Annotated in this window: 55 protein-coding genes, 1 tRNA gene and 1 pseudogene (2 of these 57 only partly in view); 24 read left to right on the top strand and 33 right to left on the bottom strand. The window is 68.1% G+C overall.

From position 1 onward, the window contains the following. The 3 genes from accB to SPHPH_RS19625 form a co-directional block, all read left to right on the top strand. Nucleotides 1–236, top strand: the 3' end of a protein-coding gene (accB, locus tag SPHPH_RS0111880; RefSeq protein ID WP_028966886.1) for an acetyl-CoA carboxylase biotin carboxyl carrier protein. It extends 250 nt beyond the left edge of the window; only the last 236 of its 486 coding nucleotides appear in the window; its start codon lies off the left edge, out of view; the stop codon is at nucleotides 234–236. Nucleotides 237–240: 4 nt separating this feature from the next. Beyond that, complete coding sequence (gene accC, locus SPHPH_RS0111885) at nucleotides 241–1,590, top strand: acetyl-CoA carboxylase biotin carboxylase subunit (RefSeq protein WP_028966887.1); 1,350 nt, start codon at nucleotides 241–243, stop codon at nucleotides 1,588–1,590. Nucleotides 1,591–1,745: 155 nt separating this feature from the next. Next, complete coding sequence (locus SPHPH_RS19625; RefSeq protein WP_238303312.1) at nucleotides 1,746–1,958, top strand: GIY-YIG nuclease family protein; 213 nt, start codon at nucleotides 1,746–1,748, stop codon at nucleotides 1,956–1,958. 40 nt (nucleotides 1,959–1,998) lie between these two features. On the opposite strand, the gene SPHPH_RS0111895 is transcribed toward SPHPH_RS19625, so the two are convergent. Further along, entirely contained in the window at nucleotides 1,999–3,030 is a 1,032-nt protein-coding gene (locus tag SPHPH_RS0111895; RefSeq protein WP_028966888.1) for a glycoside hydrolase family 3 N-terminal domain-containing protein, read from the bottom strand. Nucleotides 3,031–3,154: 124 nt separating this feature from the next. Here SPHPH_RS0111895 and SPHPH_RS0111900 point away from each other — a divergent pair, with 124 nt between their 5' ends. Further along, nucleotides 3,155–3,997 carry a MipA/OmpV family protein gene (locus SPHPH_RS0111900; protein ID WP_028966889.1) on the top strand — a complete coding sequence of 281 codons (843 nt, stop codon included), beginning with the start codon at nucleotides 3,155–3,157 and terminating at the stop codon, nucleotides 3,995–3,997. On the opposite strand, the gene SPHPH_RS0111905 is transcribed toward SPHPH_RS0111900, so the two are convergent. Together SPHPH_RS0111905 and argS are read right to left on the bottom strand one after the other, a co-directional pair. Beyond that, entirely contained in the window at nucleotides 3,987–4,721 is a 735-nt protein-coding gene (locus SPHPH_RS0111905; RefSeq protein ID WP_028966890.1) for an SPOR domain-containing protein, read from the bottom strand. The two genes, SPHPH_RS0111900 and SPHPH_RS0111905, sit on opposite strands and share 11 nt — an antisense overlap. Continuing rightward, nucleotides 4,721–6,448, bottom strand: coding sequence for an arginine--tRNA ligase (gene argS, locus SPHPH_RS0111910; protein WP_028966891.1), 1,728 nt, complete (start codon nucleotides 6,446–6,448; stop codon nucleotides 4,721–4,723). Before argS ends, SPHPH_RS0111905 begins: the two co-directional genes overlap by 1 nt. A 154-nt stretch (nucleotides 6,449–6,602) precedes the next feature. Here argS and SPHPH_RS19630 point away from each other — a divergent pair, with 154 nt between their 5' ends. Further along, a complete protein-coding gene (locus SPHPH_RS19630; RefSeq protein WP_051272984.1) occupies nucleotides 6,603–6,890 on the top strand; it encodes a hypothetical protein in 288 nt (95 codons plus the stop codon). 232 nt (nucleotides 6,891–7,122) lie between these two features. Here the strand turns inward: SPHPH_RS19630 and SPHPH_RS0111920 are convergent, their stop codons facing one another. The 21 genes from SPHPH_RS0111920 to SPHPH_RS0112020 form a co-directional block, all read right to left on the bottom strand. Then, nucleotides 7,123–8,286 carry a deoxyguanosinetriphosphate triphosphohydrolase gene (locus SPHPH_RS0111920; RefSeq protein WP_028966892.1) on the bottom strand — a complete coding sequence of 388 codons (1,164 nt, stop codon included), beginning with the start codon at nucleotides 8,284–8,286 and terminating at the stop codon, nucleotides 7,123–7,125. Between the two features lies 1 nt (nucleotide 8,287). Beyond that, nucleotides 8,288–10,315, bottom strand: a complete 2,028-nt coding sequence (locus SPHPH_RS0111925; protein ID WP_081668613.1) for an SPOR domain-containing protein — start codon at nucleotides 10,313–10,315, stop codon at nucleotides 8,288–8,290. Between the two features lie 249 nt (nucleotides 10,316–10,564). Continuing rightward, nucleotides 10,565–12,067: a cell division protein FtsZ gene (ftsZ, locus tag SPHPH_RS0111930; RefSeq protein WP_028966894.1), complete on the bottom strand. Its 1,503-nt coding sequence runs from the start codon at nucleotides 12,065–12,067 to the stop codon at nucleotides 10,565–10,567. Between the two features lie 116 nt (nucleotides 12,068–12,183). Then, complete coding sequence (gene ftsA, locus SPHPH_RS0111935) at nucleotides 12,184–13,443, bottom strand: cell division protein FtsA (protein WP_028966895.1); 1,260 nt, start codon at nucleotides 13,441–13,443, stop codon at nucleotides 12,184–12,186. A 12-nt stretch (nucleotides 13,444–13,455) separates the two neighbouring features. After that, entirely contained in the window at nucleotides 13,456–14,445 is a 990-nt protein-coding gene (locus SPHPH_RS19635; protein ID WP_037488515.1) for a cell division protein FtsQ/DivIB, read from the bottom strand. Next, a complete protein-coding gene (locus SPHPH_RS0111945) occupies nucleotides 14,442–15,365 on the bottom strand; it encodes a D-alanine--D-alanine ligase (RefSeq protein ID WP_202900662.1) in 924 nt (307 codons plus the stop codon). Before SPHPH_RS0111945 ends, SPHPH_RS19635 begins: the two co-directional genes overlap by 4 nt. Beyond that, nucleotides 15,362–16,375, bottom strand: coding sequence for a UDP-N-acetylmuramate dehydrogenase (murB, locus tag SPHPH_RS19640; protein ID WP_420329291.1), 1,014 nt, complete (start codon nucleotides 16,373–16,375; stop codon nucleotides 15,362–15,364). Before murB ends, SPHPH_RS0111945 begins: the two co-directional genes overlap by 4 nt. Beyond that, entirely contained in the window at nucleotides 16,372–16,572 is a 201-nt protein-coding gene (locus tag SPHPH_RS0111955) for a hypothetical protein (protein ID WP_037488517.1), read from the bottom strand. Before SPHPH_RS0111955 ends, murB begins: the two co-directional genes overlap by 4 nt. Beyond that, nucleotides 16,569–17,972 carry a UDP-N-acetylmuramate--L-alanine ligase gene (gene murC / locus SPHPH_RS0111960; protein WP_028966898.1) on the bottom strand — a complete coding sequence of 468 codons (1,404 nt, stop codon included), beginning with the start codon at nucleotides 17,970–17,972 and terminating at the stop codon, nucleotides 16,569–16,571. The genes SPHPH_RS0111955 and murC overlap by 4 nt, the downstream gene beginning before the upstream one ends. Beyond that, on the bottom strand, nucleotides 17,969–19,129 hold the full coding sequence (gene murG / locus SPHPH_RS0111965) for an undecaprenyldiphospho-muramoylpentapeptide beta-N-acetylglucosaminyltransferase (RefSeq protein WP_028966899.1): 1,161 nt from the start codon (nucleotides 19,127–19,129) through the stop codon (nucleotides 17,969–17,971). The genes murC and murG overlap by 4 nt, the downstream gene beginning before the upstream one ends. Continuing rightward, nucleotides 19,126–20,355 carry an FtsW/RodA/SpoVE family cell cycle protein gene (locus tag SPHPH_RS0111970; RefSeq protein ID WP_028966900.1) on the bottom strand — a complete coding sequence of 410 codons (1,230 nt, stop codon included), beginning with the start codon at nucleotides 20,353–20,355 and terminating at the stop codon, nucleotides 19,126–19,128. The genes murG and SPHPH_RS0111970 overlap by 4 nt, the downstream gene beginning before the upstream one ends. Beyond that, complete coding sequence (gene murD, locus SPHPH_RS0111975; RefSeq protein ID WP_028966901.1) at nucleotides 20,352–21,635, bottom strand: UDP-N-acetylmuramoyl-L-alanine--D-glutamate ligase; 1,284 nt, start codon at nucleotides 21,633–21,635, stop codon at nucleotides 20,352–20,354. The genes SPHPH_RS0111970 and murD overlap by 4 nt, the downstream gene beginning before the upstream one ends. Then, a complete protein-coding gene (mraY, locus tag SPHPH_RS0111980; RefSeq protein WP_028966902.1) occupies nucleotides 21,632–22,702 on the bottom strand; it encodes a phospho-N-acetylmuramoyl-pentapeptide-transferase in 1,071 nt (356 codons plus the stop codon). Before mraY ends, murD begins: the two co-directional genes overlap by 4 nt. A 1-nt stretch (nucleotide 22,703) precedes the next feature. Continuing rightward, the gene (locus SPHPH_RS0111985) at nucleotides 22,704–24,074 is read right to left on the bottom strand and encodes a UDP-N-acetylmuramoyl-tripeptide--D-alanyl-D-alanine ligase (RefSeq protein ID WP_028966903.1); all 1,371 of its coding nucleotides are present in this window, start codon (nucleotides 24,072–24,074) and stop codon (nucleotides 22,704–22,706) included. A 124-nt stretch (nucleotides 24,075–24,198) separates the two neighbouring features. Further along, nucleotides 24,199–25,614: a UDP-N-acetylmuramoyl-L-alanyl-D-glutamate--2,6-diaminopimelate ligase gene (locus tag SPHPH_RS0111990; RefSeq protein ID WP_028966904.1), complete on the bottom strand. Its 1,416-nt coding sequence runs from the start codon at nucleotides 25,612–25,614 to the stop codon at nucleotides 24,199–24,201. Between the two features lie 10 nt (nucleotides 25,615–25,624). Then, a complete protein-coding gene (locus SPHPH_RS0111995; protein ID WP_028966905.1) occupies nucleotides 25,625–27,340 on the bottom strand; it encodes a peptidoglycan D,D-transpeptidase FtsI family protein in 1,716 nt (571 codons plus the stop codon). After that, complete coding sequence (locus tag SPHPH_RS0112000) at nucleotides 27,337–27,942, bottom strand: hypothetical protein (RefSeq protein WP_028966906.1); 606 nt, start codon at nucleotides 27,940–27,942, stop codon at nucleotides 27,337–27,339. Before SPHPH_RS0112000 ends, SPHPH_RS0111995 begins: the two co-directional genes overlap by 4 nt. A 2-nt stretch (nucleotides 27,943–27,944) precedes the next feature. Beyond that, entirely contained in the window at nucleotides 27,945–28,880 is a 936-nt protein-coding gene (gene rsmH, locus SPHPH_RS0112005; protein ID WP_028966907.1) for a 16S rRNA (cytosine(1402)-N(4))-methyltransferase RsmH, read from the bottom strand. Next, entirely contained in the window at nucleotides 28,877–29,380 is a 504-nt protein-coding gene (locus tag SPHPH_RS0112010; RefSeq protein ID WP_028966908.1) for a division/cell wall cluster transcriptional repressor MraZ, read from the bottom strand. The genes rsmH and SPHPH_RS0112010 overlap by 4 nt, the downstream gene beginning before the upstream one ends. A 413-nt stretch (nucleotides 29,381–29,793) precedes the next feature. Beyond that, nucleotides 29,794–30,156, bottom strand: a complete 363-nt coding sequence (locus SPHPH_RS21425) for a hypothetical protein (RefSeq protein WP_202900663.1) — start codon at nucleotides 30,154–30,156, stop codon at nucleotides 29,794–29,796. A 39-nt stretch (nucleotides 30,157–30,195) separates the two neighbouring features. Next, a complete protein-coding gene (locus SPHPH_RS0112020; RefSeq protein WP_028966909.1) occupies nucleotides 30,196–31,197 on the bottom strand; it encodes a cysteine synthase A in 1,002 nt (333 codons plus the stop codon). A gap of 145 nt (nucleotides 31,198–31,342) precedes the next feature. Here SPHPH_RS0112020 and SPHPH_RS0112025 point away from each other — a divergent pair, with 145 nt between their 5' ends. From SPHPH_RS0112025 to aat, 4 genes are all read left to right on the top strand, one after another. Beyond that, entirely contained in the window at nucleotides 31,343–32,626 is a 1,284-nt protein-coding gene (locus SPHPH_RS0112025; protein WP_028966910.1) for a Y-family DNA polymerase, read from the top strand. A gap of 71 nt (nucleotides 32,627–32,697) precedes the next feature. Beyond that, a complete protein-coding gene (locus SPHPH_RS0112030) occupies nucleotides 32,698–33,084 on the top strand; it encodes a hypothetical protein (protein WP_028966911.1) in 387 nt (128 codons plus the stop codon). Nucleotides 33,085–33,339: 255 nt separating this feature from the next. Continuing rightward, the gene (locus SPHPH_RS0112035) at nucleotides 33,340–34,047 is read left to right on the top strand and encodes a ParA family protein (protein WP_028966912.1); all 708 of its coding nucleotides are present in this window, start codon (nucleotides 33,340–33,342) and stop codon (nucleotides 34,045–34,047) included. Next, a complete protein-coding gene (gene aat / locus SPHPH_RS0112040) occupies nucleotides 34,044–34,772 on the top strand; it encodes a leucyl/phenylalanyl-tRNA--protein transferase (protein ID WP_028966913.1) in 729 nt (242 codons plus the stop codon). The genes SPHPH_RS0112035 and aat overlap by 4 nt, the downstream gene beginning before the upstream one ends. A 35-nt stretch (nucleotides 34,773–34,807) precedes the next feature. Here the strand turns inward: aat and SPHPH_RS20820 are convergent. From SPHPH_RS20820 to SPHPH_RS0112060, 4 genes and pseudogenes are all read right to left on the bottom strand, one after another. Continuing rightward, nucleotides 34,808–35,041 (bottom strand): annotated as a pseudogene (locus SPHPH_RS20820) (DUF2155 domain-containing protein); the annotation flags it as partial. Between the two features lie 218 nt (nucleotides 35,042–35,259). Beyond that, nucleotides 35,260–35,655, bottom strand: a complete 396-nt coding sequence (locus SPHPH_RS0112050) for an NADH:ubiquinone oxidoreductase subunit NDUFA12 (RefSeq protein WP_028966914.1) — start codon at nucleotides 35,653–35,655, stop codon at nucleotides 35,260–35,262. 69 nt (nucleotides 35,656–35,724) lie between these two features. Further along, on the bottom strand, nucleotides 35,725–36,306 hold the full coding sequence (locus SPHPH_RS19655) for a cold shock domain-containing protein (RefSeq protein ID WP_238303064.1): 582 nt from the start codon (nucleotides 36,304–36,306) through the stop codon (nucleotides 35,725–35,727). A 75-nt stretch (nucleotides 36,307–36,381) separates the two neighbouring features. Continuing rightward, nucleotides 36,382–36,918 carry a regulatory protein RecX gene (locus tag SPHPH_RS0112060; protein ID WP_037488522.1) on the bottom strand — a complete coding sequence of 179 codons (537 nt, stop codon included), beginning with the start codon at nucleotides 36,916–36,918 and terminating at the stop codon, nucleotides 36,382–36,384. 126 nt (nucleotides 36,919–37,044) lie between these two features. Between SPHPH_RS0112060 and SPHPH_RS0112065 the strand changes: the two genes are divergently transcribed. The 6 genes from SPHPH_RS0112065 (at nucleotide 37,045) to nusG (ending at nucleotide 43,184) form a co-directional block, all read left to right on the top strand. Further along, the gene (locus SPHPH_RS0112065; protein WP_028966916.1) at nucleotides 37,045–38,808 is read left to right on the top strand and encodes a fatty acyl-AMP ligase; all 1,764 of its coding nucleotides are present in this window, start codon (nucleotides 37,045–37,047) and stop codon (nucleotides 38,806–38,808) included. 504 nt (nucleotides 38,809–39,312) lie between these two features. After that, nucleotides 39,313–41,664, top strand: a complete 2,352-nt coding sequence (locus SPHPH_RS0112070) for a putative bifunctional diguanylate cyclase/phosphodiesterase (protein WP_028966917.1) — start codon at nucleotides 39,313–39,315, stop codon at nucleotides 41,662–41,664. 59 nt (nucleotides 41,665–41,723) lie between these two features. Further along, nucleotides 41,724–41,799, top strand: a tRNA-Trp gene (locus SPHPH_RS0112075). Nucleotides 41,800–41,898: 99 nt separating this feature from the next. Next, a complete protein-coding gene (locus SPHPH_RS0112080) occupies nucleotides 41,899–42,138 on the top strand; it encodes a hypothetical protein (protein WP_028966918.1) in 240 nt (79 codons plus the stop codon). Nucleotides 42,139–42,432: 294 nt separating this feature from the next. Next, the gene (gene secE / locus SPHPH_RS0112085; RefSeq protein ID WP_028966919.1) at nucleotides 42,433–42,630 is read left to right on the top strand and encodes a preprotein translocase subunit SecE; all 198 of its coding nucleotides are present in this window, start codon (nucleotides 42,433–42,435) and stop codon (nucleotides 42,628–42,630) included. 17 nt (nucleotides 42,631–42,647) lie between these two features. After that, entirely contained in the window at nucleotides 42,648–43,184 is a 537-nt protein-coding gene (gene nusG / locus SPHPH_RS0112090; protein ID WP_022687599.1) for a transcription termination/antitermination protein NusG, read from the top strand. 131 nt (nucleotides 43,185–43,315) lie between these two features. Here nusG and SPHPH_RS0112095 read toward each other — a convergent pair whose 3' ends face one another. Continuing rightward, nucleotides 43,316–44,245, bottom strand: coding sequence for an AraC family transcriptional regulator (locus SPHPH_RS0112095; RefSeq protein WP_028966920.1), 930 nt, complete (start codon nucleotides 44,243–44,245; stop codon nucleotides 43,316–43,318). A 264-nt stretch (nucleotides 44,246–44,509) separates the two neighbouring features. On the opposite strand from SPHPH_RS0112095, the gene rplK reads away from it, so the two are divergent. From rplK to dapF, 5 genes are all read left to right on the top strand, one after another. Further along, entirely contained in the window at nucleotides 44,510–44,941 is a 432-nt protein-coding gene (gene rplK / locus SPHPH_RS0112100; protein WP_028966921.1) for a 50S ribosomal protein L11, read from the top strand. 4 nt (nucleotides 44,942–44,945) lie between these two features. After that, a complete protein-coding gene (gene rplA, locus SPHPH_RS0112105) occupies nucleotides 44,946–45,638 on the top strand; it encodes a 50S ribosomal protein L1 (protein ID WP_028966922.1) in 693 nt (230 codons plus the stop codon). A 351-nt stretch (nucleotides 45,639–45,989) separates the two neighbouring features. Then, a complete protein-coding gene (locus tag SPHPH_RS0112110; RefSeq protein ID WP_028966923.1) occupies nucleotides 45,990–47,153 on the top strand; it encodes an alpha-hydroxy-acid oxidizing protein in 1,164 nt (387 codons plus the stop codon). 66 nt (nucleotides 47,154–47,219) lie between these two features. After that, complete coding sequence (locus SPHPH_RS0112115) at nucleotides 47,220–47,675, top strand: DUF6456 domain-containing protein (protein ID WP_028966924.1); 456 nt, start codon at nucleotides 47,220–47,222, stop codon at nucleotides 47,673–47,675. A gap of 40 nt (nucleotides 47,676–47,715) precedes the next feature. Next, entirely contained in the window at nucleotides 47,716–48,660 is a 945-nt protein-coding gene (gene dapF, locus SPHPH_RS0112120; protein WP_028966925.1) for a diaminopimelate epimerase, read from the top strand. A 395-nt stretch (nucleotides 48,661–49,055) separates the two neighbouring features. Here the strand turns inward: dapF and SPHPH_RS19660 are convergent, their stop codons facing one another. Continuing rightward, nucleotides 49,056–50,144 carry a GGDEF domain-containing protein gene (locus SPHPH_RS19660; protein ID WP_051272986.1) on the bottom strand — a complete coding sequence of 363 codons (1,089 nt, stop codon included), beginning with the start codon at nucleotides 50,142–50,144 and terminating at the stop codon, nucleotides 49,056–49,058. Further along, a complete protein-coding gene (locus tag SPHPH_RS19665) occupies nucleotides 50,141–51,430 on the bottom strand; it encodes an HD-GYP domain-containing protein (protein ID WP_051272987.1) in 1,290 nt (429 codons plus the stop codon). Before SPHPH_RS19665 ends, SPHPH_RS19660 begins: the two co-directional genes overlap by 4 nt. Before the next feature lie 472 nt (nucleotides 51,431–51,902). Here SPHPH_RS19665 and SPHPH_RS0112135 point away from each other — a divergent pair, with 472 nt between their 5' ends. The 4 genes from SPHPH_RS0112135 to SPHPH_RS20835 all read left to right on the top strand — a co-directional run bounded on the left by SPHPH_RS0112135 (nucleotide 51,903) and on the right by SPHPH_RS20835 (nucleotide 55,452). Further along, nucleotides 51,903–52,289, top strand: coding sequence for a hypothetical protein (locus SPHPH_RS0112135; RefSeq protein WP_028966926.1), 387 nt, complete (start codon nucleotides 51,903–51,905; stop codon nucleotides 52,287–52,289). A gap of 10 nt (nucleotides 52,290–52,299) precedes the next feature. After that, nucleotides 52,300–52,956 (top strand): XRE family transcriptional regulator, encoded by a 657-nt coding sequence (locus SPHPH_RS20825; RefSeq protein WP_162143928.1) that lies wholly within the window; start codon nucleotides 52,300–52,302, stop codon nucleotides 52,954–52,956. A gap of 5 nt (nucleotides 52,957–52,961) precedes the next feature. Then, the gene (locus SPHPH_RS20830) at nucleotides 52,962–53,363 is read left to right on the top strand and encodes an HIRAN domain-containing protein (RefSeq protein WP_238303066.1); all 402 of its coding nucleotides are present in this window, start codon (nucleotides 52,962–52,964) and stop codon (nucleotides 53,361–53,363) included. A gap of 1,435 nt (nucleotides 53,364–54,798) precedes the next feature. Next, on the top strand, nucleotides 54,799–55,452 hold the full coding sequence (locus SPHPH_RS20835; RefSeq protein WP_081668618.1) for a TonB family protein: 654 nt from the start codon (nucleotides 54,799–54,801) through the stop codon (nucleotides 55,450–55,452). A 246-nt stretch (nucleotides 55,453–55,698) separates the two neighbouring features. Here the strand turns inward: SPHPH_RS20835 and SPHPH_RS21185 are convergent, their stop codons facing one another. After that, nucleotides 55,699–56,118, bottom strand: a complete 420-nt coding sequence (locus SPHPH_RS21185; RefSeq protein WP_156025998.1) for a hypothetical protein — start codon at nucleotides 56,116–56,118, stop codon at nucleotides 55,699–55,701. A gap of 147 nt (nucleotides 56,119–56,265) precedes the next feature. Beyond that, nucleotides 56,266–56,494, bottom strand: the final stretch of a protein-coding gene (locus SPHPH_RS21575; RefSeq protein ID WP_081668619.1) for a PAS domain-containing protein. 383 nt of this gene lie beyond the right edge of the window; 229 of the gene's 612 nt are visible here — the last part of the coding sequence; its start codon lies beyond the right edge, outside the window — the gene reads right to left on this strand; its stop codon occupies nucleotides 56,266–56,268.

Raw genomic sequence — 56,494 nt, forward strand, 5'->3', positions numbered from 1 at the left:
ACGCCAATGCGGTGCGCTCGCCGATGGTCGGCACCGTCTATCTCGCGGCAGAGCCGGGCGCGAAGCCGTTCTCCAGCGTCGGCCAGAGCGTTGCGGCGGGCGACACGCTGCTGATCGTCGAGGCGATGAAGGTGATGAACCCGATCACCGCGCCGTCGGCGGGCGTCGTCAAGGCGATCCTGGTCGACAACGGCCAGCCGGTCGAGTTCGACCAGCCGCTGGTGGTGGTCGAGTAAGCGGATGCCGCAGATCAAGAAACTGCTGATCGCCAACCGCGGCGAGATCGCGCTGCGCATCCACCGCGCGTGCCATGAAATGGGCATCAAGACGGTCGCGGTGCATTCGACCGCGGATGCCGATGCGATGCACGTCCGGTTGGCGGACGAGGCGATCTGCATCGGGCCGCCGGCCGCGGCGGATAGCTATCTCAACATTCCGAACATCATCTCGGCCGCGGAGATCAGCGGTGCGGACGCGATCCACCCCGGCTATGGCTTCCTCAGCGAGAACGCCAAGTTCGCCGAGATCGTCGAGCTGCACAATCTGATCTTCGTCGGGCCGAAGCCCGAGCATATCCGCGTGATGGGCGACAAGGTCGAGGCCAAGCGCACCGCGGGGGCGCTCGGGCTGCCGCTGGTGCCCGGCTCGGACGGCGCGATTCATGACGTCGCCGAGGCGCAGGCGTTGGCGGAAGAGATCGGCTATCCGGTCATCATCAAGGCCGCCAGCGGCGGCGGCGGGCGCGGCATGAAGGTGTGCCAGTCCGCCGACCAGCTCGAAACGCTGATGCAGCAGGCAGGCAGCGAGGCGAAGGCGGCGTTCGGCGACGCGACCGTCTACATGGAAAAGTACCTCGGCAACCCGCGGCACATCGAGTTCCAGGTGTTCGGCGACGGCAACGGCCATGCGATCCACCTCGGCGAGCGCGACTGCTCGCTCCAGCGCCGCCACCAGAAGGTGGTCGAGGAAGCCCCCTCCCCGGTCATCACGCCTGAAGAGCGCGAGCGGATGGGCGGAATCGTCGCCAAGGCGATGGCCGACATGGCGTATCGCGGCGCGGGAACGATCGAGTTCCTGTGGGAAAACGGCGAGTTCTACTTCATCGAGATGAACACCCGGCTGCAGGTCGAGCATCCGGTGACCGAGGCGATCACCGGGCTGGATCTGGTCCGCGAACAGATCCGCGTCGCCGAAGGGCATCCGCTGACGCTGCGGCAGGAAGACGTGGTGTTCCGCGGGCACGCGATCGAATGCCGCATCAACGCCGAGGACCCGCGCACCTTCGCGCCGTCGCCGGGGCTGGTGAAGCAATATCACGCGCCGGGCGGGATGCACGTCCGCGTCGATTCGGGGCTCTACGCGGGCTATAAGGTGCCGCCTTATTACGACAGCATGATCGCCAAGCTGATCGTCTACGGCACCACCCGCGAAGGCGCGCTGCGCCGCCTGCGCCGCGCGCTGGAGGAGTTCGTGATCGAGGGGATGAAGACCACCATCCCGCTGCATCAGGCGCTGCTGGATGACCCCGAGTTCCGTGAGGGGGCGTATACGATCAAGTGGCTGGAGGAGTGGCTGGCCAGGCAGGGGTGAGGTAGTTGTCGTAGCCAATCCTCCCCATTTCGCGTCGCCCCGGGCTTGACCCGGGGCCCCGCTTCCTCTCCCCTCCACGCATGGCGGGAGGCTGGGTCTACATCATGGCCGATCGGTATCGCGGAGCGATGTAAGTTGGCGTTACCGCTGACCCGATCGCGCGCGTAGCGCAGCATCGAGCCGGAACAGGCTCGGCGTTTTGCGCTCAATACGGTTTGACCCGGCTGGTCTGGGCCGAGTCCAGCGAGCAGATCGACGCCTGCATTGCGCATGAGAAGCGCCTCAAACGCTGGCGCCGCGAATGGAAGTTCGCGTTGATCGAGCGGGACAATCCCGACTGGCTCGATCTGTTCGACCGTTTCGCCTGAAGAAGCGGGACCCCGGATCAAGTCCGGGGCGACGGATAGACTAAGTTTGGGGAGACAGCTCAGCCTGCCCCTCGATCAACCCCAGCAACCGGTCGCGCTTGTCGAGCAACGCCGCCATCTCACCGGTCGCCGCCACCCGCCCCGCCATCGCCCGGTCGAGCCGCTCCTGCGCCGCGGGTGTGATGTCCCTCAGCCGCCCCGCAATCTCCTCCATCTCCGCCATCCGCGCCCAGCAATCGAGCACCACGTCGCACCCTGCCGCGATCGCGCCGGCGGCCTTGTCGCCCGCCGAGCCCGACAGCGCCTTCATGTCGATATCGTCGGTCATCAACAGCCCGTCGAAGCCGATCCGCCCGCGGATCACCTCCTCGATCACCACCGGGGACAGCGTCGCGGGCCGCTCGGCATCCCAGGCCTGATAGACGATATGGCTGGTCATCCCCATCGGCGCGTGCGCCAGCGTGCAGAACGGCGCGAGGTCGCCTTCCAGCTCCGCCGCGGAGGCAGTGACGGTCGGGAGATGGTAATGCGTGTCGACGAGCGCGCGGCCGTGCCCCGGCATGTGCTTGACGACGCCGACCACACCGCCCGCCGCCAGCCCCTCGAGCGTCGCCCGGCCCATTGCGGCGACGCGCATCGGCTCGTGCCCGAACGCGCGACAGGTGATCGCCTCGGTCGTCTCGGGGCGTGCGACATCAAGGATCGGGTGGCAATCGACGGTGATCCCGACCTCCGACAGCATCAGCCCCAGCGCGTGGCCGTTGGCGCGCGCCGCCTCGATCCCCGACATCGGTGCCAGTTCATAGAGCCGGTCGAAATCAGGCCCCGCAGGGAACGCCGGCCATTCCGGTGGGCCGAGCCGCGCGACGCGTCCCCCCTCCTGATCGACGAGGATCGCGACATCGTCGCGCCCCTCCATTTCGCGGAGCGAATCGGTGAGCGCGCGCAGCTGCGCGCGCGTCTCGACGTTGCGGCGGAACAGGATGTAGCCGGCGGGGCGCACCGCGTGGAAGAAGGCGCGTTCCGCCGCGGTGAGGACGGGGCCGGACAGGCCGAAGATCACAGGCTTCATGCCCGCGCTTCTAGGGCGGAACGCAGCGTGGAGGAAATGACTTTGGAAGTCCGCGCGTCCGGCCTAGCTATGGGCGCGATTGCAGGAGAAGACGATGCGCGTTTCGGGTTGCCTGGCTTGCCTCATGGTCGCTGCCCTGCCGCATGCCGCGCTGGCGCAGGACGCGCCGCCGCCGGCCGATCCCGGCGCGCTGCAATCGACCACCCCCGACGATGTCCCCCCGCCACGCGTTCCGATGCGCGTGCAGGTCGCCGCCGGGCCGCAATGGCAGCCGTGGTTCCCCGGCGACGACCAGCGGCGACTGAGCCCGTGGTTCAGCCTGTCTCGGACGCGCGGCGACACGCCGTTCGCGTTCGGCGCACCCGACGACGGGACGAACCTGACGCTGCTCCGTCGCGGGCGCACAGAATATGCGATCGCGCTGCGCCGCGAAGGGCGGCGGCGCGGCAACGATCTCGTGCCGGGGCTGCCGGGTATCGGGCGGACGCTGGAGCTGGGCGGCTCGATCGAGACATGGAGCAGCGATCAAGTCCGGTGGCGCGGCGATGTGCGCAAAGGCGTGAACGGCCACAAGGGCTGGATCAGCCAGCTCGGGATGGATTACGTCCGCCGCGATGGCGACGACTGGCTGGTATCGCTGGGCCCGCGCGTGCTGCTGGGCGATGGGCGGTATCAGCGCGCGTGGTTCGGGGTCGACGATCGCGCCGCCCTCGCGACCGGATTGCAACGCTATACGCCCAAGGCTGGGCTGCGGTCGGTCGCGCTGACCGGCAGCGCATCGAAGGAAATCTCGCGCCATTGGGGCATCGAGGCGCAAGCCACCTACGAACGGCTGGTCGGGGATGCCGCCGAGTCGCCGATCATCCGCCGCGCTGACTCGGCGACGCAGCTACAGGTGGCGATCGGGATGCATTATACCTTCTCGGTACGGCTGCCCGATCGCGGCGTCTTCCGGCTTATCCGGTGACGAAACAGCCCTCGCCCGCCAGCTTCAGCCGTGCGCAGAGATCGGCAGCGGTGGCGGCGTTGCCGGCGTTGACGCGCAGGCGGTAAACGGTGCGGCCCTTGACCACCGCAGGCTGCACGACCTTCTCCAGCGTCGCGACATAGCCGAAACGGCGCGCGATCTGGCTCCACGCGCCGTTCGCGACCGCCTGACTGGGGAAAGCGCCGAGTTGGACCATCGCGCCGCCTGACGACGCGCCCGACACCTGCGTTGCAGGGGCGCTGACCGGGCGTTGCGCGCGGAGCGGTGCGGCGGCCTGCGGCACCGCGACGCTGGCGGTCGGCGCGCCGCTGGCGGCTGTGCTTGGACCCGGCGTGGGAGCGGTAGCGCGCGCCACCGGCGCTTCGGGCACCTGGGCGAGATCGATCGCGGCGTCGGTATGGCTGCCGGCGCTGGCGGCGATCGCCGAGTCGCCCTCGCCGATCACCTTCATCCCGCCGGGTTCGTCGGGGCGGATCTTGTAATCGCCGGCCGGCGCGGCGATCAGCCGCCCGTCACCGCCGCTGCCCGCGAACTGCCAGCGATACAGGCCGAACAGGATCGCACCGAGCACCAGCAGGCCGACCGCGACCAGCGCGACGATCCGCCCGACCGGCACCGCATAGGGATCGTCGGCCTCGACGGTATCGAGCCACGGCAGGCGATCCGCGTCGCTTAACCGGCCGATCGGCTCCCCCTCTCGCATCAGTGCATCTCCGCCACCGCCTCTACCCCCATGATGGCGAGGCCGTTTCGGATAATCTGGCCGATCGCGGCGGCGAGCGCCAGCCGTGCTGCGGTGACGGCGTGATCGTCGGGGACGAGGAAGCGGCGGTCGGGGCGGTCGTTGCCGGCGTTCCACAGCGAGTGGAATTCCGCTGCCAGATCATAGAGATAGAAGGCGATGCGATGCGGCTCGCGGGCCGCCGCGGCAGTTTCGACCACGCGCGGGAACTGGCTGGCGAGCCTTACCAGCGCCAATTCTTCCGTATCGAGACGGGACAGATCGGCATCTGCGGCCGAAATACCCGCCTCCGCCGCGCGCCGGTGCAGCGAATGGACGCGGGCGTGCGCATATTGGACGTAGAAAACCGGGTTTTCCTTCGATGCCTCGACCACCTTGGCGAAGTCGAAATCCATCTGCGCATCCGAGCGGCGCGTCAGCATCGTGAAGCGTACGACGTCCTTGCCGACCTCGCGCACGACGTCCGCCAGTGTCACGAAATTCCCGGCGCGCTTCGACATCTTGACCGGCTCGCCGCCGCGCAGCAGCCGCACCATCTGAACCAGCCGCACGTCGAAGCGCGTCTTGCCCTCGGTCAGCGCGGCGACCGCCGCCTGGATGCGCTTGACGGTGCCGGCATGGTCGGCGCCCCAGATGTCGATCAGTTGGTCGGCGCTCTCCGCCTTCTGGAAGTGATAGGCCATGTCGGCGCCGAAATAGGTCCAGCTGCCGTTCGACTTGCGGATCGGGCGATCCTGATCGTCGCCGAACTGCGTCGAGCGGAACAGCGGCAGCTCGACCGGCTCCCAATCGTCGGGGGTTTCGCCCTTGGGCGCTTCGAGCACGCCGTCGTAGATCAGGTCGCGCGCGCGCAGCACCGCCTCGGCGGCCTCGGGCTTCTTCGCCGCCTGCAACTCCGCTTCCGACGAGAAGACGTCGTGGTGGATGCCGAGCAGCGCGAGATCGTCCTTGATGAGCACCAGCATCGCCGCGACCGCGCGGGTACGGAACAGCGCCAGCCATTCGGACTCGGGCGCGGCGGCGTAGCGGTCACCGAATTCCTGCGCGAGCGCTTGACCGACCGGCACGAGGTAATCGCCCGGATACAGCCCTTCGGGGATCGCGCCGACGTCCTCGCCAAGCGCCTCGCGGTAACGCAGGTGCGCCGAGCGCGCGAGCACGTCGACCTGCCCGCCGGCATCGTTGACGTAATATTCGCGGATCACCTTGTGCCCGGCGAATTCGAGCAGGCTGGCGAGCGCATCGCCGACCACCGCGCCGCGGCAATGGCCCATGTGCATCGGGCCTGTCGGGTTGGCGGAGACATATTCGATGTTCACCGACACGCCCTGCCCGCGCGTCGAGCGGCCATAATTGCCGCCCTCGCCGACGATCGTCGCGATCTCCTTGCGCCACACGTCATCGTGGAGGCGCAGGTTGATGAAGCCCGGCCCGGCCACCGACACGTCGGCCACTTCGGGCAGCGCGCGCAGCTCGCCCGCCAATGCCTCGGCCAGCGCGCGCGGGTTGGTGCCGGCGGGCTTGGCAAGCACCATCGCGGCGTTGGTCGCCAGATCGCCGTGCGTTGCATCGCGCGGCGGCTCGACCGTCACGTTGCGGCGATCGAGGTCCGCCGGGAGCGTGCCGGCGGCGGTCAGCGCGTCGAGCGCGGCATCAACATGGGCGGTGAAACGGGTGAAGAGCGTCATGCGCGCCGCTTAGCCCAAGGGCGGCGCGGACGCAAAATGCACGACGACCCCGCTAATTGCAGCAGCCGCAACGACGAATGCGCGACCGACAATTGCGCTGTTGCAACGCAGCATGGATGCTGCACCGCATCATCTCCAGACAAGGAACCGACCCATGCGCTCCACGATCGCCCTCGTCCTGACCGCCGCCGCGCTGGTCCCCGCCGTTGCCGCCGCCGCGACGTCCGAGCGCAGCTTCACCCGCGACGGGCACACCTATGTCTATTCGCTGACCCCGAACCAGGACGGCACCACGTTGATCCAGGGCCATGAAGTCGGCAGCAGCGCCGGCCGCTTCCGCCTGACCGTCAAGGGCACGCGCGTGTCGGGTCAGGCCAATGGCCGCGATGTGTCGTTCCGCACCACCCGTCCGCTGGCGCCGGTGTCGGTAGCGGCGAACTGATCTACCCGTCGCCCCGGGTGTGACCGGGGAGGTGGATAGCTGAAATAGCCCGTCATCCCGGGCTTGACCCGGGATCCCGCTTCTACTGGCGACGGTCAGAAGAAGAAGCGGGGTCCCGGATCAAGTTCGGGACGACGAAAGGTTCACGTCATTGCGAGCGTAGCGAAGCAATCCCAGGGCCGGATCAGGACGCTCTGGATTGCTTCGCTACGCTCGCAATGACGTCGGTCGGTCAGAAGCCCTCGGGCAGATCGATCTCACCCACTATCTCGCGATAGCGCGAGATCGCGTATCGATCGGTCATGCCGGCGATGAAGTCGGCGATGTGGCGGCTGATCGCCGGCTCGCCTTCGGGAAGCCGGTCGCGCCATTCTTCCGGCAGCAACCGCGGATCGTCGCGATAGGCGGCGACGAGCCCCGATACCACGCGCTGCGCCGCCGTCGCCGCCGCCAGTTGCCGCGGGTGATGGTAGAGATTGGCGTACATGAAGCGCTTCAACTCGCGCTCCGCGGCCGCCATCGCCGGCGAGAAGCCGATCAGCGGACGCCCCGCCGCGCGCACGTCCTCGACGCTTTCCACCCCTGCCGCCGCGATTCGCGTGCGCGATTCGGCGATCAGGTCGTTGACCATCGCGCCGATCTGGCTGCGGATCAACTCACCCGCCAGCCGGTCGCGCGGCACGTCCGGGAAGCGCGCGGTCACGCGCCGCCAGCCGTCCGCGACCAGCGGCACCGCCTCGATCTGCTCGAGCGTCAGCAGCCCGGCACGCAAGCCGTCGTCGATGTCGTGATTGTCATAGGCGATGTCGTCGGCCAGCGTCGCGACCTGCGCCTCCAGCGAGGCATGGCTGGTCAGGTCGAGCGCCGCCTCGGCATCCGCCTCCGCCAGCGCCCACGCCGGGACCGCGATCGGGCCGTTGTGCTTGGCGAGCCCCTCCAGCGTCTCCCACGTCAGATTAAGCCCCGGCCAGCGCGGATAAGGGCGCTCGATCCGCATCAGCGTGCGCAGCGTGTGGCCGTTGTGATCGAATCCGCCCGCCGCACTCATTGCCTGCCGCAGCGCATCCTCGCCGGCGTGGCCGAACGGCGGGTGGCCGATGTCGTGCGCGAGACAGAGCGCCTCGGTCAGATCCTCGTTGAGCCCCAGCACGCGCGCGATCGTCCGGCCGATCTGTGCGACCTCGAGGCTGTGGGTCAGGCGGACGCGGAAATGGTCGCCATCCGGCGCGAGGAAGACCTGCGTCTTGTGGCGCAGCCGGCGAAAGCTGATCGAATGGATGATCCGATCGCGGTCGCGCTGGAACGCGTCGCGCGGGCCGCGATCGGCGCTTTCCTCGGCGTGCAACCGGCCACGGCTGCGCGCCGGGTCGGCCGCCCACGGCGCGCGCGCGGTCATGTTACTTGCCGCCCAGCTTCGTCATCTTCTGCCCGGCCTCACTGGTGAAGGTGAAGGCGGACAGGCCCTGCTTCTTCAACGCGTTGACCGCTGCGCGCGCCTCGGCCTCGGTCTTGTACGGGCCGGTGACCAGCCGGTTGGTCGCGCGGTTGGGGACGGTATAGGCGCGCTTGCCCGCGAGCGCGTCGGCCTTGGCCTGCGCATTCTTCCACGCCTTGGGCATGTCGTCGGCGTTCGCGCCGCTGGCGACCTGCACCCAGATCCGCGCCGGCTCGGCGCGCGCGGCCTTCTTCTCGGCAGCTTCCTTGGCGGCGGCTTCCTTCTTCGCCTTTTCGGCGGCGAGTTCCTTGGCGCGGGCCTTGCGGTCGAGCGGCTTGGCGGCCGGCTTCTCCGCGGTGTCCTCCGCGGCGACCGGCTTGCGGCCCTTTTCGGCGGCGAGTTCCTTCGCGCGCGCCTTGCGGTCGAGCGACTTGGCGGCTGTCTTTTCCTCGGGCTGCTCGGCCGCAAGAACCGCCCTTTGCGACAGACGCTTGGCAGCGGCGAGCTTCGTGCGCTTCTGCTCATCGGCAGCGGCGTTGCGCTCGGCGGTCTGCGCGGCATCCTCCAGCGTCGCGGCGGCCGGGGCCGGCGGCGCGACGACCGGGAGGCGCTGTGTGCCCGGCATCGGCGCGACACCAAGTTCGGCGGCGGGAACCGAGATGCCCGCGACGATTCGCGCGAGGATCGAATCCTCGCTGATCCGCGGCGGGCTGACGCGCAGCGGCGGCGCGCGGCGCGTGACCTCAAGGCGCGGCGGCGTAGTGTTCGCGGCGGCGACCTGCGGTGCGGGCGTGATCGTCCGCGCCGGCACCGGCTGGTTCTGCGCGACCGAGGTTTGAACGGGAGCGGGCGCCGGCATGGGAGTCGCGGCGGCGACCTGGCTCGCCGGCCGCACCGGCTCAATCGAGGATTGCGGTGCGGGGCGCGGCGTTTCCGCCGCCGCCTGCTGGACGGGCGCGGTTGCCGCCGGCGTCGGTGTCGGCGTGGCGACGGCGGGGGTCGGCACCGGCGAACGCGTGTTCGCTGCCGCCAGCTGTGCCTCGGCGCGGTCGCGACGGCGCTGTTCGCTGCGCGACAGCCTCTTCTGCGGCGTCGGCAGCGGCTGGATCGTCGGTGCGACCGCCGCGACCTGCGTGCGGGCGGGCGTGCCGGCGAGCGGGGTCAGCGACGGGACCATCCGCGCGTCGGCCAGCCGCGCCGGAGTGGGCGCGACCTCGCCGAAATGGACCGCAAAGGCACGGTCGACCGGCGACAGCGTCGGCAATCGCTGAAAGAACGCCGCCAGACCGCCGGCCATGCCGCGCGGCATCATGCTGGTCGCGATTTTGTTCGCGCCCGACACGTCGCCATTCATCGCGAGGATGAAGGCGCGCGCGCGCCACGCGCCGCGATCCTGACGGCGCAGCAACGGCTCGATCTGCGCCAGCGCCTCGTCACGGCGCCCCGAGATACCGAGCGACAGCGCGTAGCGGCGGCGGATCTCGTCCTCCCGGGCGGCTTCCTGACCACCTTGCGCCAAGGCGAGACGATAGTCCTGCTGCGCGCGCTCCTGCTCGCCGATCAGGTCATAGGCGAGGCCGCGGTCGTCGGCATATAGCGGCATCGGCGCGCCGTGGCGCTGCGCCTGCTCGAAATAGCGCAACGCCTCGCCCGGCCGCTCGCCGTTGACGAGGATGCGCGCGATCCCCGCCTTGACGCGACCGTTGTTCGGATCGACCGCTTCCGCGCGCTTGTACAGCGCGGCGGCGGCGGTGGCATCGCCGAGTGCGAACGACAGGTCGCCCGCCTCGATCAGCGCGGACAGGTCGCGCGGCGCGCTGCCCAGCCGGCGCACGACATCGGCAAGCCGATCGGCATCGGGATTGGGGGTGGCGACCACTTCTTGCGCGACCGCACTGCCGGCCGCGGTCATCGATCCGGCGGCGAGCAACACGGCGAGGCAATGGGCGAGATGGAAACGTCCCGATCGCGATCGAGCGACATGGGTCATGCGTAAAGCTCCCCGTCGCGACCCGCGAGCGGGCCGGACGGACCGGAAGAAAGAATTGTCGAAACCCTGCGCAGCGCGTCCGTCCCCCGGAAGGCCGCGATGGCGGCAGCAACGAGGGCGAACGGACGGGGGGTCATCGCGCCATAGAGCCGTTCGGTGCCGAACCGGCAATGACACGGCTGGCCCGCCTGCGACGAAGCGAGCCTGAGCGGCGGTGCACGGTCGATCCGCACACCGCCGGTGACAAGGTTACTGGTTGTTCTGGCGGTGCAGGAAGCGCGGCAGGTCGCCGGGCTCGCGGCCGTCGTCCTCGGCGGCACGGCCACCGGCGTTGCGGGTGGCGTTCTGCATCCGCTCAAACAGCGTCCCGCCCAGCTTGACGCGTGGCGCGGCCGGTGCCGGCGTCTCCTCCTCGGGCGTACCCGGCGACAGGAAGCGACGACGCTGCGCCTCGCCGGCCGGCGGCGTGGCGGCGGGCGCGGGCATCAGCGACTCGGCACCCAGCACCAGTTCGTCCTCAGCCGGACGCGCGGGCGACGGATCGACACCGACGCCACCGTTCGCGGGCGGCACGCCCTCGGCCATCGCACCCGCGGCGGCGCCGCTCGGCTGCTGCGGCGGGACGGCCGGGGTCGGCTCATAGGCGACCGGCTGCGGCGCGGGGGTCGGGGCCGGCGCGGCGGCAACCGGCGCCGGGGCGGCATCGGTGCGGCGCGGCGCGGAGAAGCTGAAGGTGCGCGGCGGCTCGGACGGGGCGCTGGCGGCGGCGGGGGCGGTCGCCTGACCGACACTCTCTATACCGGTCGCGACGACCGAGACGCGAATCTTGCCTTCCAGCTCCGGGTTGAACGCCGAACCCCAGATGATGTTCGCGTCCGGGTCGACCAGCTCGCGGATGTGGTTCGCGGCCTCGTCGACCTCCAGCAAGCGCATGTCGTCGCCGCCGGTGATCGAGACGATCACGCCCTTGGCGCCCTGCATCGACACGCCGTCGAGCAGCGGATTGGCGATCGCCTTCTGCGCGGCGATCAGTGCGCGGTCGTCGCCTTCCGCCTCGCCGGTGCCCATCATCGCCTTGCCCATCTCCTGCATCACCGAGCGGACGTCGGCGAAGTCGAGGTTGATGAGGCCGGGCATGACCATCAGGTCGGTGATGCCGCGCACGCCCTGCTGCAGCACCTCGTCGGCCATTTCGAACGCCTGCTTGAACGTGGTGTTCGCATTGGCGACCAGGAACAGGTTCTGGTTCGGGATCACGATCAGCGTGTCGACGAACTTCTGCAGCTCCTCGATACCCGCCTCGGCCGACTTCGAGCGGCGATTGCCCTCGAAGCTGAACGGCTTGGTGACAACGCCGACCGTCAGGATGCCCATGTCACGCGCCGCCTTGGCGATGACCGGGGCCGCGCCGGTGCCGGTGCCGCCGCCCATGCCCGCGGCAATGAAGCACATGTGGCTGCCCTCGAGCAGCCGGCCCAGTTCCTCGATCGTCTCTTCCGCGGCGGCGCGCCCGATCTCGGGGCGGCTGCCCGCGCCGAGCCCCTGCGTGATCTTCGCGCCGAGCTGGATCTTCTGCTCCGCCTCCGACTGCTTGAGCGCCTGTGCGTCGGTGTTCGCGACCAGGAAGTTCACACCCTGCACGTCCGCGCGCATCATGTTCGCGATCGCATTGCCGCCGGCCCCGCCGACGCCGATCACGGTGATCCGCGGGGTCAGGTCGTCCAGATCGGGCGTGATGAATTCGATGCTCATCGCAACATTACTCCGTCCGCCCGCATCGCATGGTTCATAACGGGCCGTTTACACCGATGTGCAACATGCGGGCGTCAGGTGAAAGAGGAAACACCGTCAACCGCCCTGTTGTCGCGTCAATAATTCGCCTTCGCGGCCTGAACGAGCTTCCAGAAGCCCCGCAGGCCGCGCTGACGGTGGACCATCTGCTGCGTCGGCGCGAGGCCGCGCAGGTCGATGGGATCGCTGGCCGCGAAAAACGCAAGGCCCGCCAGGGTCGCGAAACCCGGGCCGGCATGCGCCTCCGGCAGTCCGGTCAGCCCGCGCGGGCGACCGATCCGCACCGATCGGCCCAGCGCCTGCTGCGCATAATCGGCGATGCCCTTCAATTCGGCACCGCCGCCGGTCAGCACCACCTGCCGACCAACCGGCCCCTCGAACTTGAGTTCCTTGAGCGCGGCCTGAATCTCGCCGACCAGATGCTCCAGCCGCTGCCGGATCACTGCGATCAGCGCCGCCTTGGTGATCTGGAGCGCCTCCGAATCCTCTTCCTGCGTCCGCTCGCGAATCGTCACCATCTCGTGATTGTCGCGCGGGGACGCGTTGGCCGAGCCGTGGAAGCATTTGATCCGCTCGGCCTGCAACCGCGTGGTGCCGAAGGCCGACGCGATATCGTCGGTGATGTCGGCCGCGCCGAACGGGATCGACTTTAGCCCGACCAGCATCGAGCCCGCGAACAGCGACACGTTGGTGATCCCCGCGCCGATCTCGACCAGCGCCACGCCCAGATCGCGTTCCTCATAGGTCAGGCAGGCCAGCCCGGTTGCGACCGGGCTCGCGATGATCGACTTCACCTCCAGATGGGCCGACCGCACGCACAGGTCGAGGTTGCGCACCGGCGAGCCGTCGGCGGCGATGACATGTATATGGACGCCGAGCCGGTCGGCGTGGAGCCCGAGCGGCTTCTTCACCCCGGTCAGCCCGTCGAGCGTATAGAGCGCCGGCTGTGCGTGGAGCACCATCCGCCCCTGCGGGTCGATCGACTGTCGCCCTTCGTGGAGCAAGGCGTCGATATCGGCCTGTTCGATGCGCATCCCGCCGAGTTCGGCCTCGATGAACGCCTCGTCGCTGACCAGCCCGCCCGCCGAAAAGCCTGCCCAGACGTTCTCGATGTTGAAGCCGGCGATCCGCTCCGCCTGCTCCACCGCTTCGCGCACCGCCACCTCTGTCGCGCCCATGTCGGCGATATAGCCGCGCTTGACGCCGCGGCTTTCGCGCTGGCCGGTGCCGAGCACGTTGAGTTCGCCGCCATCGCCCTTTTGCGCGATCATCGCCGATACCTTGGACGATCCGATGTCCAGCGCGGTAATCAGGCCGTCAGGTGCTACCTTCGCCATCGCTCTACCCCCTCATGCTTCGCCGGAGCGCAACGCTTCCCCGGCGCGCGCCTCGATCGTTCGGTCGTTGTCGCCGATCACGTTGTTCCCCGTCGCGGCCGCGGCATCGGCGGGCGGGTCGTTGCGGCCGTCGTCGGCGACCTGTTGTTTGTCCTGCCCCGCGCGGCGCGCGTACATCTTGGCAGGGTCGCGCAGGTCGAACCGCAGCCAGCCCTTGCCGAGCAACGGGTCCGCACCGTCCATCTGCGCGAACTTGATGAGCGCCTGCGGTGCGCCGTCCTGCGGCAGCGCCAGCGTCTCGCCGGTGGTGAAGGTCAGGTCCCAGCGGCGGTTGCCGACCCAGGTGGCGGCGCGGATGCGGGGGCGCAGCGCGGGCGCGGCGGCGAGCAGCGCCTGGTAGCCCGGCTCCTGCTGGTTCGCGCCCGGGCCGATCACCAGCGGCAGATCGGGCATCCGCGACGAGTCGACCGGCGCAAGCAACCGCCCGGTCGCGTCGATCAGCGTCAACTGCCCCTTGTCCTGCCAGATCGCCGCCGGCTCACGCTCTGTGATGTGGATCACCAGCCGGTCGGGCAGCCGCCGCGCGACATAGGCGTCGGAAATCCAGCCATAGGCGAGCAACCGGTCGCGGACGCGTTCCAAATCGACGCGCAGCATCGCGCGCGACGATTGATCCTCCAGTGCGACCGCATAGACCGTCTCGCGGTCCATCCGCTTCAGCCCGGTGATGTCGACCTGTTCGACGCGCAAGCCGGCGCGGCCCGCCGCCTCGGCGACGCCCGCGCCGATCGCCTGCGGGACGCCCAGCAGGTTGGCGACGAACAACGTCGCAACGCCGACTCCGCCCAGCACCGTCCACGTCACCGCCCTGCGCAGCGCGTCCTCGCTGATCGGCATCTTGGCGAGCAGCCGGTCGCCGAGCGACGCCTTGGGCACGCGGCGACGGTTCGGGGTCGGGCGGCGCCCCGGCGGCGCGGCGCCGCGCTTGATCGTGCGGCTCATGACCCCATCGCCTCATCGACGATCGCCTGCACCAGCTGCGGATAGCTCATGCCGGTATGCCGCGCCTGTTCGGGAACGAGGCTCAGCGGAGTCATCCCCGGCTGGGTGTTCACTTCGAGCAGGAACAGCCCGTCGACGCCGCGCTCGTCGTCCCAGCGGAAGTCCGAACGGCTGGTGCCCTTGCAGCCGAGCACGCGATGCGCTTGCAACGCCAGCGCCATGCACGCCTGCGCGATCTCGTCCGGGATCTCGGCCGGGAAGATATGGTCGGTCATCCCGTCGGTATATTTGGCGTCGTAATCGTACCAGCCCGACTTCGGGCGCAGCTCGGTGACGCCGAGCGCCCGATCGCCGAGCACGGCGGTCGTCAGCTCGCGGCCGCGGACATAGGGTTCGGCGAGCAGCTCGTCGAATTCCTGCCACGGCCCGGTCGCGTCGCGCGCGATCGGGTTGCCGTAATTGCCCGCATCGGTAACGATCGCGACCCCGACCGACGAGCCCTCGTTGACGGGTTTCAGCACATAGGGGCGCGGCAGCGGATCGGCGTCGTGGATATCGGCGCTTTTCACGATTCGGCCGCCCGGCATTGGGATGCCGGCGGGGACCAGCACCTGCTTGGTCAATACCTTGTCGATCGCGATCACCGAGGTGGCGAGCCCGGAATGCGTGTAGCGCAGCCCCATCAGGTCCATGAGGCCCTGCACGCTGCCGTCTTCGCCGGGGGTGCCGTGAAGCGCGTTGAAGACCAGATCGGGTTGCACGTCGGCCAGCTTGGCGGCGACGTCGCGCCCCATGTCGATGCGGGTGACGCGGTGGCCGACCGATTCGAGTGCGGCCGCGACGCCGTTGCCGGAAGAGAGCGACACCTCGCGCTCGGCCGACCAGCCGCCCATCAGGACCGCGATATGCAGCGCCGTCATGCTCCCTCTCCCCTCTGGGGAGAGGGTTGGGGTGAGGGGTCGGTGCCTCGCAGAGAGGTCGGGCTCGGTGAGACACCGGCCCCTCCCCCAACCCCCTCCCCGAAGGGGCGGGGGCTCTCGTCACACACCAAACCCACCCGCTGAATCTCCCACTCCAGTTCCACGCCGCTCGCCGCCTTCACGCGCGCCCGGACATCCTCACCCAGCGCCTCAATATCCGCGCTGCTCGCAGCACCGAGGTTAAGCAGGAAGTTCGTATGCTTCTCGCTCACCTGCGCATCCCTACGCCGCAGCCCGCGACACCCGGCTTCATCGACCAGCGCCCACGCCTTGTGCCCATCCGGATTCTTGAACGTCGACCCGCCCGTCTTCGACCGCAACGGCTGCGACGCCTCGCGCGCGGCGGCGATCCGGTCCATCTCGGCCTGAATCGCGGCAGGCTCACCGGGCGCACCACGGAAGGTCGCGGCGATCACCACCGCGCCCTCCGGCAAATCAGAATGCCGATAGGTGTACCCGAGGTCGCCCGCCGCCAGCGTCCGCCGCTCGCCCGAGCGCAACACCACCTCGGCCTCGACCAGCACGTCGGCGGTCTCGCGCCCGTAGGCCCCGCCATTCATCCGCACGAACCCGCCGACCGTGCCGGGGATCGAGCGCAGGAACTCCAGCCCCGCCACCCCCGCATCGCGCGCGGTCGAGGACACCAGAATACCGCTCGCCCCGCCGCCGCAGCGCAGCGTCACGTCGTCGAGCGCGGCGGCGGTCGCGAACGGCTTGCCGAGCCGGACCACCACGCCCGGCACCCCGCCATCGCGCACGATCAAATTCGAGCCGAGCCCGAGCGCCATCACCGGCACCGCCGGATCGAGCGCCGCAAGGAACGCGCACAGGTCGTCGGCATCCGCGGGCTCGAACAGCCATTCCGCCGCCCCGCCCGCCTTGAACCAGACGAGCGGCGCCAGCGGCGCGTGCGGCGTCAAACGCCCACGAACCTCGGGAAGCGCGCTCACCACGGCCCGGCCCGCCACAATTGCGCCCATGCCTGCCACGCCGCCATGTTCGCCTCGCCCGCCCGCCGCGTCGCCTCCTGCGCCGCGATCAGCGCCGCGCCCGCGTCGTTGGCGTGGCGACCGGCCTCCAGCGCGCTGCGCTGGGTGTCGAGCAATTGCTTCTGCCAGTGGAGCGCGGCGTCGAACCAGTTGGTCATGCGCGTTCCCCGATCGCGGCGGCGAGCCCGGCCGCCCATTTGGTGATGTCGCCCGCGCCGAGGCAGATCACCTGATCGCCCGCGCGCAATTCGTCGCGCAGCACCGCGGCGAGCGCGGCGGCATCCGCCACCACCGCCGCCTGACGATGCCCGCGCTCCTGCAGCCCCGCGACCAGCGCCTCGGCGTCGACGCCGGGCACCGGCGCCTCGCCCGCGGCATAGACCGGGGTGACATAGACCTGATCGGCGTCGTTGAACGCGCCGCGGAAGTCCTCCATCAGATTGCCGAGCCGCGAGTAGCGATGCGGCTGCACGACCGCGATCACGCGCCCCTGCGCACTCTCGCGCGCCGCGGCGAGCACCGCGCGGATCTCGACCGGGTGATGCCCGTAATCGTCGATGATCGTGGCACCATGGACCTCACCGACCTTGGTGAAGCGCCGCTTGACCCCCGAGAAACGCTCGAAGCCCTTCTGGATCGTCGCGTCGTCGATCCCCAGCTCCAGCGCGACGCCGATCGCGGCGAGCGCGTTCTGGACGTTGTGCCGCCCCGGCATCGGCAAATCGATTCCCTCGATCGAGCGCACCGCGCCGTCGCGCGCGCGGACCTGCGCCTCGAAGCGATTGCCGCCCGGATAGGGGGTGACATTGACCCCGCGCACATCCGCCGACGCCGCGAAACCATAGGTCACGATCCGCCGGTCGCGGACGCGCGGGATCAGCGCTTGCACCTCCGGGTGGTCGAGGCACAGCAGCGCCGCGCCGTAGAAGGGCACGTTCTCGACGAACTCGACATAGGCGTCCTTAGCGCGGTCGAAGCTGCCATAATGGTCGAGATGCTCGGGATCGATGTTGGTGACGACCGCGATCGTGCCGTCGAGCCGCAGGAAGCTGCCGTCGCTCTCGTCGGCCTCGACCACCATCCAGTCGCTCGCGCCCAGCCGCGCGTTCGAGCCATAGCTGTTGATGATCCCGCCGTTGATGACGGTCGGATCGACCCCGCCGGCATCGAGCAGCGCCGCGACCATCGAGGTCGTCGTGGTCTTGCCGTGCGTCCCCGCGACCGCGACGGTCGACTTCAGCCGCATCAGCTCGGCAAGCATCTCCGCGCGCCGCACGACCGGGATCCGGTTGCGCAGCGCCGCTTCGACCTCGGGGTTGCCGCGCTTGACCGCGGTCGAGGTCACGACCACCGCAACCCCCTCGACGTTGGCGGCGTCATGCCCGATCGTCACGGCGATGCCGCGCGCGCGCAGCCCCTCGATCACATAGCCCTCGGCGACGTCGGAGCCCTGCACCTTATAACCAAGATTGTGCATCACCTCGGCGATGCCCGACATGCCGATCCCGCCGATCCCGACGAAATGGATCGTCCCGATATCGGTCGCGACCCCCTTCATGCGAACGCCTTCCGCGGCTGCGCCTTGCCCACCATCACCCGCGCGCGCGGCGCGTCGAGGCTTTCGACCAGATCGGCGAGGTCGGTGACGGCATTGGGCGCGCCGCACGAACGTGCGCGCGTGGCGGCATTGCCGAGCGCTTCGGGGTCGAGTCCGAGTTTCTGCATCTGCTTGGCGAGTTCCGTCGGCGTGAAGGCGGTCTGCTGGATCGTGCGCGCGCCACCCGCTTCGGTGATCTCGCGCGCATTGGCGGTCTGGTGGCCGTCGGTCGCGGAAGGCAGCGGCACGAGGATCGCGGGGCGGCCGGCGGCGGTCAGTTCGGCGATCGTCGACGCCCCCGCGCGCGCGATGACGAGATGCGACCAGCCCAATTGCTCAGGCAGATCGGGGAGATAGGTGGCGAGATCGGCGGCGATGTCGAGGCTGGCGTATTTCTCGCGCACCGCATCAATATCCTCGATCCGCGCCTGATGCGTCACCTGCAACCGGCGGCGGAACGCCACCGGGAGCAGGGCGAGCCCGTCCGGCACCACCTGGCTGAGCACCGACGCGCCCTGGCTGCCGCCGGTCACCAGCACGCGGAAGATGCCGTCCTCGTCGGGCACCGGATAGGGCTTGGCGCGCAACGCCAGCACGCTCTCGCGCACCGGATTGCCGATCAGATGCGCCTTGTGGCGGTGGCGCGGGTTGAGCCGCTCGGTCTCGGCATAGCTGGTCGCGATCGCATCGACGCGCCCCGCCACCAAACGATTGACGCGCCCCAGCACGGCGTTCTGCTCGTGGACCGCGGTGGGGATCTTCTCGGCGAACGCCGCCGACAGCGCCGGGAAGGCGGGATAGCCGCCGAAACCGATCACCGCCGCCGGCTTGAACGTGCGATAGAGGTCGCGCGCGGACTTGCGCCCCTCCACCATCAAGCGCGCCGCCTTCGCCCAGCCGAGCGGCCCGCCCGCGAACCGGCCGGCGGGGATGACATGCGTCTGCACGCCCTCGAACAGCCCCGGAAAGCGCACCCCGCGCGCGTCGCTGACCAGCGCGACACGGTGCCCGCGCTTCATCAACTCGGCCGCCAGGGCGGCGGCGGGCACCATATGCCCGCCGGTCCCGCCGGCGGCGAGCACGTAGTGGCGGGGGCGGAAGTCGCGGACCTGCGTCATTCGGCGCTCCAGCGTTGCTGCGCGATATAGGGGCTGCGCAGCAGGAACGGGTTGCGGCGCGTGAAGGCGAGCAGCAGCCCCATCCCCATCGACAGCGCGACCATCGACGATCCGCCATAGCTGATGAACGGCAGCGTCATCCCCTTCGACGGCGCGAGCCCGGTGTTCACCGCCATCGAGATCAGCGCCTGCGCGCCGAACTGCACCGCCAGCCCGGAGGCGGCGAGCAGGCGAAACGGATCCTGTTCGTCGAGCAGCTTGACGAACACCCGCACCACGATCGCGAGGAACGCCAGCCCGACGATCATGCACGCCAGCAACCCGAATTCCTCGCCGATCACCGAGAAGATATAGTCGGTGTGCGCCTCGGGCAGTCCGTATTTGACCGTCCCCGCGCCCGGCCCGGTCCCGAACCACCCGCCCGAGGTCAGCGTGTTATGCGCGGCGTTGGTCTGGAAGTGATCCGCCGCGCCCTCACCCTCGACGCCGGGGAACAGGAAGGCGTCGATCCGCTTCCGCGCGGTGCTGTAGAACAGATAGGCTGCGACCAGCGCGACCGGCACCATCGACAGGAAGCCGACGATCACCCGCGTCGGCGTTCCCGCAATCGTCACCAGCGCCAGCCAGATCAGGCAGAAGATCACCGTCTGCCCAAAATCGGGCTGGAGCATCAGCAGCATCGCGATCAAGCCGGTCAAGGCGGCGGTGATCGCGGTCACCGGCAATTCGGCATCACGCGACTTGAACGACAGCAGCCACGCGACCGTCACGACGAAAAACGGCTTGAGGAATTCGGACGGCTGGAATTGCGCGAAGCCGAACCCCACCCAGCGCCGCGCGCCGTTGACGCTGACCCCGACGAACGGGACCAACACCATCAACGCGACGCACACCGCCGCACCGATCAGCGACATGCGCCGTGCCATCGTCAGCGGCAGCATCGACACGCCGAACAGCACCGGCAGCGACACCGCCACCCACATCACTTGCCGCCAGAAATAATGCAGCGGCGCGAAATGGAGATGCTCGCCCGAATAGCGCGTCGCGCTGACCGGCGAGCCGGCAGCGACCGCGATCAGCCCGATCGCGATCAGGAACAAGGCGAGCAGCAGCAGCACGCGGTCGATGTCCCAGAACCACGTCCCCAGCGGCGACGGATCGCCGCGTCCGCCGCGGTTGCGCAGCGAGACGCCGGGACGGGCGGGCTCGGTTCGGGTCGCGCTCATGCCAGCTCCTCCACCGCCGCGCGGAACGCCGCGCCCCGCTGCTCGAAATCGCGGAACTGGTCGAACGAGGCGGCGGCGGGCGACAGCAGCACCACGTCACCGCGCTCCGCCTCCTGCGCCGCCAGCTTCACCGCGCGCTCCAGCGTCTCGACCTCGGCGACCGGCACCTGTCCGCGCAGCACCGCGGCGAAGCGCGGCCCGCCCTCGCCGATCGTATAGGCGCGCACGACATTGCCGAGATGCGGCACGCAGGCGTCGAGATCGTCGCCCTTCACCTTGCCGCCCAGGATCCAGTGGATGCGCGGGAAAGCGGCGAGCGCGGGGGCGGCGCTTTCGGGATTGGTCGCCTTGCTGTCGTTGATCCACGCCACGCCGTTCAGCGTCGCGATCCGCTCCATGCGATGCGGCAGGCCGGTGAAGGTTTCGAGCGCGCGCTCGATCGTGTCGGCATCGACCCCCAACGCCTCGGCGACCGCGACCGCGGCCTTGGCATTCTGTTCGTTGTGCGGGCCTTGCAGCGACGGCCAGCGCGCCTGATCGCCGGGCAGCGGCACGCCATCGATGAAACGGACGTTGAGCCCCTCGGGCGCGTCGGCGAGCACGTCATGCTCGGCTTCCGCTTCGTAATCGACGATCGCGAGGTGCGCGGGCGACTGCATCGCGAACAGCCGCGCCTTGCTGGCGGCATAAGCGTGGAAGCCGTCGTAGCGGTCGAGATGATCGGGGGTGACGTTGAGCAGCACCGCGACGTCGCAGTCGAGCGTCTGCGTCAGGTCGATCTGGTAGCTCGACAGTTCGAGGACATAGACGCCGCCTTCCGGCAACGGCGCCTGCGCGAGGATCGGCAGGCCGATGTTGCCGCCCATCAGCGTGGGGATGCCGGCGGTGTCGAGGATGTGGTGGACCAGCGCCGTCGTGGTCGACTTGCCGTTGGTGCCGGTGATCCCGACGACCTTGTGCGTGGGCAGATCGGCGCGGGCCTGCGCGAACAGCTCGATGTCGCCGATGATCGGCACGCCCGCCGCGCGCGCCTTCGCGGCGAGCGGGTGCGTGTTGAGCGGTACACCGGGGGAAACGACAAGCGCGTCGACGGTGGCAAGATCGATTGTGTCGAGGTCGGAGAAGGTCGCGCCTTCGAGGTCGGCCCGCTTCTCCGCATCACTATCCCACGCCGCCACCGTCGCGCCGCCCGCAAGCAACGCACGAACGGTCGCGGCGCCCGAGCGTGCCAGCCCGAGCACCGCATAATGTTTCCCCGCCCAGGCGCGCGAGACGATCATCGCAGCTTCAACGTCGACAGCCCGGCCAGCGCCAGCACCAGCGAGATGATCCAGAACCGGATCACCACCGTCGGCTCGCTCCAGCCCAGTTGCTCGAAATGGTGGTGGATCGGCGCCATGCGGAAGATGCGCTTCCCGGTGCGCTTGTACCAGAACACCTGGATGATGACCGATAGCGCCTCGACCACGAACAGCCCGCCGATGATTCCCAGCACGATCTCGTGATGCGCGACCACCGCGATCGTGCCGAGCGCGCCGCCCAGCGCGAGGCTGCCGGTATCGCCCATGAACACCGCCGCGGGTGGTGCATTATACCACAGGAACGCCAGCCCGCCGCCGATCACCGCGCCGCAGAAGATCGCCAACTCGCCCGCACGCGGTACGTGCGGGATGCCGAGGTAGTCGGCGAATTTCACGTTGCCCGCCAGATAGACGATCAGCAGGAACGCGACACTGGCGATGATGACCGGCATCGTTGCCAGCCCGTCGAGCCCGTCGGTCAGGTTCACCGCATTGCCGAACGCCACGATCGTGAAAGCGGCGAAGATCGGATAAAAATAGCCGAGGTCGATGAAATAGCGGCTGGTGAACGGGAAATAGAGGCCGGAGCCGTTTTCCTGCATCACGATCCACGCCGCAACGCCTGCGATGCCGAATTCCAGCAACAGCCGCACACGTCCCGACACGCCCGCGGTGCTCGCCTTTCGCACCTTGTCGTAATCGTCGAGGAAGCCGATCGCGCCGAAGCCGAGCGTGACGAACAGGCACGCCCAGACGAACGGGTTGCGCAGGTCCATCCAGATCAGCACCGACAGCACCAGGCTGGTGAGGATCATCAGCCCGCCCATCGTCGGCGTCCCGCGCTTGGTGAGGTGCGTCTGCGGGCCATCGGCGCGGATCGGCTGGCCCTTGCCCTGCCGGACGCGCAGCCAGCCGATGAAGCGCGGACCGATGATCAGGCCGATCAGCAGCGCGGTCGCGATCGCCGCACCGGCGCGAAACGTCTGATAGCGGATCAGGTTGAACCCGCCCGCGAAACCGAGTTGTTCGGCGATCCAGTACAGCAACTCAACTCATCCCGTTGGCAAGGCCGCTGACCAGCCGCGACAGGCCGACGCCGTTCGATCCCTTGACGAGCAACGTGTCACCCGGGCGGATCAGTGCCCGCACGCGATCAAGCGCCTGGCCGGCATCGGGCACATGGACGAAATCGACCCGTCCCTCAAGCGCCGCGGCCAGCGGGCCCATCGCCTCGCCGACCAGCACGGCCGCTTCGACGCGCGCCGCGACGACGTCGTCGGCGAGCCCGGCGTGGAAGTCCGCCGAGCCCTCGCCCAGCTCGCGCATCTCGCCGAGCACCGCGACATGCCGACCGGCCGCCTGCGCCAGCACCGCCAGCGTCGCGCGCATTGAGGCCGGGTTGGCGTTATAGCTTTCGTCGATCAGGGTCGCCTCGCCATCGCCGACGCGCACCGCCAGCCGCGCGCCGCGTCCGGGCAGGCCACCAAGCTCACCCAGTGCGAGCCCGGCGAGCGCGAGATCGGCCCCGACCGCATCCGCGACGGCCAGAACGGCAAGCGCGTTCGACACCCAATGCCGCCCCGGCTGCGCGATCGTGAAGCTCAGGTCGCGCCCGCCGACCCGCGCGTTGACGAACGTGCCCCCACCGCGCACCACCATCGCATCGCTGGCGCAGACATTCGCCTCGCGGTCGATCCCGAAGGTGACGATCCGGCCCGCATAGGGTTTGGCCGCTTCGATCAACCGGTCGCGATGCGGGCTGTCGAACGGCACGATCGCGGTTCCGCCGGGCTCCAATCCCTGGAAAATCTCACCCTTGGCGTCGGCGATCGCGCTTTCGTCGGGGAAGAACTCAGTGTGCGCGGGTGCAATTGCCGTCACCAGCGCGACGTGCGGACGCACCAATGTGGTCAGATGCGCCAGCTCGCCGGGATGGTTCATCCCCATTTCCAGCACCGCAAAGTCGGTATCGGCCGGCATCCGCGCGAGGCTGAGCGGCACGCCGGTATGGTTGTTGTAGCTCTTGACCGAGCGATGTGCACGCACGCCGGGTGCGCGGTCAAGCGCGGCGAACAACGCCTCCTTGGTCGAGGTCTTGCCGACCGACCCGGTGACGCCGATCACCTTGCCTGCGACCCGTGCGCGGGCGGCGCGGGCGAGATTTTCGAGTGCAGCGAAGGTGTCGTCGACGCGCACCGTCGGATGTGCGGTCGGCCGCGACACGATCGCCCCGCCCGCGCCTTGCGCGAACGCCTGATCGAGAAAGCGATGCCCGTCGGTCGTCTCGCCGGTCAGCGCGATGAACAGGTCGCGCTCGCCGACCTCGCGCGAGTCGAACACGACCCCGTCGACGGTGAAATCGACGGAGGCAGTGCCGCCCGTAGCGGCGGCGATCTCGGCGGCGGTCCAGAGCGTCATGTTTGCGTCATACCAAAGTCGTCATCCCCGCGCAGGCGGGGATCCAGACGCGCAGGTCCGTCGACAGAAGCGCCTGCGTCAAAGGTTCTGGATTCCGGCCCTCGCGGGAATGACGAACGGACCATCACGCCGCCACCTCGCGCGCCACGGTCACGTCGTCGAACGGCAGGACGAGATCGCCGACGATCTGGCCTTGTTCGTGGCCCTTGCCCGCGATCAAGACGATATCCCCGGCACGCGCCTTCCCCACCGCGGCGGCGATCGCGGCGCGGCGGTCGCCGATTTCCCGAGCCCCGCGGGCGCCTTCGAGGACAGCCTGGCGGATCGCGGCCGCGTCCTCGGTGCGCGGATTGTCGTCGGTGACGATCACCACATCGGCGCTCGCCACCGCCACCTGCCCCATCGGCACGCGCTTGCCCGCATCACGGTCGCCGCCCGCGCCGAAGACAAGGATCAGCCGCCCCTCGACATGCGGGCGCAGCGCCGCGCACGCCGCCTCGATCGCGTCCGGCGTATGCGCGTAATCGACATAGACCGGCACGCCGCCCGCGGTGATCGCGGCGCGCTCCAGCCGCCCGCGCACCGGCTGCAACCGCGCGAGCCCCGCGATCGTCTGCGCGACATCGCCGCCGGTTGCGATCACCAGCCCCGCCGCGACCAGCGCATTGGCGGCCTGATACCCGCCGATCAGCGGCAGCGTGACGCGGTGATCGACGCCGTCGGCGCGAATCGTGAGCCCCTGCCCCAGCAACGTCGGTTCGCGCGCGATCAGCCGCAGGTCGTCGCCATGCTCGCCGACCGTCAGGACGCGATTGCCGCGCTCACGCGCGAGATCGATCACGCGTTCCGAATTGGCGTCGTCGACCCACACCACCGCGGTGCCGTCATCGGCCAGCACCTGCGCGAACAGCCGCAACTTGGCGGTAAAATAGGCCGCCATGTCGCCATGATAGTCGAGATGGTCGCGGCTGAGATTGGTGAACGCCGCCGCGCGCACCGGCAACCCCTCGGTACGATACTGGCTGAGCCCGTGGCTCGACGCCTCGAACGCGAGATGCGTAACGCCCTCGCGCGCCAGACCCGCGACGTTCGACAGGAACGTGACGACGTCGGGGGTCGTCAAACCGGTCACGACGCGCTCGTCGGCGGTTGCGACCCCCAGCGTGCCGATCGATGCGGCGTGATGCCCCGCCATGCGCCACAGTTGGCGAGTCATCTCGACCGTCGAGGTCTTGCCGTTGGTGCCGGTGACCGCGACCGCTGTTCCGGGAAACGGCGCGAAGAAGCGCGCCGCCAACCGGGCGAACGCCTCGCGCGGTGTGTAATCGCGGATATGGAGCGCGCCCTCGACGCGTGCGCCCGGCCGCGCGACGACCGCGACCGCGCCCGCTTCGATCGCCGCGGGGATAAAGTCCTCGCCGTTGACCCGCGCGCCCTCGAACGCCCCGAAGATCGTGCCCGGCGCTACCTTGCGATGGTCGATCGCGAACCCCGTGACCGCCTGCTCGCCGCCGCCCTCGACCAGTTGCGACAGCTTCATGCCACCGTCCTCACTGCCCGCCGCTCTTCGGCACGCGATCGGGATCTTCCCACAGGGTCGGGACGATGTCCGACACGTCGATGTCGCGGTTGTCGTCGGGGGTCACGCCCAGGATCGCGCCGACGCGCGCGATCGTACGGCCGACGACCGGGGCGGCGTTCCACGCGGCGGTCTTCCACCCGAAGGTCTCCTTCGTGCCGAGCGGCGAGTCGAGCATCGCCACCACCACATAACGCGGCGCGTCCATCGGGAAAGCCGCCGCGAAGGTCGCGACGTTGCGCGACCGGTCGTAGCCGCCCGCCACCGCCGCCTCGGCGGTGCCGGTCTTGCCGCCGACCCTATAGCCCGGCGCATCGCCCTTGCGCCCGGTGCCGCGCAGCACGATCAACCGCAGCATCTGGCGCATCCGCGCGCTGGTCGCCTCGCTGATGACGCGCCGGCCCGCGACTTCATGGCCAGGCTGGACCTTCAGCAAGGTCGCCGGCCGCCACGTCCCGCCATTGACCAGCGCGGCATAGGCATTGGCGAGGTGCAGCGGCGTCACCGCAATGCCGTGCCCGTAAGCGGTGGTCATCGTCGTGGTCCGCGCCCAGAAGGTTGGCCACAGCGGGCGACCCTTCTCGCGGATCTCGATGTCTGGGCGGGTGTCGAAGCCCAGCTTGCGGAACATCTTCTGCATCCGCTCGGGCCCGACCTCGTCGGCGACGCGCGCGGTGGCGACGTTCGAGGAATAGATCAGCGTCTCGGCCATATTGAGCCAGCGCTTCGGATCGCCGCGCTCGTCATGGATCGTGAAGCGCCCGACCTGCAACGGATGCGTCGCGTCGAAACGGCGCTCCATCGAGGTGACGACGCCGTTGTCGATCGCGGCCGCCATCGTGATCGGCTTGAAGGTCGAGCCCAGCTCGAACACGCTCTGCGTGGTGATGTTGCGCAGCTGCTCGCTCCCCGACATGCCGACGCGATTAGGGTTGAAGGTGGGCAACGACACCATCGCCACCACCTCGCCGGTGTGGACGTCGAGGACGATCCCGCCGCCACCGCGCGCGGAGAAGGTCGTCATCGCGCGCCCCAGCTCGCTCTCCATCGCCGCCTGCACGCGCGTGTCGATCGACAGCGTGACCGGCTGGTTGATCGTCGCGGGATTGGTCAGCCGCTCGTCGAGCGCGCGCTCGATCCCGCTCATCCCGTGCCCGCCGCTGATGAAGCCCAGCACATGCGCGCCGAGCGTCGATTGCGGGTACAAGCGCTGCGTTTCGCGCTCGAAGACGATGCCGGGTTCGCCGATCGCGTTGACCGCCTCGACCAAAGCCGGGCTGGCGCGGCGGTTGAGATAGGTGAAGGCGACCGGACGCGTGATCTGCGCGTAGAACCATGCCTGATCGCCGCGGTCGGGCATCAGGTCGGCGAGCTTCTGCGCGATCTGCGACGGATCGCCGAGCAGCTTCTTCGGGTGGACGCCGATCGTCCACGCGTCGATCGTGCGCGCCAGCGGCGCGCCGTTGCGGTCGACGATGTCGCCGCGCGGCGCGGCGAGCACCGGGGCGTTGCCGCGCTCGCCGCCTTCGGTCAGCCCGAGCATGGCCAGTCGCCCGATCACGATCAGCACCGCCGCCGCGAACAGCAGCATCAGCATCATCAGGCGCAGATGTTGCGTCGCCAGCAATTGCTGGCGCTGGTCGCCCGAGCGGCCGGCGCGAAGCGGTCGGGCGACGAGGGTTGTCACCGCAAGCGGCTCCGTTCGGCGCGCGCGCCGCTCAACAGGTCACCCAGCGTGTTGTCGCTGAGCAGCCCGCGATCGAGCATCGCGACCTTCGCGGCCTTGACCGGTGCGGCAACGGCGCGCGCGGCGACCTTGGTAACGGTGACCGGCGTCGCGGCGGCGACCTGCACCGCGGCGACCTTCACGACGGCGGGTGTGGTCGTGGCGCTGGCGGTGGCGACTGCGGGGATGACGGCGGCGACCGGCGCGGCGGGGACGATCAACTGCGCGGTCTGGATCTGCACGTCACGGCCCGGCGCGGGCACGCCCTGCACCGGCGACAGCGCCGCCAGCGCGCGCTCGTCACGCACGAACTGCTGCGCAGTGGGCACGGTCAGCGCCAGCGTGTTGCCGTTCCAGCGCTCGAGCTGCGCGAGGTTTGCGCGCACGTCGAACTCGGTCTCGAGCGCGCGGATGTCGCGTTCCGCGCTCAGAATGCGGCGGTCGACCTGCTCCAGCCGCTTGCGCTCGGCCGCGACCTGTGACGACACCAGATAAAAACCGATCGCCACGATCGCGCAGCCGGTCAGCCACCCGAGCCCCTTCAACCGATATATCGCCGCCATCGTTACGCCTCCAAACGCCAAGGTGCCGCCCCGGTACGCCGGGCGGTGCGAAGTGTGGCGGAGCGGGCGCGCGGGTTCGCGGCCAGCTCCGCTTCGCCCGCGCGGATCGCGCGGGCAGTGATCTCGAAGGTCGGTTCGCGCTCCGCCGCGGTGACCGGCATGTGCCGCGAGCCGCCGGGGGCAGCGCCCGAGCGGTCGCGCAGGAAGCGCTTGACGATGCGATCCTCCAGCGAGTGGAACGTGACGATCGCCAGCCGGCCGCCGGGCTTCAGCACGCGCTCGGCGGCCTCCAGCCCTTGCGTCAGCTCGTCCAGCTCGCCGTTGATGTGGATGCGTACCGCTTGGAAGGCGCGGGTGGCCGGGTCCTTCTTGTCGTGCGGGCGATGGCCGAGCGCCTTGCGAACCACGTTCGCGAATTGCGCCGTCGTGGTGAGCGGGCGCGCCGCGACCACCGCGCGCGCGATCCGCCGCGACTTGGGTTCCTCGCCATAGCGATAGAGCACGTCGGCGATCTGCTCTTCCTCGGCTTCGTTGAGGAAGTCGGCAGCCGACATGCCTTCCTGACTCATCCGCATGTCGAGCGGCCCGTCCGACTGGAACGAGAAGCCGCGCTGTGCCTGGTCGAGCTGCATCGACGACACGCCGATGTCCATCGTCACGCCGTCGACCGGCACCGCGTCACGCGCCGCCAGTTCCGATTCGAGCGCCGAGAAAGTGGCGGGGACAAGCGTCAGCGCCGCCTCTTCTTCCAGCGCGCGGCCGTTGGCGATCGCATCCGGGTCGCGATCGAACGCGATCACCGCCGCGCCGGTGGCAAGGATCGCGCGGGTATAGCCGCCGGCACCGAAGGTCGCATCGACATGGCACTCGCCGGGGGCAGGGGCGAGGGCGGTCAGGACTTCTTCGAGCAGGACGGGGATGTGCGGGGCGCTGCTCATGACAGGGGTATCCCCTTGTCCTCGCAGGTGAATTCCACATACTCCTTGAGGAAGGGGTCGATCCCCGGTGTCTCGATCAGGACGTTCGGTGCCCAGATCGTGATCCAGTTAAACGCGCCCAAAAACACCGCGGCGCCCTGAATCCGGGCATAACGACGCTCGAACGTCGGCATGATGAAGCGCCCGGACCCATCGAACGGCAACGGCTCGGCGCCGCCCGCACGGTCGAGGATGTTGTAATCGGTCCGCCCGCTGGTCGCGAACTGGGCGGCGTCGAGCGCCTCCAACTTCGCCTTCCAGAACGGCACGAAGCCGGGATCGTAGGCGATCAGGCAGCGATGTTCGGGATGCGGCGCGATGATGACGGTGCCGCCATCCTTGCCGTCCTCGCGCGGGGCGTTCTTGGCCAGCGTCGCGCGCAGGGTGTTGGGAATCGCGACCCGGCCCTTGTCATCGACAAGACCGAGACCCTTTCCCTGATAATCCACCCTGTCGACCACGCCCACCTCGCACCCGGAGCGCACAACCACCCTGCCCGGCGCACGGCCCTCGCCGCGCGCCGACGTTGCCGTCAGCAAACAACAGTGGTTCTGCCCCCAATGTCGTAGCGCTTACGTATCAGGGTTAAAACGGGATGAGAAGGGATATTCGGGGTAATCCGGGGATCAGCCCGGTTGCGGCCCGAATCTGGTCGGAATCCACGGCGGTGCGTGCGCCCGTGCAGGAACAAAGCGCGGACGGCTGGTGCGAATTGCGTACCGGGACCCGGAATTTTCCGCGATCGGGCACCCCGTCCCCGGATTTCCCCGGCGACGGAGGCTGCGACATGGATGCGAAAGGACAAGGGATTCGCCGACGCGAATCACGCGCGACGCCCGGCGGTGTGCCGCGGACACGGGCCGCGGCGTACCGGTCACAACATGCCGTTGGTCGAGGAGGCGTCGGGCTCGGGCTGAGTCGGCACTTGCGCCTGCGGCGTGACCGCCGACGGGGTCGGCGCCGCACCGGGGGTCACGCCCATTTCGGCGAGCGGTTCGTTGGTGGGCGCCGCCGTAGGGGCAGAGGCGGGCGCGCTCATGTTGGCGACCAGATCCGGTTGCGCCGCACCGGTCACACTGACCGGCTGTTGCTGGTTCACCGAAGAAAAGATCGCGCTGGCCAGCCCGATCAACAGCACGACCGCGGCCAGACCGATCATTCCGACGCGCACGCGCTGCCGGGTCTGTTCCGCCTGCTGCCGTTCGACGGCGGCTTTATCTTTGAGAGGAGCCTTCATCGGTCGCGCATTTCTAACCGATCGTCGCGCGACTGTCGATCAATTCGTTAACGGCCGCTCGTGCACCGGGCCGCGCACCAGCCCCTTCGACGCCAGCCACGCCGGATCGTAGAGCGTGGAAAGATAGCGGAAGCCGGTGTCGCACAGGATCGTCGCAATCCGCTTGCCCGGCCCGAGCTGCCGCGCGAGCCGCACCGCGCCCGCGACGTTGATCCCCGACGACAGGCCCAGGCACAGCCCCTCCTCGCGCAGCAGCCGATCGGTCCAGTCCAGCCCCTCCTGATCGGGGATGCGGAATTGCGCGTCGACCGGCGCACCGTCCAGATTGGCGGTGATCCGCCCCTGCCCGATCCCCTCGGCAACCGACGAGCCCTCGGCGCGCAATTCGCCGCACGCATAATATTCGTAGAGCGCCGCGCCGTGCGGATCGCTGAGCGCGATGCAGACGTCGGGGTCATGCGCCTTCAACCCCAGCCCGACCCCGGCGAAGGTGCCCCCGGTGCCGACGGCGCAGGTGAAGCCGTCGATCCGGCCATCCATCTGCGTCCAGATCTCCTCGGCGGTGCCGACGATATGCGCGCGGCGGTTGGCGATATTGTCGAACTGGTTGGCCCAGATCGCGCCGGGCGTTTCCTCCGCGATCCGCCGCGAGGTGTGAACGAAATGCGCCGCCGACGAATAGGGCGCCGCCGGCACCGTCACGAGCTCCGCGCCCAATGCGCGCAGCGTGTCCATCTTCTCCTTGGACTGGGTGTCGGGCATCACGATGATCGTGCGATAGCCCTTGGCATTGGCGACCAGCGCCAGCCCGATCCCGGTGTTGCCCGCCGTCCCCTCGACGATCGTCCCGCCGGGCGCGAGCACGCCGCGCTCCTCGGCATCGTTGACGATGAACAACGCGGCGCGATCCTTCACGCTCGCGCCCGGATTCGCGAACTCGCACTTGCCGAAGATGTCGCAGCCGGTCGCCTCGCTCGGCCCCTTCAGGCGGACGAGCGGCGTGTTGCCGATCAGGGCGAGGGTGTCGGTGGTGGTATGCATGGCGGCACAGATGCGGGCGCGCCGGACGATGCGCAAGCGATTGAAACTATCGGTCGCCCTCTCCCGCCTTCATCGCGCTCGCCAATCCGCGACAAAGCTGCCATGTTCCCGTTTCGTTTCTGTGCCCGAGTCTTGCGAACCGCCGATGCCCGACCTGCCGCCCCGCCCGCTGCGCTGGCTGTTCCTCGACCTGAACAGCTATTTCGCGAGCGTCGAGCAGCAGTTGCAGCCCAGCCTGCGCGGGCGGCCGGTGATCGTCGCGCCGGTCGGCACCGATACGACGGTGGCGATCGCCGCCTCGGTCGAGGCGAAACGCTATGGCATCTCGACGGGCACGCCGGTGTGGGAGGCAAAACAGCGGTGCCGAGAACTGGTCGTCACGCCGGCGCGGCACGAGCGCTATGTCGAATTCCACCATGCGATCATCGCCGAGATCGAGCGGCACATCCCGGTCACCAAGGTCTGTTCGATCGACGAGGTCGCGTGCCGGCTGCTCGACAACGAGAACGACCGCGCGCACGCCGAAGCGCTGGCGGTGCGGATCAAGCGCGGCATCCGCGAGAAGGTCGGCGCGTGCCTGACCTCCTCGGTCGGGATCGCGCCCAACCGACTGCTCGCCAAGCTCGCCTCCGACCTGCAGAAGCCAGACGGGCTGGTGGTGTTCGAGGCCGCCGATCTGCCGCATGCACTTTACCGCCTGTCGCTGCGTGACATCAGCGGGATCGGCGCCAAGATGGAGCGGCGGCTGGCCCGCGACGGCGTCAACGATATCGAGCAGTTGCTCGCGCGCCGGCCACGCGACGCCGGCCATGCCTGGGGCGGCACCAACGGCGACCGGCTCTGGTATCTGCTCCACGGCGTCGATCTGGCGGAGAAGGCAACGCAGAGCCGCACGATCGGGCACAGCCACGTCCTGTCGCCGAGCAAACGCGGCTATGGCGCGGTGCGGCTGACCGCGCGGCGGCTGGCGCTGAAGGCGGCGAGTCGGCTGCGGCGCAAGGCGTATCGCGCGCGGTTGCTGGTGCTGCATGCGCGCTTCGAGGACGACAAGAGCGTGTGGCGCACCTCCGCGAAGCTGCCCGCGACGCAGGACAGTTTCGCGGTGCTCTCGGCGCTCGACACGTTGCTCCCGCGGTTGCGCGCGCAGGAGGCGGTGCATCGCAGCGGATGCCGGATGATCGGGGTGACGCTGGCCGAGATCGAGCCTGTCACCGCCGAGCAGCATTCGCTGTTCGCGCATCTGCCCGCCGACGATCCGCTGGCGCGCGAGACGCGCGGGCTGGCGCTGAGCCGCGCGATGGATCGCATCAACGAACGATTCGGACGCCATGCGGTGTCGGTCGGCGCGACGCATGGCGGGCGACTGGACCGGGTCGGTACGAAAATAGCGTTCGGACGCATTCCGGACATGGATGAATTTCACGAATGATCGCAACTCTGATGCACCGCAACAATCGGTGACTTGACGGACAAAAGCGCATCGGCGAAGCGGCACATATTATGCAGAAGCTCCTCACCCTTTCGCTGGCCGGCGCCCTGCTGGCCCTGTCGGCCTGCAACTCCGAGCCGTCCTCGCCGCAGGTGCTCGACAGCAATCCCGATCCGATGGCCTCGACGCTGGCCAATGCGGCACCGATCGAGCTGCCCCCGGCGATCAAGGCCGACAAGACCATGCGCTGCAAGGATCAGAGCCTGGCCTATGTCACCTTCTTCGACGGCGACAAGCAGGCGGTGGTTCGCACCGAAAAGGGCGGCGCCGCCACCACGCTGAAGGCCGAGAAGGCGGGCGATCCGCTGACCGCCGAGGGCGGCTGGAAGATGACCGGCACCACCAGCGAGGTGAAGCTGACCCGTCCGGGCAAGCCCGAGCTGGTCTGCCACTCGTAAAGTTCCAATGGGGCGGGTCGCCATCGGCCTGCCCGTTTTTATCGTCCCGGACTTGATCCGGGACCTCGCCTCCCCTCTCCCGCCGCTTCGACAAGCGGGATTCGGGATGACGGACATCGGTGGATCGACGCGAATCTGCGGCCACTGCCCGGACCGGGATGCCGGTTCTTCGGCACTGACCCACGGTGGCGGGCCTGCGCCCAACCTGCATCATCCTCCTTGCCCTGCGTCCGGCCGAATCGTAGCGTCACGCGCATGACGACGGTGGCGATCTACAGCGTGAAGGGGGGCGTCGGGAAAACGACGCTGGCGATCAATCTCGCCTGGTGTGCGGCGACGCTATCGTCGCGGCGCACGTTGTTGTGGGATCTCGATCCACAAGGCTCCGCCACGTGGGCGCTGGGGGACGGCCGTGCGCATGACCGCGCCGGCGCGCTGTTCGCCAAGGGCGTGTCGCCCGCCAAGCTGATCGCCGCGACCGCGTTCGACCGGCTCGACCTGCTCCCCGCCGACGCCTCGCTGCGCGACCTGAACCACCAGTTGCGCGAGCTGGACAAGAAGCGTCGGCTGCGCAAGCTGGTCGGCGAGCTGGGCGATCACGACACGGTGGTGCTCGATTGCCCGCCGGGGCTGACCGAAACGTCCGACCAGGTGGTGCGCGCCGCCGATCTGCTGGTGGTGCCGGTCGTACCCTCCGCCTTCTCGCAACAGGCGTTCGCGACGCTGGATCGCGAATTCGGCGGGCAGGTGCCGATCCTGCCGGTGCATATGATGGTCGACCGTCGCCGCGCGCTCCATGCCGAGGCGATCGCGCGCAACCCCGACTGGCCGGTGATCCCGATGGCCAGCGCGGTCGAGAACGCCACGGCGCAGCGGCTGCCGACCGGGGTCGCCGCGCCACGCAGCCCGGCGGCGGCCGCCTTCGCGCAACTGTGGCGGACGATCGAGCAGCGACGGGTTTGACCGGCCCGGGGACGCTCGATCCGGGGCTGTTGCTCGGCGCCTATTCGGTCGGCGTCTTCCCGATGGCGGACAGCCGCGATGCCGACAGCATCTATTGGGTGGAGCCGCGGCGCCGCGCGATCCTGCCGCTGGAGGGCTTCCATTTGTCCCGATCGTTGCGGCGCGTGATCGCCGCCGATCGTTTCCGCGTGACCGTCAACCGCGCGTTCCCGCAGGTCATCGCGCTATGCGCCGAGGCCGCCGAGGATCGCCCCGATACGTGGATCAATCCGATCATCGAGGACGCGTTCGTCCGCCTGCACGCGATGGGCCATGCCCATTCGGTCGAATGCTGGGACGGCGACCGGCTGGCGGGCGGGCTGTACGGACTGGCGCTCGGCCGCGCCTTTTTCGGGGAGAGCATGGTCAGCCGCGCGCCCAACGCCTCGAAGGTCGCGATCGCGTCGCTGGTCGCACGGCTCGGCGCGGGCAGCTTCTCGCTGCTGGACTGCCAGTTCATGACGGCGCACCTCGCCTCGCTCGGCGCGCAGGAAATCGATCGCGCCGATTACATGGCGTTGCTGGGCGCGGCGCTTTCCTCGACGGGTTCGTCGGCAGCCTCGTCCGCGGCGTCGCTGGCCGCCGGGGATGGCGCTGGCGACTTCTTCGCGCTCGACGCCGCAGCGGGCGCGGACGGCGCGGTGCCGGGGAAGGTCGTCGTGCAGCTCTTGGGCCAGACGTCGTAGACCGGGTGGATGACGACGTTGAGCGCGGGACGCTCCTTGTACAGCCAGCCGGAGAACACGCGCCGCCAGTGCGCATCGGCACCGCGCACGTCGAGCTGAACGAAGGCGCCGGTCAGTTGCTCGGGCTCCCACGGCGCGGTCTTCTCGCACGCGCGCAGCCGCACGATCACGTCGCCGATGCGGCCGGCCTGTCCGGGGCGAAGCGTCAATTCGCGGCTCACGCCGTTGCGCTTGTTGAGCAGGCCCAGCACCGCGACGCGCTGCGCCATCGGCGTGGTGCCGGCGTCGACCGCCGCATCCTGCGCATCGGTGCGGACCTCGTCGGCCGCCGGGGTTTCCGCCGCGTCCGGCGCCGTATCGGGCACGGTCTTGCTCACGATCGGTGCGTCGGGCGATCCGGCTCGCGTGCCCGGGCGCAGGTTCAACCCCGCCCAGGTTACGCCTGCCGCCGCCACCAGAACCAGCCCGCCGATCGCGAGCGGACGCTTCACGCGTCGGGGCTCCACGCCTCGTAATCGCCGGTCGCGGCGGCGCGGTTGCCGCCCTTCTCCAGAGCGCCTTGCGGGCGATAGGCGAAGGCGGTGCCGGTCATGTTCGGGACGGCAGGCTTCTCCCACTGCCGCGGCGCGGGCAGCACGTCGGTCGGCGCGCCGTCGATCTGGCGGTGGAGCCAGCCATACCATTCCGGCGGCACGCGGCTGACGTCGTTGGCGCCCGCATAGATCACCCAGCGGCGCGGCTCGCCCGCGGTATCGCGGCCACCCTCCCAATAGGTGTTGCCCAGATAATCCTCGCCCACCTGACGCTTGCCGCGCAGGCCGTAGAGGATGGTGCCCCAGCTTGCGCCGTTCCACCAGGTGAAGGGGTTGAGATTGATGCCCATCGTGGCGCCTCGCTTACCCGCGTGTGCGCGCCCGTTCAATGCCCGTCGCACACGGACGCCACTGGGGCGTCACTCGGGCGCGGCGACCCCGACCGCCAGCGGGCCCTTGCGCCCCTGCACCACCCGCGCGCGCAACCGCTGTTCGGGCTCGACATCCGCGATCCCGGCGCGGCGCAGCGTCTCCATATGGACGAAGATGTCGCCGGGCCGCGCCAGCGCGACCAGAAAGCCGTAGCCCTTGATCCGGTTGAACCATTTGACGCTGACGTCTTCCCATTGCGCCTGCGATGCGGCGTCGTCGGGCGCGATTTCGGGCGCCAGCCGCTCACGGTCGCGGTCGCGCACCGTTTCGGTCGCGGCGGCGAGATCGAGTGCGGAGATCTCCACCGCCTGCCACCCGCGCGGGCCCTGCGCGGCGAGCCCCTGCAGGCGCGTGCCTTCAGGGAGCGTGCGGCGGCCATAGGCCTGCAGCACGCTGAAATGGAGAAGGACGTCGCCCATCGCCGAATCGTCGGGCACGATGAAGCCGAACCCGCGCGTCGCGTCGAACCATTTCAGCACGCCGGTCAGCGCGACCGACGGCAACGCGCCCTCGGTCGTTCCGGCGCGAAGTTCCGCGCCCCCGGTCGGTGTGCCAGGCCCGTCGTGCACGTCGCGTCCTGCCCCTGTTTAATCCCCGGTTAACATCGGTGCACTGCACCATGAACGAAAGCAAGAAGGGATATGTCAGTCCAATACCGGAATCTCGCCCGGCGCGCTGTCGACGACGCGTCGTGCGGTGGCCGAATCATGCCCGGCCCGCAGCAGCGCCGCGAGGTGCCGCTCACGCTCGCGCGGATTGGCGCGCTGCGTGGCGAACGGCCCGATCCGCTTGCGTCGTGCCAGACGTAGCGCGCTGTCGAGCGCAGCGGTGCGCGCTTCCTCGACGACCGGCGCGCGATCCTCTTCCTCCAGCCCGGCGGCACGCAGCGTTTCGGCCACGCGCCGCGCGCCATAGCCGCGCCGCGCCAGCGCCGCGCCCTTTTGCTCGGCGAAGCTGCGATCGTCGACATAGCCAGCATCGGCCATCCGCTGCGCCACGTCGCGCGGATCGACCGGCGCACCGTCCCAGCCGCGTTCGCGGATCTTCCGCGCCAGATAGCCGGCCAGCTTCCCGCGCGAGGTCGCGAACCGCTCGACATAGCGGAGCGCCAGCCGGTCGAGCGCGGCGGCGTCGAGCGGCGGCGGGGCACGGCGCGGTGCGCGCGCGGAGGGCGGTGTCAAAGCCACGCCTTGATTGTGCCACACTGACCGTGGATTCTAATGCTCAAAATTTTAACACATCCGGCAAACCGCCATTTTTGCCGGTCAACCATTGCGCACGCGTGACAGGTGCGACAGGAACACAGGATGACGATCGATCCCGCCACGATGACCGCGCCCGCGACGGTTGCGCCGACGGCCACCCCGACCGAGGATCGGCTGCCGCGCCGCTTTTCCGATTTCGCGACGTTGGGCGAGGCACTCGACTATGCCGCGACCGGCGTGCGTGGGCTGAACTTCCACGACGCGCGCGGTACGCTGGTGCGTGGCTATCCGTTCGCGCAGATGCGCACCGATGCGCATGACGCCGCGCTGCGGCTGATCGCCGCCGGGGTCGCGCCGGGCGACCGCGTCGCGCTGGTCGCCGAGACGAGCGCCGAATTCGCCGCGCTATTCTTCGGCGCGGTGCTGGCGGGCGCATGGCCGGTGCCGCTGCCGCTGCCGACCTCGTTCGGCGGGCGCGAGTCCTACATCGACCAGTTGCGCGTCCAGCTGGCGAGCTGCGATCCGAAGCTGCTGATCTATCCGGCCGAGCTGGCGCAGCTGGCGGGCGCCGCTGCCGAGGCATCGGGCGTTACCGGTGTCGACTGGGCCGAGTTCGCGACGCGCCCCGCCCCTGCCGCCGACCTGCCGACGGCCAGCGCCGACGACGTCTGCTACCTGCAATATTCCAGCGGCTCGACGCGCTTCCCGCACGGCGTGGCGGTGACGCATCGCGCGCTGCTCAGCAATCTCGCGGCGCATGCGCACGGCATGCAGATCGTCGAGACCGATCGCTGCGTGTCGTGGCTGCCGTGGTATCACGACATGGGACTGGTCGGCTGCTTCCTGTCGCCGCTCGCCAACCAGGTGTCGGTCGATTACCTGAAGACCGAGGATTTCGCCCGCCGTCCGCTGTCGTGGCTCGACCTGATCAGCCGCAACACCGGCACGACGCTCAGCTATTCGCCGACCTTCGGCTATGACATCTGCGCGCGTCGCATCTCCAGCCAGACCAAGGCGTCGGATCGCTTCGACCTGTCGCGCTGGCGCGTGGCGGGCAATGGCGCGGACATGATCCGTCCCGACGTGATGCAGGCATTCGTCGACGCCTTCGCCGACGCCGGTTTCCAGGCGACTGCGTTCCTGCCCAGCTACGGCCTGGCCGAAGCGACGCTGGCCGTATCGCTGATGCCGCCGGGCGAGGGCATCCGCGTCGAGCTGGTCGAGGAAACCGAGCTGTCGGGGATGCACCACGGCGAGGATCGCCCGCAGCGCTACCGCGCGATCGTGAACTGCGGCAAGGCGGTGCGCGACATGGAGATCCAGGTCCGCGAGGAAGACGGCACGCCACTGCCCGACGGCGCGATCGGCAAGGTCTGGTGTCGCGGGCCCAGCGTGATGGTCGGCTATTTCCGCGATCAGGCTTCGACCGACGCGTGTCTGGTCGACGGCTGGCTCGACACCGGCGACATGGGATATATGTCGGACGGCTATATCTTCATCGTCGGCCGCGCCAAGGACATGATCATCATCAACGGCCGTAATCACTGGCCGCAGGATATCGAATGGGCGGTCGAGCAACTGCCCGGCTTCAAGGCCGGCGACATCGCCGCCTTTGCGATCACCACGCCCGGCGGCGAGGAAACGCCGGCGGTGCTGGTGCAATGCCGCAGCTCCGACGAGGCCGAGCGCGTGCGGTTGCGCGATGAGATCCGCGATCGGGTACGGTCGGTGACGGGCATGAACTGCGTCGTCGAGCTGATCCCGCCGCGCACCTTGCCGCGCACCAGCTCGGGCAAGCTGAGCCGCGCCAAGGCCCGCAATCTGTATCTGGCCGGTGAGATCAAGCCCTACGATCTGGCGGCCTGAGCGGGTTCGACGGCCTTCCGCTGACAAGCGTCACGCCGGTCCGCCGTTATCCGCTCAAGGCGCTGGAGTTTGATCCACCCGGCTTGAACCATCTTCCGTCGTCACCCCGGCGAAGGCCGGGGCCCAGTTGGGGGACGCTGATGATGCACGTTGCGCCTCGTTTCGCCGGCCTTCCCAACTGGGCACCGGCCTTCGCCGGGGTGGCGCTTCAGCTTGAATGGATCACACTCTAACCATCTGTCGTCGCCCCGGACTTGATCCGGGGCGACGCTTCTTGAACGTCCGTCGACAAGCGGGACCCTGGATCAGTTCCGGGGCGACGGATTTTGCCGCAGCGGCCCGCAATTATTTTGTGCGAGCCCTCTCTGCCCGAAATCAGGCACTCTGCGCAGCCAACCCTTCTGAATTGCCTTGGAATTCCTCGACCGGCACCCCGCTGCCGTCCGTGCGGCAAGGATGTGCCGGGCAACGCTTCGTCAACCAGCGCGCGCCTAAGACGGATGGGTGACCGCCTTCTCCTCCTCCCCACTCGCGCATCAACCGCCGCTCCGTGCGCTGTTCGGGCTGAGCAATGGCGACGACTCCGACCTTTGGGGGAGGATCCGCGCCGCACAATTGCTGGCCGCGCGGCACCGCGCGCTGCTGCTGCTCGCGGCCAATCTGAGCGGCACCGCGCTGATCGTGATGACGCTCAATGCGTGCGTGCCGGTGACCTGGCTGGCGGTCTGGGCGGTGGTGGCGGGGGCGGTCGCGGTCGGTGCCACGGTGCGGCGCCTGCGCAGCCCCAATCGCGCCGGTGGCTATGCCGATCTCGGCGCGATGCGCCCGCCGGTGATCGAGGCCGCGGCGCTGGCGGTGGTGTGGAGCGTCGTCCCCGTCATGTTCGGCGGCCACCTGCACGTCACGACCGCGCTCGCCACGCACCTCGTGCTGGCGGTCCTGATGGTCGTCTATGCGGTGGCGATGGTGTCGCTGCCGCTAATGACGATCACCTTCATCGCGACGACCACCTCGACGGCGGCGGTCATGCTGATCGTCACCGGACATCCCGCCGCCGCGCTTGCCGATCTGCTGTTCGCGGCATTGTTGTGCGTCAGCACCGTCGATCGGGCGCGGGCGCAGGCGTTGCTGCACGCCGCGGCGGTCACGCTGGCTGAGCGCGACGGAACGATCGGATTGCTGCTACGCGATTTCGATGAAACCTCCCCCGACTGGTTGTGGCAGACAGATGCGTCGCGTCGCATCGTCGAGCCGAGCGCCCGCTTCGCGGCCGCGTGCGGCGTGGAGCGCGAGCAACTAGCCGGGCGGCCGCTGCTCGAGGTTCTGGCGGGAACCGGTTGGGACAGTGGCCAGGTCGCCCCCGTGCTGCGCGACCTCGTGACACGGCTGCGCAATCGCGAGGCGATCCGCGACCTGAACCTGCCGGTGATGGTCGGGAGCGAGCAGCGCTGGTGGCGGATCGCCGCCTCGCCACGCCGGGACGCCAACGGGCATTTCGGCGGGTTTCGCGGCGTCGCGTCCGACGTCACGGAGGAGCGTACCTCGGCCGACAAGATCGCGCGGCTCGCCCGGTTCGACACGCTTACCGGATTGCCGAACCGGCTTTCGGTAAACGAAGCGCTTGCCGATGCGGTCGCGACCGCCGAGCGCGAACGGGCGCGATGCGCGCTGATGATGATCGACCTCGATCGCTTCAAGGCGGTCAACGATACGCTCGGCCATCCGGTCGGCGACCGATTGCTCGGCAAGGTATCGGAGCGGCTGGCGACGCTGCTGGCCGATCGTGAGATCGTCGGGCGGCTGGGCGGCGACGAATTCGCGGTGGTGGTGCGCGACGCGTCCGACCCGCTGCGCGTCGAACGACTGGCGCGCGCGATCATCGACACCCTGTCGCGCCCCTATGAGGTCGATCAGCACACATTGTATATCGGCGCATCGGTGGGCGTCGCGACATCGCCGCGCGATGGGCGCAGCGCCGAGACGCTGATCCGCTCGGCCGATCTCGCGCTCTACCGCTCCAAGGATCAGGGCGGCGGCGTCTTCCATGCCTACGAGCCGCAGCTGCACGCCGAGGCGGAGGAGCGCCGCGTCCTGGAAATGGCGCTGCGGCAGGCGCTGGCCAACGACGAATTGTCGCTCGCCTACCAACCGGTCGTCGATGCGCGATCCGGTACGCTGCGCGGGTTCGAGGCGCTGCTGCGCTGGAATCACCCCGGCTTCGGGCAGATTCCACCGTCCAAGTTCATCCCGATCGCCGAGGAAGCGCGGCTGATCGCCCCGATCGGCGAATGGGTGGTGCGCACCGCCTGCGCCGAGGCGGCGGGGTGGCCAGACGGCGTGCATGTCGCGGTCAACGTCTCCCCCGAACAGCTCCACAACCCGCAATTCGTGACCGTGGTCGCGGAGGCGCTGGCCGACAGCGGCTTGCCGGCCCGCCGGCTCGCGCTGGAGGTGACCGAAAGCGTGTTCCTGCGCGAAGGCACCGGCGCGACGCGTGTGCTGGGCGACATCCTCGCGCTCGGTGTCGGGCTCAGCCTCGACGATTTCGGGACGGGCTATTCGTCGCTCGGCTATCTCAGCTCGACGCGCTTCTCGTCGATCAAGATCGACCGCAGCTTCGTCCAGACCGCGGCGGCGGGCCGCGTCGAGGCGATCGCGATCATCCGCGCGGTGGTGGCGATGGCCGACAGCCTCGACATGACCACCACCGCCGAGGGCGTGGAAACCGAGGCCGAGTTGCGGCTGGTGCAGGAACTGGGCTGCCGCAGCATCCAGGGCTATTATTTCGGGCGTCCGCTGCCGGTGGTCGAGGCGCGTGCGCTGGCGACGCGTCACCTTCAGACACATGCGGCCTGAGATCGCGCCAGCAATCGCTTGACGAACGCGGCGGATACGTTCAACAGCGCAGCCCGCACAGGAGTGTAGCTCAGTTGGTAGAGCATCGGTCTCCAAAACCGAGGGCCGTGGGTTCGAGTCCCTCCACTCCTGCCAGAAACCTTTTGTAAACCTGGAGCCAATACGCGGCTTGCGTGTTGTGCCGCACAGCGCCATAGCGCGATCTGGGTTAAAGCCACTCAAGGGAGTTCTATTATGCGTTCGATCCTCGCCGGCGCCGCTGCACTCAGCCTCATCGCCACCCCGGCGCTCGCCGCGACCAGCAACCCGGCCGCCAGCCTGTCGGTCGCGCAGTCGCGCGCCGCGTCGCCGTCGGCCAACAAGAGCGAGCTGGCCGGTGCCGGCCTGTTCGGCGCCATCATCGCCGCCGGCATCGCCGCGATCGGCGTGATCGCGATCGTCAACGACAACAACGACGATTCCGACAGCAACTGATCGAACGCGCACGCTGCCCTGACGGCGGCGTGTGGTGATCTTTGCGAAGGGGCCGGGCGCACGACGCGTCCGGCCCTTTTTCGTGCGCCCCATTCGTGCGCAGGGCCGGGCGCCGGGCCACCCGCCTGCCCCGCTTGCCTTTTGCCGTGCACGATCCTATGTCCCATGCCACATCCGACAGCGCGGACGGCTTGCCAACCGCTTCCCGGTCTCGGACCGGGCAGCGGTAGCGATCCTATGCCGGGACTTCATTTACAGGCTCAACCGGGCCGGGCTCAACGAGGGCGCAGTTTCGTGGCGAAGACGACCCCGATCGAATTCATCCGTCAGGTGCGGACCGAGACCGCGAAGGTCGTGTGGCCGACCGGGCGCGAGACGGTGATGACCGGCGTGATGGTCGTCGTCATGACGACGGTGCTCGCGCTGTTCTTCCTCTCGGTCGATTCGATCTTCAACGCCGTCGTGAAGGCGTTGCTGAGCCTGGCGCAGTAAGGACGGAATTCCAAAAGATGGCGCGCTGGTACATCATCCACGCCTACTCGGGCTTCGAGGGCAAGGTCCGCGATTCGATCATGTCGGAGGCCACGCGGATGGGCCTCGAACAGCTGGTCGAGCAGATCGAGGTGCCGACCGAGACGGTCACCGAGGCGCGCCGCGGCAAGAAGATCGCGGTCGAGCGCAAGTTCATGCCCGGCTATGTCCTCGCCAAGCTGGCGATGAACGACGACGTCTATCACCTCGTCAAGAACACGCCGAAGGTCACCGGCTTCCTCGGTTCGTCGGGCAAGCCGCAGCCGATCTCGGACGCCGAAGCGGCGCGGATGCTGAACTCGAAGGAAGAGGCGGCCGCTGCCCCGAAGACCAAGGTCAAGGTCGATTACGAGATCGGCGATGCGGTCAAGGTGCTGGAAGGCCCGTTCGCCAGCTTCAACGGCACGGTCGAGGAACTCGACTTCGACAAGTCGAAGGTCAAGGTATCGGTCAGCATCTTCGGCCGTGCGACGCCGGTCGAACTCGACTTCGAACAGGTCGAACGCAGCAAGTAAGCCGCACGTCGCCCCGGGGTTTGGTGATCTCGGGCGACGCGCTCCTATCTCCGTCATTGCGAGCGTAGCGAAGCAATCCAGGGCGTCCTGATCCGGCCCTGGATTGCTTCGCTACGCTCGCAATGACGGTCTTAGCCGCCGACGTCCCCCGCCCCGGCCTCGTCGCGCCACGGCGCCTCCACGACATGCGGGGCGAGGTCGACGCGCTTGCGTTGCTGGCGCACCTCCAGCCCCGGCGTGAACAGCATCGTCTGCGAGCGACGGAATTGCGCCGGGGTCATGCCGACGAATTGCCGGAACTCGCGGTTCAGGTGCGACGCATCGTAGAAGCGCAGCTCCGCCAGTTCGTCAGCGGTCGGCACCGCCAGCCCGCGCATCACCGCCGCCATGTCCAGAAAGCGGCTGCGGCGCAGCACCGTCTTGGGCAAATGCCCGAAATGCGCGCGCACCGTGCGATCGAGCCGCCGGCCCGACATGCCGAACTCCGCGGCGATGTCCGCCACCGGGCGAACCGGATCGATACGCGCAATCCGCTCGAACGCGGCGCTGATCGGATCGGTCGGCGTCGCGCGCACGATCACGCGTTCGAGCACCACCTGCTCCATCCGCGCGAAGGTCTGTTCGTGGTCGTAGACGTCCTCGGTCGCCCAACGCAGCGCCGCCCCCCAGTCGCCGCCGATCGGGGTGAGCCGGTCGGCCATCCGGTCGGCAGGATCGTCGCAGAACGAAAACCATGCGCCCGGCCGGATCATGAACCCCGCCGCGACGATCGGGCCACGGCAGCGCACCGAGAAACGCCGCTCCTGCGCGCCGAACAGCATCGGGCCTTCATAGCCGACCCAGCGACGGTCGATCAGCGTTTCCCACGACCCGATCAACGGGACGCGAACATAGGCATTCTCGTGCAGCAGGAAATCGTCGAGCAACGCATCGTCGGGGCGTTCGATGATCGTCACGAAGAAGCGCGCGATATGATCGGCCAATGCCGCGGTCGGGGTGCGACTCAGCGACAGCGGCGCGCCGCCGAGAGATGCACCAGTTCGCGGAATCGCCCCAGTCATGGTTCGTCGCTACGACAACCAATAGCTATGGAGCAACGGCAGCTGCCGTGGATTAATGAATGTTAGATCAAATCGGTGCGGAAGCGTGTCATGGAAGTGACAGCGCAGTTGCGCTTTGGGGGGCGATCCGCTAACGGCGCACGCTTCCCTGTCATCATAGACCTGGAACGTGCGGGAGGGTGTCGCCACGGCGGCGCCCGGACGAACCGCTAGACTTGAACCGGGCGCACCGGAAACGACGCGCCCCGTAACAGAGTGAGACGCATGGCAAAGAAGATCACAGGCTATATCAAGCTGCAGGTCCCGGCCGGTTCCGCCAACCCCTCGCCGCCGATCGGTCCGGCGCTGGGTCAGCGCGGCGTGAACATCATGGAATTCTGCAAGGCTTTCAACGCACAGACCGGCGAGATGGAGAAGGGCGCGCCCCTCCCCACCGTCATCACCGTCTATGCCGACCGCTCCTTCTCGTTCGTAACGAAGACGCCGCCGGCGACCTTCCTCATCAAGAAGGCGGCGAACCTGAAGTCGGGCTCGAAGGAGCCGGGCAAGGTGTCGGCGGGCAAGATCAAGCGGTCGCAGCTGGCCGAGATCGCGCAGACGAAGATGAAGGATCTGAACGCCAACGACATCGACGCGGCGACCAAGATCATCGAAGGCTCGGCCCGCGCGATGGGCCTCGAAGTGGTGGAGGGCTGAGATCATGGCGAAGCTGAGCAAGAAGCAGAAGGCCGTCACGATCGATCGTGAGAAGCTGCACGGCGTCGACGAGGCGATCGCGCTGGCGAAGTCGGGCGCGACCTCGAAGTTCGACGAGACGATCGAAGTCGCGCTGAACCTGGGCGTCGATCCGCGTCACGCCGACCAGATGGTCCGTGGCGTCGTCACGCTTCCGGCCGGCACCGGCAAGACGGTGCGCGTCGGCGTGTTCGCGCGCGGCGCGAAGGCCGACGAGGCACGCGCCGCCGGGGCCGACGTCGTCGGGGCCGAGGACCTGATGGAGACCATCCAGGGCGGCACCATCGATTTCGATCGCTGCATCGCGACCCCGGACATGATGGGCGTCGTCGGCCGTCTCGGCAAGGTGCTGGGTCCGAAGGGCCTGATGCCGAACCCGAAGCTGGGCACGGTGACCATGAACGTCGCGGAAGCCGTCAAGGCGGCCAAGGGCGGTCAGGTCGAGTATCGCGTCGAGAAGGCGGGCATCATCCACTCGGGCATCGGCAAGGCGTCGTTCGCGCAGGAAGACCTGCGTCGCAACTTCGACGCGCTGGTCGACGCGGTGGTGAAGGCCAAGCCGTCGGGCGCGAAGGGCAAGTATGTCCGCAAGGTCGCCGTCAGCTCGACGATGGGCCCTGGCATCAAGGTCGACACCGCGGAAGTCGCAGGGGCGTAAGCCCGACGCGACGGCCAAGGTCGTCAGGAAAAAGCCGGCGTACTCGCGAGAGTGCGCCGGCTTTTTCGTGTTTGTTTTGGACACAGTGACGCCGGGTGTTGTGGTGACCGCGCCGACGAAGGCGACAGACATGGGCCCCTGCCTGCGCAGGGGCGACGGCTGATTGAGGCAGCGTCGCCCCTGCGCAGGCAGGGGCCCATGTCTCTCTCGTTCCGCGCGACGCCGCTCCACCCCTGACATGCATGTGTCTGCACGGACAAAAAACCCCGTCTTCCCAACGCTCCACCCGCCGCAACCCCATCGACAACCCTGCCGTCGCCCGGCACTCTCCGCGGCCATACGGAGAGGATCATGCCGCATTACGGCGACTATCAGAACGCGATCTATTTCGCGGGCCTGTCGGGAATCGTGCCCGAATGGCCGGTCGATCATGCCGGATTGCGCGCACGGGCGGAGGCGCATTGGCCGCCATCGGTGCGCGATTACGTGCAGGGCGGATGCGGCGACGAATATACGCAGACCGTCAACGCCACCGCCTTTTCGCACTGGGGCATGGTGCCGCGGATGATGGTCGACACCACGACGCGCGACCTGTCGACGCGCCTGTTCGGCCACGCGCTCCCCACGCCGCTGTTCATGGCCCCGATCGGCGTCAACGGCATCTGCACCGACGACGGGCATGGCGACCTCGCCGCGGCGCAGGCATCGGCGGAGACGGGGGTGCCGTTCTGCGCTTCGACGCTCGCCAACGATCCGCTGGAGGACGTGCGCACGACCTGCGGCGACACCCCGGCGCTGTTCCAGCTCTATACCTCGCGCAACAGCGATGTCGCGGCCAGCATCGTCGCGCGGGCCGAGGCGGCGGGCTATGCGGCGCTGGTCGTGACGCTCGACACCTGGGTGACCGGCTGGCGGCCGCGTGACCTGAACACCGGGAATTTCCCGCAATTGCGTGGGCATGTGCTGGCCAATTACTTCAGCGATCCGGCGTTCCGCGCGCTGCTGCCGCGCCCGCCGGAGGACGATCCGCAGGGCGCGATCGCGACCTGGGCGGCGACGTTCGGGCGCGTGCTGACGTGGGACGACATGGCGTGGCTGCGCTCGCTGACCAAATTGCCGATCGTGCTCAAGGGCATTTGCCACCCAGACGACGCGCGCCGCGCGATCGATCTGGGGGCCGATGGAGTCTATGTGTCCAATCACGGTGGCCGACAGGCGAACGGCGGGATCGCGGCGATCGATCTTTTACCCGCCATCGCAGCGGTCGTGGACGGTCGGGTGCCGGTTCTGTTCGACAGCGGAGTGCGTTCGGGCACCGACTTGATCAAGGCGGTTGCGCTTGGTGCCGATGTCGTCGGTCTTGGGCGCCCCTATTGCTACGGATTGGCGCTGGGCGGCGCAGCGGGGTGCGCGCACGTCCTGAAATGCGTGCTGGCGGAGGCCGATCTGTTGATGGCGGTGAACGGCTGGCCGACGCTCGCCGCGGTACGGGCGGCCGGCGCGATCCGCATGTGAATGCCGCTGTCCTACATCCTCCAACATCTGCGACCTCGCTCGGGTAACGCAGGTAAGGAACACATGATGCAGGAACTGGTGGAGCAGACGATCGACGCGCACGGCCGCCGCGGCACCGGCGGCGGGCGGCGCGTGACCGTCAACCGCCGCGAATCGCCGCTGGCGTGGCTCGCCGCCCGCAAGCTGGTGAGCGCGCGCCAGAACGAGGCGGGCGAGCGGTTGCAGGTCGATTACGAGCGCGCCGCGCTGGGGGCGGCGGTGACGATGCGCTGGACGCCCCGCGTCGACGGCGGCACGGGCGAGCGGCTGGAGCCGGCGGCGGCGCAACTCGCCGCCAAACGCCGCTTCGACGCGGCGATAAGCGCGGTCGGCCCCGGCCTGTCCGACGTGCTGTGGCGCGTGGTCTGCGCGGGCGAATCACTGCCCGAGAGCGAACGTGCGCTCGGCTGGCCGACGCGCAGCGGGCGACTGGTGCTGACGCTGGCGCTCGATCGGCTGGCGGATCACTATCGCCTGCCCTGACCCACTTGCCGCCCGGCGCGCGCGTCAGCAGATAGGGCGGATGGAAATACGCTTCATCAAATGCCACGGCTCGGGCAACGACTTTCCGCTGGTCGACGGGCGCGCGCTGACGCTGGCCGAGCCGGACTGGGCGCAGCTCGCCCGCGCGCTGGCCGATCGCACCGGGCCGGTGGGTGGCGACGGGCTGCTGGTGTTGACCGGCGGCGACGCGCACGCCCCGTTCGGGATGCGGATGTTCAACAGCGACGGATCGGAGGCGGAAACCTGCCTCAACGGCCTGCGCTGCGTCGCGCGGGCCGGGTTCGAGGCGCTGGGGATCGAGCGGGCCACCGCACGGCTGAAGACCAGCCATGCGACGGTCGCGCACGCCGCGCCGCTCGCCGAATCGGTCTATACCGTCGAGGAGACCGCGGGGCCGGCGACGCTCGATCTCGCGCGCTGGCCGCTGACCGGCGCGGGCGAGCGGTTGATCGACGCGCCGCTGGCGACACTGCCGGGCAACCGGCGCTTCACCGCGGTGGCGATGCCCAACCCGCATCTGGTGACGTTCGTCGAGACGGTCGACGACGCCGAGCTGGTCGCGATCGGCGAGGTCTGCGAAGCGGCACCCGCCTGGCTGCCCCATCGCGCCAACGTCTCGTTCGTCGCGGTGCGCGACCCCGACACGCTGTTCGTGCGCACCTTCGAGCGCGGCGTCGGGCTGACCGACAGTTGCGGCAGCGCGATGGCCGCGTCCACCTACGCCGCCTGCCTGACCGGGCGGATCGCCTACGACCATGACGTCACGGTGCTCAACCGCGGCGGGCTGGTGCGCGCGCATGCGACCGAAGCGGCGATGGTGACGCTGCACGGCAATGCGACATGGGAATGGGAGGGCGTGGTCGCGGTCGATCTGGCGCAGGCGCGCGCGGGCGACCTGCGCGTGCTGCGCCATTACGACGAAGAGATCGCGGCGTGGGCGCGCGTGGCCGACGCGGCGCGCTGATCGGGAGCGGGGCGCAATTTCGCATTTCACCGCCCGTCGCAATGCGGGGCGTTCATCCGGCCTTGGCCCGCTGGGAATCAGTAGAAAGGTTGATCACGCGGAGGCGCAAAGGACGCTGAGGTGCACCGCATGGGGCACCGTCAGTCTGTCATTCCTGATCGTGAGAGGATCTGCGTCCGATGCGGCGAGCGCAACATCTCCGCGCCCTCCGCGCCTCCGCGCCTCCGCGCGATCCCATTCTTCTTGTGACGCCCGGCGTCCCGAAGTCCAATGTCGATCGTCATTGCGAGTGTAGCGACGCAGTCCAGGGTGCCTTGATCCGGCACTAGATTGCTTCGCTTCGCTCGCAATGACAGATCACGGTGACGTCATCACGCTCCGCCTCCGACGACAGGTCACGGGTCGGCGCGCGCCACCTGGTTCTTGCCGCGGTTCTTCGCCGCATAGAGCGCGAGGTCGGCGGCGGTCAGCGCGTCCTCGCGCGCAGCGCTGGCGACGCCGGCGGAGAAGGTGATCTGGCCGATCGGCGCGCCGCTGTCCTGATTCACCAGCGAGCGCTGGGACAGTCGCTCGCGCACCTCGTCAAGCGCCGCGACCGCCTGCTCGAGCGACATGCCCTTGAAGAGCAGCGCGAATTCCTCCCCACCATAGCGCGCCACCAACACGTCGCGGGGCAGGCCGGCGCGCACGAAGGCGGCGACGAACTTAAGCACCCGGTCGCCGGCCGGGTGACCGAAGCGATCGTTGACCTGCTTGAAGTCGTCGATGTCGATCAGCGCGACGACCGTTGCGGCATCGTCGCCACTGTCGCGCAGCCGCTGTTCGAAGCTCCGACGATTGGGCAGCCCGGTCAGGTGATCGTGCTCAGCGGCCCGCCGCGCACGGTGCAGCTCCGCGCGCAACGCGTCCGCCTCCTCGCGGGCGTGATGCAATTGCCCCTCGACCAGCCGGGCCGCGTCGACCGCCGCCTCGGTCAAGCCGATGATCCGCTTGATCGTTGCCTGCGGATCGCTGCTCAGCCGTCCGGCCTCGACATGGAGCGCGTTGCCAAACGTCTCCGCACTGCCGCGCGATTCGCCGACCGCGGCCAGACAGTCGCCGATCCGCGCCTCCAGCGCGTCGGCGATCCGGCTGAGCGCGCCGGCCTGCGCCTCGTCGTTGCGCGCCGCGATCCGTGCGATGCTGGTGTCGCTCAACCCCTGCCCGCTGCGCAATTGTTCGGCGACCGCCTCGCCCGTCCCCGGATCCTCGCCGGAGACATAAGCGTGCAGCACGCTATAGGCGCATGGCGACGGGGTAAGCGCATGCGAAAAGATCAGCGTGCCGATGTCGTCGAACAGCCGCCGCAGGACGGTGGCGCGCTGTTGCGCGATCGTGCCCGCCGCGGGCGCAGACGCCGGCAGGGCCTCGCCCTCGGCGCCGAACCAGCCCAGCACGCGACGGCGGCGCCGCGCCGCCACGGGGATCGAGGACGACGCGCTCACGACAGGACTCCCTTTGACGTGGAGGATGACGGGACGGCGGCTTCCAGCGACGACGATTGCCCGTCGAGGATGTCGGCCTCGAGCGTGTCCCAGCGCTCGCCGAACCAACGTTGCCCGCATTCGGCACGGTGGATCGGATCGACCTCGATCGCCGCGATCAGGTCGGTCGGCGCGATGAAGCGTTGCGCCGGAATATCGTAGAAGACCCGCACGCGCGGCTGCGTCGGATCGCGGTCGTTGCCCTCGATCACCATCGCCAGCCGGCTCGATTGCAACCGCACCAGCCCACCGACCGGGTGGATGCCGATGCTTTCGATAAAGCGATCGAGCAGCTCGGTATCGAAATGGCCGGTCCACGACCGCATCCGCGACAGCGCCTCGCTGGGCGACCACGGGCGTTTATAGGGGCGCTGCGAAGTGATCGCGTCATAGACGTCGCAGATCGAACTCATCCGCGCCGCCAGCGACAGTTGCTCACCGGCCAGCCCCTTGGGATAGCCGCGCCCGTCGTAGCGCTCGTGATGGTGGAGGCAGACGTCGAGCACGACCTGTGGCACCGGCAGCCCGGCGCTCAGCAGCGCATGGCCCTTCTCCGGGTGATGCCGCAGCACCGCCATCTCGGGCGGCTCCAGCTTGCCCGGCTTGTCGAGCAGCGCCTTGGGCACCGCCATCTTGCCGATATCGTGGAGCAACCCGGCGAGCCCGAGCGCGCTGACCTCCTCCTCCGGCAGCTTGAGCGTCTGCGCGAAATGGATAAGCAGCGCAGCGACTGCGATCGAATGGACGTAGGTATATTCGTCCTTGGTCTTCAGCCGCGTGACGTTCAGCATCGCGACGGCGTCACGCGTGACCGATTCGACGATCTGTTCGGCGACCGGGACCAGCGCGGTGACGTTCATCGCCTTGCCCAACCGCACCTCGTCGAACATCGCCTGCACGACGACCTTCGAGGCGTCGACGACCGCCTGTGCGCGCTGTTCGGCGGACGCCGGTCCGCGCCGGCGGCGGCGCAACTGCTGCGGCGTTTCCGGGTCGGGCAGCGCGATGTCCTCGGCGACATCGTCGAGGTCGATCGGCACCAACGCGGCGGGGGCCGCGGCCGGACCGATTCCCTTCGACAGATCGATCTCGATCTCGGCGATCCCGGCTTCGCGCAGCTTGTCGAGTTCGGCGGGCTTCGTCAGGACGAACTGACGCCGCCAGAACGGGCTGGCGATCCATCCGCCTGCCACGGCGTGCACGAACATGCCGAGCCGCGCATCCTCCGTCTTGATCGTTACGAGCACCGCTGTCCACGCCCCCTTGCCGGCATGTCTTTGCAGCCGATGTGATTAAGGACCGGTGTGGAAGATCAAGAATTCAGATCAGCATCGTGCGCGACCGGTCCTCCAGAGCAGTCGGACACCGCGTCGAGCACCTCCCTTGACAGGCTTTCGATCGGCGCCCGCAGCGGCGCAAATCGATGGTTGACGTAACGTCCGCAGCGCCTCGCCCGGGAAAACGTGGTTAATGAAATCTTTCGCGGTCGCGACGAAAACGAAGTCGAACATCGCGTTTTCGATGAAATTCCGACGTCATTTCTGTGACCGACCCACATTGGCGAACAACGGCCTCCGCCAATACAGCAACTTAACATTATTGACCTTAGTGTCAGTTCCAGAATCGGACAAACAGATCCGGCCTGATGTTTGCGACGCATTACCGGTATTCATATTAGCCTCGTCGTTCGGTGGACGGACAAACAGGAGGATCGCAACAATGGTGTCTTTGAAGAAATTGGCTGGTCTCACAGCCTTTTGTTCGCTTTCGCTGGCCGGCGCGTCGGCGCAGGCTGCGACGCTGGACTTCGTTTATCAGGGCGTCATGCTCAGCAACGCTACGGCAACTGGTTCCTTCGACATCGATGACGCCGAATTGGCGCGCCTTAACGCCGGAACTACGCCGCTGACCCGCGCAAAATGGTCCGCGGTCAGCAACCTCGTGATGACGGTGAGCGGTGCCAAGTGGGGCAACGGCACGTTCACGACCGCCGACTTCATCGATTTCGAGTTCTACCTTCCGACGACGCTCGATCTCGGCAAGGACCTCGTCGGCCAGAGCGTCAACAACCATTCTTTGCATGGTTGCCGATTACTTTGGTTGTAGGGTCGCAACGATGATTGTGCCCGACCGCCTTCTCTCACAGCTCGCTGTTGCCCGGATGTCGCAGGCCGAGCTGGCACGTCGGGTCGGGATCTCGCAGCAGGCGATTCACAAGCTGGTATCGGGCGGTTCCCGCAGCACAACTTCGCTGCACAAGATCGCGCGTGAGCTTGGTACGACGCCCGATTATCTGGTTGGCGATACTGATGATCCCAGCGAGGGTGCATTACCCGCGCCGACGGCAAAGGATATCGCACAGCAGCTTGATCTAGTCGGGATCGAGCAGATCGACCTGGCCTATGGACTGGGCGCGACGTTCGCAGATGGTCCGATTGGCGCCGAGCTGATGCACTTCCCGCGGCAATGGGTGGACGCGATCACGTCTTCGCCGCCAGCGTTGCTCACCTGGACGCGCGGCCGCGGTGATTCGATGTTCCCCACCATCAACGACGGCGACCTGATCCTGCTGGATCGATCGCAGCGGCGGGTGACGGAGCAGGATGCGCTTTGGGCGTTTACGGTGGGCGACCTGGCCGCGATCAAGCGGCTACGCATCAAGGGCGATCGGGTGGTGATCCTCTCCGACAATCCGGCGGTACCACCCGATGAGGAGCCGATCGACGAGGTGAACATCGTTGCGCGCGTTGCCTTCGTCGGGCGTAAGATTTGAAGGAGTTGACGCTGGCGATCGTCGGCATTGACCACATCAACGATGACAAGGCTCGGACCAATCGCCGCTCGGAGTTGATGCTGTTGCCGCCTGGCGCGGATATGGAGCTGCGGCTGGAACCTCGCAATCGAGCGGACCCGAACGCGATTGCTGTGCACAGTCCGAGCGGCCTTCAAGTCGGTTACCTATCCGCAGAGCGCGCACCTTGGATCGGAGCGAAAATCCGCAACGGCGAGATACTTACCGCTATTTTTCAGGGGCTGGATGGTCGCGCTGGGTACCTTCGCGTGGCGATCGGCGGTGGAAAGCCGACGTTGCCGGCCAATGCAGCAGCGCCAGCTATAGAAAAACTAGACGATGAAAGCGGATTTTGGCCGGATCCCGACGGACCTGAGTGGGGCGCCTGAAATTCCTGCCGATGAAGTAGCCCGCTTACCGCGAATGTCGGCGCACGCTCGCGACTGCTGTGGTTGCGAGCTCGCGGAACCGTCGCCGCCAGAAGTACCCGACCTCGGGCCAAGGGGTTTCGTCCCGGCTCGCCCACAAGTCGATTGCGACTAGCTCGACAAGCGGGTCGACGACGTCATCTTCATCGAGAGGGGGCTGATTATGTCCCGCGCCCGGCGGGCGATCGTCGCTGCTCATCGTTCACCTTTGCCACCTAAGCTAGGTATGGAAACGCGCAGAGCTGCAGGATGGCGATGTGGCGCGAGTTAGATCGGGTGTTAGCGCCTTTTTGGACGTGCGGACAGGTGAGCATTTCCACGGAATTACCTCGACGAAGGCGGTGGTCTCCTGCGCCTCGATGTCCGGAATTGGTGGAAAGCGGACATAGCATCTCGGCCCCTACGGCTTCCGAACGCTCACGAGCTTCTCAATCAAAACGGTGCGGGTTCCGTCTCCTAAATACCGTTTCTCACGCCTAACAGTGCTTACCCGTCCTAAAATCTCGACCGTGAACGTTCCCCAAACCGGCTCCGGCTTCTTCCACCGAACCGCCTTCCGAGCGGCGGCGTCAAGCTCCTTACAGCTCTGCGCTACGCATTCGATGGACGCACCTTCGTCCAAAACAGGAGCGGTGTTTCCGGAAATGTGACACTGCACAAACCTGCTGTTCTCAAAATTGCTGAACCACTCGCAAATGAGGCGTTGCCGTGGACCGAAGGCAGTCCCCTTGATCGTCAGGGGTTGGCTTGCCTGCGGGGATGCCGATGCCAGAATAGCTGCGATGACCTGCCACATCCCGCTACCCTAAGGCCGACACCAATGTCGGCAAGTGGGCGCATCCGGCCAGGCCGCTTTTCGGCCCTGTCACGTTGCCACGGGGTGGTTAATCATCGCTCTGCCTTGGCAGCTCGCAGGCGCTCAGGTCGCTACTCCATGCCCCGCCTCGATCGAGGCAGCGGTCCTGTGCAACGAAGTCACGAGCAGCCCAGCCTGCTGACGTGCCTATAAGCAGAGCGACTAGGATGCTGAGCAAAGTGCGCCTCTTCATCACACCAAGCTGTAGACGTCCGGTCGATCCGTCAACGTCCGAGTTTGGGCGATGGCGGACCTTGAGAGCAGGTTTCGTCAGGGAGCGCAGGCAGCACTGAAGGAGCTTGGATGAGCACTGGCGCCATCTCGGCCGTGGGGTCCTCCGCCGCGAGGTGCGCTACAGAGGGTCGGGACGGTCTTTTCGGGCAAAAAGCCCTTTATCCGACGCGCATACCCCTTGCACGTACTCTGCGGTGCAAACTACGCTCCGAACCCGGGGATGGTGGCACGATCAACTGACCGAGACGGGCGCTTGGGACAGGTGCTGCGGTACGGCGTCTGCCACATGGTGGGGGAAAGTAGAAGATGATCTGGCTGGCTATGCTAGTGCTTCAGGAAAATCAAACAGTATTGACGCCAGCGACGATTACGAATCAAGGTGAATTGCTGTCTCCTGAAGACTATGTCACGCGTGCCGCAGGGCTTGAGAAGAGCGGTTTGACAGTGGTCGAGGTTCTCGTCGATCCGACTGGCAAGCCACAAACGTGCGGTGTAGCCTCGTCAAGCGGATCCAAGGACCTAGATTTGAAGGCTTGCGCCGCGGCGGTGCTCCGGGGCAAGTACACGCCGGCAGCAGACGAGAACAAGCGGCCCTTGTATGGCATCCTCCGATTGCGCGTTCGATGGATACTGACCAACGTCTTCGATGGACCTTCTGGTAAGCCTCAGTCTCCTCCTGACATCGTGTTTGAGGTTGCGAAGCTGCCTGAAGCGCGAAGATCCGTTCAAGTCGCTTTGACATACCTCGTCAACGAGCAAGGGGCGATTGAACGCTGTTCCGTCTTGCAGTCCAGCGGCTTTAAGGCGTTCGATGCGAGCGCCTGCTCTACCATGAAGAAATTGTACCGTTTCGCTCCGGCCAAAGACAAGGCCGATAAGCCTTGGCCGGTTGTCCGCATGCAAAGGGTTGAGTTCGCGACCAGCCAAATGCCTCCACGTGACGCCCCGGCAGCGCCATAACGGGCAAGCGGACGACGGCAGCGGGGATCATCCAGGTACGGCAGGCAGGGTCCACGTCGCAGACGCTTTCGAGGGGGAGGGGCTCGCCGCCACAATGTCCGCTAATGGGCGAAAGCGGACAAGTGCGTGTGGGTATCAGGCGGGTACAACCGGTCTCAGTCCATTCCCGTCTCGAAGAGCAGGATGCGACCGGGGCGGAGGTCTCCTCCGCCTCAATGGCCGGAATTCGGGCAAGCGAAGGTTCGATCAAACGGCAAGTGCGACCAGACAGAATAGAATGCCAACGCCGAATGTCGTCCATGTTGACCAGCGCGAAACCCTCGCGACGGGCTTCTGCCATTTCCATAAGATCACGCTCAAGCTCGCGAGTGCGGCGCCTGTCGCGAAAAGCGGAGCAGGTTGGAGAGCACCATCCATTCGACGAGGCAGGATGGCAATCAGGCACACAGCCGGGAGCGCGACAAGGGAGAATCCGAGCATCCGCTTCGTGTGCTCGGCAAGTACATGCCGCACGAAATTAGATCCTGTTCCCTCTTTCTCGATGCGCGCCTCTTCTGCGCGCAGCCACTCATATCGATCCGGCTTCATCGGTGCATGATGACCAGAGATATGGATATCTGCAATCGGGCGTAAGCGGACGCGCGAATGGGTATCGGGCGGGTACAATCTGTTCTCACTTCCTCAGCGCGCGAGGGCCGGCCGGGAACGGGGCGGAGGACGCCTCCGCCTCAATGTCCAGGGATCACTGTAGCGGACGTGCCTTCCGCCACGATCCGCCGACTTTGGAATTCATGTAGTCGTCGGTCAGATCTCTTAGACGTCGACGATACTCTTGCCGATCGCGGCGGCAAGGCTTGTAATTTCCTTTGCAACAACTGCGAATGCTGCGCCAGCGCCCCCCATTCGAGCAGCCTCGATCTGCGCATTGATAGATATAAGTCGTAGTTGTTTCTCAATTTCTGATAATCTTGTTTGTTCTATCGCTTTAGCTCTAGATTGATCAGCCAATACCTTCTCGGCCTCATCGATATCTATAAGTGTT

It is taken from the genome of Sphingomonas phyllosphaerae FA2 (assembly GCF_000427645.1).
GTDB lineage: Bacteria > Pseudomonadota > Alphaproteobacteria > Sphingomonadales > Sphingomonadaceae > Sphingomonas > Sphingomonas phyllosphaerae.

Coding starts and splice junctions, on each gene's coding strand:
- SPHPH_RS21425 (WP_202900663.1), bottom strand. CDS start 30,156: ATGAAGGCTCCTCTCAAAGATAAAGCCGCCGTCGAACGGCAGCAGGCG.
- SPHPH_RS0111900 (WP_028966889.1), top strand. CDS start 3,155: ATGGTCGCTGCCCTGCCGCATGCCGCGCTGGCGCAGGACGCGCCGCCG.
- SPHPH_RS0112095 (WP_028966920.1), bottom strand. CDS start 44,245: ATGACTGGGGCGATTCCGCGAACTGGTGCATCTCTCGGCGGCGCGCCG.
- dapF (WP_028966925.1), top strand. CDS start 47,716: ATGGAAATACGCTTCATCAAATGCCACGGCTCGGGCAACGACTTTCCG.
- murG (WP_028966899.1), bottom strand. CDS start 19,129: ATGACGCAGGTCCGCGACTTCCGCCCCCGCCACTACGTGCTCGCCGCC.
- rsmH (WP_028966907.1), bottom strand. CDS start 28,880: ATGAGCAGCGCCCCGCACATCCCCGTCCTGCTCGAAGAAGTCCTGACC.
- SPHPH_RS0111990 (WP_028966904.1), bottom strand. CDS start 25,614: ATGAAGCTGTCGCAACTGGTCGAGGGCGGCGGCGAGCAGGCGGTCACG.
- nusG (WP_022687599.1), top strand. CDS start 42,648: ATGGCGCGCTGGTACATCATCCACGCCTACTCGGGCTTCGAGGGCAAG.
- SPHPH_RS20825 (WP_162143928.1), top strand. CDS start 52,300: ATGATTGTGCCCGACCGCCTTCTCTCACAGCTCGCTGTTGCCCGGATG.
- ftsZ (WP_028966894.1), bottom strand. CDS start 12,067: ATGAGCATCGAATTCATCACGCCCGATCTGGACGACCTGACCCCGCGG.
- SPHPH_RS0112020 (WP_028966909.1), bottom strand. CDS start 31,197: ATGCATACCACCACCGACACCCTCGCCCTGATCGGCAACACGCCGCTC.
- SPHPH_RS0111920 (WP_028966892.1), bottom strand. CDS start 8,286: ATGACCGCGCGCGCGCCGTGGGCGGCCGACCCGGCGCGCAGCCGTGGC.
- argS (WP_028966891.1), bottom strand. CDS start 6,448: ATGACGCTCTTCACCCGTTTCACCGCCCATGTTGATGCCGCGCTCGAC.
- SPHPH_RS0111925 (WP_081668613.1), bottom strand. CDS start 10,315: ATGACCCATGTCGCTCGATCGCGATCGGGACGTTTCCATCTCGCCCAT.
- SPHPH_RS0112000 (WP_028966906.1), bottom strand. CDS start 27,942: ATGGCGGCGATATATCGGTTGAAGGGGCTCGGGTGGCTGACCGGCTGC.
- SPHPH_RS0112025 (WP_028966910.1), top strand. CDS start 31,343: ATGCCCGACCTGCCGCCCCGCCCGCTGCGCTGGCTGTTCCTCGACCTG.
- murC (WP_028966898.1), bottom strand. CDS start 17,972: ATGAAGGGGGTCGCGACCGATATCGGGACGATCCATTTCGTCGGGATC.
- SPHPH_RS0112135 (WP_028966926.1), top strand. CDS start 51,903: ATGGTGTCTTTGAAGAAATTGGCTGGTCTCACAGCCTTTTGTTCGCTT.
- SPHPH_RS0111970 (WP_028966900.1), bottom strand. CDS start 20,355: ATGAGCGCGACCCGAACCGAGCCCGCCCGTCCCGGCGTCTCGCTGCGC.
- SPHPH_RS0111895 (WP_028966888.1), bottom strand. CDS start 3,030: ATGAAGCCTGTGATCTTCGGCCTGTCCGGCCCCGTCCTCACCGCGGCG.
- SPHPH_RS0112080 (WP_028966918.1), top strand. CDS start 41,899: ATGCGTTCGATCCTCGCCGGCGCCGCTGCACTCAGCCTCATCGCCACC.
- SPHPH_RS0112110 (WP_028966923.1), top strand. CDS start 45,990: ATGCCGCATTACGGCGACTATCAGAACGCGATCTATTTCGCGGGCCTG.
- SPHPH_RS20835 (WP_081668618.1), top strand. CDS start 54,799: ATGATCTGGCTGGCTATGCTAGTGCTTCAGGAAAATCAAACAGTATTG.
- SPHPH_RS0112115 (WP_028966924.1), top strand. CDS start 47,220: ATGCAGGAACTGGTGGAGCAGACGATCGACGCGCACGGCCGCCGCGGC.
- rplK (WP_028966921.1), top strand. CDS start 44,510: ATGGCAAAGAAGATCACAGGCTATATCAAGCTGCAGGTCCCGGCCGGT.
- murD (WP_028966901.1), bottom strand. CDS start 21,635: ATGATCGTCTCGCGCGCCTGGGCGGGGAAACATTATGCGGTGCTCGGG.
- SPHPH_RS0111955 (WP_037488517.1), bottom strand. CDS start 16,572: ATGACCAACTGGTTCGACGCCGCGCTCCACTGGCAGAAGCAATTGCTC.
- accC (WP_028966887.1), top strand. CDS start 241: ATGCCGCAGATCAAGAAACTGCTGATCGCCAACCGCGGCGAGATCGCG.
- SPHPH_RS0112065 (WP_028966916.1), top strand. CDS start 37,045: ATGACGATCGATCCCGCCACGATGACCGCGCCCGCGACGGTTGCGCCG.
- SPHPH_RS0112050 (WP_028966914.1), bottom strand. CDS start 35,655: ATGGGCATCAATCTCAACCCCTTCACCTGGTGGAACGGCGCAAGCTGG.
- SPHPH_RS0112035 (WP_028966912.1), top strand. CDS start 33,340: ATGACGACGGTGGCGATCTACAGCGTGAAGGGGGGCGTCGGGAAAACG.
- ftsA (WP_028966895.1), bottom strand. CDS start 13,443: ATGGCGAAGGTAGCACCTGACGGCCTGATTACCGCGCTGGACATCGGA.
- SPHPH_RS0111905 (WP_028966890.1), bottom strand. CDS start 4,721: ATGCGAGAGGGGGAGCCGATCGGCCGGTTAAGCGACGCGGATCGCCTG.
- SPHPH_RS0112030 (WP_028966911.1), top strand. CDS start 32,698: ATGCAGAAGCTCCTCACCCTTTCGCTGGCCGGCGCCCTGCTGGCCCTG.
- rplA (WP_028966922.1), top strand. CDS start 44,946: ATGGCGAAGCTGAGCAAGAAGCAGAAGGCCGTCACGATCGATCGTGAG.
- SPHPH_RS19635 (WP_037488515.1), bottom strand. CDS start 14,445: ATGAGCCGCACGATCAAGCGCGGCGCCGCGCCGCCGGGGCGCCGCCCG.
- SPHPH_RS0111945 (WP_202900662.1), bottom strand. CDS start 15,365: ATGACGGCGCTGCATATCGCGGTCCTGATGGGCGGCTGGTCGGCCGAG.
- SPHPH_RS19630 (WP_051272984.1), top strand. CDS start 6,603: ATGCGCTCCACGATCGCCCTCGTCCTGACCGCCGCCGCGCTGGTCCCC.
- SPHPH_RS0111985 (WP_028966903.1), bottom strand. CDS start 24,074: ATGACGCTCTGGACCGCCGCCGAGATCGCCGCCGCTACGGGCGGCACT.